46 protein-coding genes are annotated in these 57671 nt (G+C 38.7%); 37 read left to right on the forward strand and 9 right to left on the reverse strand.

From position 1 onward, the window contains the following. Positions 1 to 118 precede the first annotated feature (118 nt). Positions 119 to 349, reverse strand: coding sequence for a YuzK family famiily protein (locus IE222_RS20665; protein ID WP_223282834.1), 231 nt, complete (start codon positions 347 to 349; stop codon positions 119 to 121). Positions 350 to 627: 278 nt separating this feature from the next. Here IE222_RS20665 and aceB point away from each other — a divergent pair, with 278 nt between their 5' ends. The 4 genes from aceB (at position 628) to IE222_RS20685 (ending at position 5817) form a co-directional block, all read left to right on the forward strand. Beyond that, complete coding sequence (gene aceB / locus IE222_RS20670; RefSeq protein ID WP_191276134.1) at positions 628 to 2220, forward strand: malate synthase A; 1593 nt, start codon at positions 628 to 630, stop codon at positions 2218 to 2220. A gap of 46 nt (positions 2221 to 2266) precedes the next feature. Further along, a complete protein-coding gene (gene aceA, locus IE222_RS20675) occupies positions 2267 to 3550 on the forward strand; it encodes an isocitrate lyase (RefSeq protein ID WP_191276136.1) in 1284 nt (427 codons plus the stop codon). Between the two features lie 192 nt (positions 3551 to 3742). Then, positions 3743 to 5278, forward strand: coding sequence for a peptide MFS transporter (locus IE222_RS20680; RefSeq protein ID WP_191276138.1), 1536 nt, complete (start codon positions 3743 to 3745; stop codon positions 5276 to 5278). 113 nt (positions 5279 to 5391) lie between these two features. Beyond that, complete coding sequence (locus IE222_RS20685; protein WP_191276140.1) at positions 5392 to 5817, forward strand: YueI family protein; 426 nt, start codon at positions 5392 to 5394, stop codon at positions 5815 to 5817. An 859-nt stretch (positions 5818 to 6676) separates the two neighbouring features. Here IE222_RS20685 and IE222_RS20690 read toward each other — a convergent pair. After that, complete coding sequence (locus IE222_RS20690) at positions 6677 to 7336, reverse strand: lysozyme family protein (protein ID WP_191276142.1); 660 nt, start codon at positions 7334 to 7336, stop codon at positions 6677 to 6679. A 15-nt stretch (positions 7337 to 7351) separates the two neighbouring features. Continuing rightward, a complete protein-coding gene (locus IE222_RS20695) occupies positions 7352 to 7804 on the reverse strand; it encodes an OsmC family protein (RefSeq protein ID WP_191276144.1) in 453 nt (150 codons plus the stop codon). An 84-nt stretch (positions 7805 to 7888) separates the two neighbouring features. Between IE222_RS20695 and IE222_RS20700 the strand changes: the two genes are divergently transcribed. The 5 genes from IE222_RS20700 (at position 7889) to gatB (ending at position 12114) form a co-directional block, all read left to right on the forward strand. Further along, positions 7889 to 8389, forward strand: a complete 501-nt coding sequence (locus IE222_RS20700) for a VanZ family protein (RefSeq protein ID WP_191276146.1) — start codon at positions 7889 to 7891, stop codon at positions 8387 to 8389. Further along, positions 8376 to 8735 carry a cupin domain-containing protein gene (locus IE222_RS20705; protein ID WP_191276148.1) on the forward strand — a complete coding sequence of 120 codons (360 nt, stop codon included), beginning with the start codon at positions 8376 to 8378 and terminating at the stop codon, positions 8733 to 8735. The genes IE222_RS20700 and IE222_RS20705 overlap by 14 nt, the downstream gene beginning before the upstream one ends. A 175-nt stretch (positions 8736 to 8910) precedes the next feature. Then, a complete protein-coding gene (gatC, locus tag IE222_RS20710) occupies positions 8911 to 9204 on the forward strand; it encodes an Asp-tRNA(Asn)/Glu-tRNA(Gln) amidotransferase subunit GatC (protein WP_191276150.1) in 294 nt (97 codons plus the stop codon). 11 nt (positions 9205 to 9215) lie between these two features. Continuing rightward, complete coding sequence (gatA, locus tag IE222_RS20715; protein ID WP_191276151.1) at positions 9216 to 10673, forward strand: Asp-tRNA(Asn)/Glu-tRNA(Gln) amidotransferase subunit GatA; 1458 nt, start codon at positions 9216 to 9218, stop codon at positions 10671 to 10673. Between the two features lie 13 nt (positions 10674 to 10686). Beyond that, entirely contained in the window at positions 10687 to 12114 is a 1428-nt protein-coding gene (gatB, locus tag IE222_RS20720) for an Asp-tRNA(Asn)/Glu-tRNA(Gln) amidotransferase subunit GatB (protein ID WP_191276153.1), read from the forward strand. Positions 12115 to 12943: 829 nt separating this feature from the next. Here gatB and putP read toward each other — a convergent pair. After that, complete coding sequence (gene putP / locus IE222_RS20725; protein ID WP_191276155.1) at positions 12944 to 14440, reverse strand: sodium/proline symporter PutP; 1497 nt, start codon at positions 14438 to 14440, stop codon at positions 12944 to 12946. Positions 14441 to 14665: 225 nt separating this feature from the next. Between putP and IE222_RS20730 the strand changes: the two genes are divergently transcribed. Continuing rightward, positions 14666 to 15220, forward strand: a complete 555-nt coding sequence (locus IE222_RS20730; protein WP_191276157.1) for a thioredoxin family protein — start codon at positions 14666 to 14668, stop codon at positions 15218 to 15220. Between the two features lie 395 nt (positions 15221 to 15615). Here IE222_RS20730 and plsY read toward each other — a convergent pair whose 3' ends face one another. Then, positions 15616 to 16242, reverse strand: a complete 627-nt coding sequence (plsY, locus tag IE222_RS20735) for a glycerol-3-phosphate 1-O-acyltransferase PlsY (RefSeq protein ID WP_191276159.1) — start codon at positions 16240 to 16242, stop codon at positions 15616 to 15618. A gap of 106 nt (positions 16243 to 16348) precedes the next feature. On the opposite strand from plsY, the gene IE222_RS20740 reads away from it, so the two are divergent. The 8 genes from IE222_RS20740 (at position 16349) to IE222_RS20775 (ending at position 23767) form a co-directional block, all read left to right on the forward strand. Beyond that, the gene (locus IE222_RS20740; protein ID WP_191276161.1) at positions 16349 to 17131 is read left to right on the forward strand and encodes a class I SAM-dependent methyltransferase; all 783 of its coding nucleotides are present in this window, start codon (positions 16349 to 16351) and stop codon (positions 17129 to 17131) included. Between the two features lie 152 nt (positions 17132 to 17283). Then, positions 17284 to 17817, forward strand: a complete 534-nt coding sequence (locus IE222_RS20745; RefSeq protein ID WP_191276162.1) for an RNA polymerase sigma factor — start codon at positions 17284 to 17286, stop codon at positions 17815 to 17817. Continuing rightward, positions 17814 to 18338 (forward strand): anti-sigma factor family protein, encoded by a 525-nt coding sequence (locus IE222_RS20750; RefSeq protein ID WP_191276164.1) that lies wholly within the window; start codon positions 17814 to 17816, stop codon positions 18336 to 18338. The genes IE222_RS20745 and IE222_RS20750 overlap by 4 nt, the downstream gene beginning before the upstream one ends. Further along, entirely contained in the window at positions 18335 to 19411 is a 1077-nt protein-coding gene (locus tag IE222_RS20755) for a hypothetical protein (protein WP_191276166.1), read from the forward strand. The genes IE222_RS20750 and IE222_RS20755 overlap by 4 nt, the downstream gene beginning before the upstream one ends. A gap of 88 nt (positions 19412 to 19499) precedes the next feature. Further along, a complete protein-coding gene (locus IE222_RS20760; protein ID WP_191276168.1) occupies positions 19500 to 20408 on the forward strand; it encodes an ECF transporter S component family protein in 909 nt (302 codons plus the stop codon). 150 nt (positions 20409 to 20558) lie between these two features. Continuing rightward, positions 20559 to 21500: a diacylglycerol kinase gene (locus IE222_RS20765; protein WP_191276169.1), complete on the forward strand. Its 942-nt coding sequence runs from the start codon at positions 20559 to 20561 to the stop codon at positions 21498 to 21500. 194 nt (positions 21501 to 21694) lie between these two features. Further along, on the forward strand, positions 21695 to 22240 hold the full coding sequence (locus IE222_RS20770; protein ID WP_191276170.1) for a cysteine hydrolase family protein: 546 nt from the start codon (positions 21695 to 21697) through the stop codon (positions 22238 to 22240). A 63-nt stretch (positions 22241 to 22303) separates the two neighbouring features. After that, positions 22304 to 23767: a nicotinate phosphoribosyltransferase gene (locus IE222_RS20775; protein WP_191276171.1), complete on the forward strand. Its 1464-nt coding sequence runs from the start codon at positions 22304 to 22306 to the stop codon at positions 23765 to 23767. Between the two features lie 277 nt (positions 23768 to 24044). Here the strand turns inward: IE222_RS20775 and IE222_RS20780 are convergent, their stop codons facing one another. Continuing rightward, positions 24045 to 25385, reverse strand: coding sequence for a sodium-dependent transporter (locus tag IE222_RS20780; RefSeq protein ID WP_191276172.1), 1341 nt, complete (start codon positions 25383 to 25385; stop codon positions 24045 to 24047). A 356-nt stretch (positions 25386 to 25741) separates the two neighbouring features. Then, entirely contained in the window at positions 25742 to 26071 is a 330-nt protein-coding gene (locus tag IE222_RS20785) for a hypothetical protein (RefSeq protein WP_223282830.1), read from the reverse strand. A 357-nt stretch (positions 26072 to 26428) separates the two neighbouring features. Between IE222_RS20785 and IE222_RS20790 the strand changes: the two genes are divergently transcribed. The 13 genes from IE222_RS20790 to IE222_RS20850 all read left to right on the forward strand — a co-directional run bounded on the left by IE222_RS20790 (position 26429) and on the right by IE222_RS20850 (position 46570). Next, positions 26429 to 28795, forward strand: coding sequence for a bifunctional YncE family protein/alkaline phosphatase family protein (locus IE222_RS20790; protein ID WP_191276174.1), 2367 nt, complete (start codon positions 26429 to 26431; stop codon positions 28793 to 28795). Between the two features lie 253 nt (positions 28796 to 29048). Next, complete coding sequence (locus tag IE222_RS20795; RefSeq protein ID WP_191276228.1) at positions 29049 to 32180, forward strand: efflux RND transporter permease subunit; 3132 nt, start codon at positions 29049 to 29051, stop codon at positions 32178 to 32180. Between the two features lie 210 nt (positions 32181 to 32390). Further along, the gene (rlmD, locus tag IE222_RS20800) at positions 32391 to 33764 is read left to right on the forward strand and encodes a 23S rRNA (uracil(1939)-C(5))-methyltransferase RlmD (RefSeq protein WP_191276176.1); all 1374 of its coding nucleotides are present in this window, start codon (positions 32391 to 32393) and stop codon (positions 33762 to 33764) included. A 410-nt stretch (positions 33765 to 34174) separates the two neighbouring features. Further along, positions 34175 to 35149, forward strand: a complete 975-nt coding sequence (locus tag IE222_RS20805; RefSeq protein WP_191276177.1) for an SMEK domain-containing protein — start codon at positions 34175 to 34177, stop codon at positions 35147 to 35149. A gap of 1031 nt (positions 35150 to 36180) precedes the next feature. Next, positions 36181 to 36603 (forward strand): hypothetical protein, encoded by a 423-nt coding sequence (locus IE222_RS20810; RefSeq protein WP_191276179.1) that lies wholly within the window; start codon positions 36181 to 36183, stop codon positions 36601 to 36603. 223 nt (positions 36604 to 36826) lie between these two features. After that, a complete protein-coding gene (locus tag IE222_RS20815) occupies positions 36827 to 37051 on the forward strand; it encodes a hypothetical protein (RefSeq protein ID WP_191276181.1) in 225 nt (74 codons plus the stop codon). A 299-nt stretch (positions 37052 to 37350) separates the two neighbouring features. Further along, entirely contained in the window at positions 37351 to 37707 is a 357-nt protein-coding gene (locus IE222_RS20820) for a hypothetical protein (RefSeq protein ID WP_191276183.1), read from the forward strand. A gap of 785 nt (positions 37708 to 38492) precedes the next feature. Continuing rightward, the gene (locus IE222_RS20825; RefSeq protein WP_191276185.1) at positions 38493 to 38732 is read left to right on the forward strand and encodes a hypothetical protein; all 240 of its coding nucleotides are present in this window, start codon (positions 38493 to 38495) and stop codon (positions 38730 to 38732) included. 300 nt (positions 38733 to 39032) lie between these two features. Further along, positions 39033 to 40340, forward strand: coding sequence for a hypothetical protein (locus IE222_RS20830; protein WP_191276187.1), 1308 nt, complete (start codon positions 39033 to 39035; stop codon positions 40338 to 40340). Between the two features lie 2 nt (positions 40341 to 40342). After that, the gene (locus tag IE222_RS20835; protein ID WP_223282831.1) at positions 40343 to 42118 is read left to right on the forward strand and encodes an ATP-binding protein; all 1776 of its coding nucleotides are present in this window, start codon (positions 40343 to 40345) and stop codon (positions 42116 to 42118) included. 181 nt (positions 42119 to 42299) lie between these two features. Then, positions 42300 to 43367 (forward strand): DUF262 domain-containing protein, encoded by a 1068-nt coding sequence (locus IE222_RS20840; RefSeq protein ID WP_191276189.1) that lies wholly within the window; start codon positions 42300 to 42302, stop codon positions 43365 to 43367. After that, positions 43357 to 44022, forward strand: coding sequence for a hypothetical protein (locus IE222_RS20845; protein WP_191276191.1), 666 nt, complete (start codon positions 43357 to 43359; stop codon positions 44020 to 44022). The genes IE222_RS20840 and IE222_RS20845 overlap by 11 nt, the downstream gene beginning before the upstream one ends. A gap of 595 nt (positions 44023 to 44617) precedes the next feature. Then, on the forward strand, positions 44618 to 46570 hold the full coding sequence (locus IE222_RS20850) for a DUF2135 domain-containing protein (protein ID WP_191276193.1): 1953 nt from the start codon (positions 44618 to 44620) through the stop codon (positions 46568 to 46570). A gap of 291 nt (positions 46571 to 46861) precedes the next feature. Here IE222_RS20850 and IE222_RS20855 read toward each other — a convergent pair whose 3' ends face one another. Next, positions 46862 to 47089, reverse strand: a complete 228-nt coding sequence (locus IE222_RS20855) for a hypothetical protein (protein ID WP_191276195.1) — start codon at positions 47087 to 47089, stop codon at positions 46862 to 46864. Positions 47090 to 47334: 245 nt separating this feature from the next. Here IE222_RS20855 and IE222_RS20860 point away from each other — a divergent pair, with 245 nt between their 5' ends. Then, positions 47335 to 48750, forward strand: a complete 1416-nt coding sequence (locus IE222_RS20860; RefSeq protein ID WP_191276197.1) for a HEAT repeat domain-containing protein — start codon at positions 47335 to 47337, stop codon at positions 48748 to 48750. Positions 48751 to 48752: 2 nt separating this feature from the next. Here the strand turns inward: IE222_RS20860 and IE222_RS20865 are convergent, their stop codons facing one another. After that, a complete protein-coding gene (locus tag IE222_RS20865) occupies positions 48753 to 49595 on the reverse strand; it encodes a helix-turn-helix domain-containing protein (protein WP_191276199.1) in 843 nt (280 codons plus the stop codon). 506 nt (positions 49596 to 50101) lie between these two features. On the opposite strand from IE222_RS20865, the gene IE222_RS20870 reads away from it, so the two are divergent. From IE222_RS20870 to IE222_RS20890, 5 genes are all read left to right on the forward strand, one after another. Then, positions 50102 to 51370: a mechanosensitive ion channel family protein gene (locus tag IE222_RS20870; protein WP_191276201.1), complete on the forward strand. Its 1269-nt coding sequence runs from the start codon at positions 50102 to 50104 to the stop codon at positions 51368 to 51370. 239 nt (positions 51371 to 51609) lie between these two features. Next, on the forward strand, positions 51610 to 52452 hold the full coding sequence (locus IE222_RS20875; RefSeq protein ID WP_191276203.1) for a P-loop NTPase family protein: 843 nt from the start codon (positions 51610 to 51612) through the stop codon (positions 52450 to 52452). Positions 52453 to 53227: 775 nt separating this feature from the next. Next, positions 53228 to 54799: a HEAT repeat domain-containing protein gene (locus IE222_RS20880; RefSeq protein WP_223282832.1), complete on the forward strand. Its 1572-nt coding sequence runs from the start codon at positions 53228 to 53230 to the stop codon at positions 54797 to 54799. A 403-nt stretch (positions 54800 to 55202) separates the two neighbouring features. Continuing rightward, complete coding sequence (locus tag IE222_RS20885) at positions 55203 to 56300, forward strand: mandelate racemase/muconate lactonizing enzyme family protein (RefSeq protein ID WP_191276207.1); 1098 nt, start codon at positions 55203 to 55205, stop codon at positions 56298 to 56300. Positions 56301 to 56764: 464 nt separating this feature from the next. Continuing rightward, positions 56765 to 57628 carry an AraC family transcriptional regulator gene (locus IE222_RS20890; protein ID WP_191276209.1) on the forward strand — a complete coding sequence of 288 codons (864 nt, stop codon included), beginning with the start codon at positions 56765 to 56767 and terminating at the stop codon, positions 57626 to 57628. Positions 57629 to 57671: the final 43 nt, after the last annotated feature.

Genomic DNA, 57671 nt, shown 5'->3' on the forward strand with positions numbered 1-57671 from the left:
AACAATTGGGGGGCAGTTCAAAATTGAAGAGGTTTTTTGTACTTCAACTGTCTAAGTGGGGTGTTAGTCACTATGTGAAAAGTGTAACATATGGTGATGCAGCATGTTTTTTATTTGTTTAATTGGTAATGGAATAAAGTTTGCTGGTGATTTCGGCTAATACACGTTTGCTTTCCGCATAATTACGTTCCCGCTGCTTCTCAACCCTCATCCTGACCTCATGTTTTCTGCTATAGACCTCATAACCGACTCCGTGGGACATATGCATCGCCTTCTCCATATCACTTGTATAATTCAATTCAATGCGATCGATAAAAAATCTCCTCCAAACAATTTTTGATAGTTCCAATCATACCATCTTTGTATTTATTTCCTCAAAGTGGAAAATTGCAGTTCTGGTCGTCTCAGATGCTCTATATTGGCGTCTCGTGGTTATATCTTGAAGATCCTTACAATACCTGCAGAATGCTGGAAATCCGGGCATGTTTTAGATTTATTTTGCTTATGGAGGGAGTATTTACCCATTTTTATAAAAATTTTCAGAAAAGTGGTTCCATTTTCTAAAATGTTGTTATATAATACAAATCGAGGACAGTTACTGTATTATAACAAAGAGGTGAGTAGTTCATGACGACGCAGACACAGGGGATTGAAGTGACTGGGCCTTTGAATGCCCTATATGACGAGGTTTTAACGCCTCAAGCGCTAAAATTTATCGAAGAATTAGAACGTAATTTTGGCAGCCGAAGAGTGGAACTGTTACAGTCCAGACAAAAACGGCAGGAGGAAATTAACAATGGCAAACTCCCTGATTTCCTGCCTGAAACAAAACATATCCGTAATGGAGACTGGACGATTGCATCGCTGCCGCGAGATCTTCAGGACCGCCGCGTGGAAATTACCGGGCCTACCGATCGGAAAATGGTGATTAACGCCCTGAATTCTGGTGCGAAATTATTCATGGCTGATTTTGAAGATGCCACTTCTCCGACATGGGAAAATGTTGTCGAGGGACAAGTCAACTTAAGAGATGCAGTAAAACGGACAATTTCCTTTGAAAACCCAAATGGTAAAAGGTACGAATTAAACGAACAAACTGCCGTACTGATTGTAAGGCCTCGCGGGCTTCATCTAGAAGAAAAGCATGTGCTTGTAGACGGAAAACCTATTTCAGGAAGCTTTCTCGACTTTGGACTTTATTTTTTCCATAATGCAAAAGAGTTATTAGCAAGAGGGTCAGGTCCTTACTTCTATCTGCCAAAGCTTGAAAGCCACTTAGAAGCACGGCTCTGGAATGATGTGTTTGTATACGCTCAAGAAAAACTTGGCATCCCGCAAGGAACCATTAAGGCGACCGTGCTAATTGAAACGATTATGGCGGCATTTGAAATGGATGAAATTTTGTATGAATTAAAGGAACATTCAGCTGGTCTAAACTGCGGCCGCTGGGATTACATTTTCAGTTATTTGAAAAAGTTCCGTAACCAAGAGAATGTGATTCTTCCCGACCGTTCACAGGTAACAATGACCGCACCATTTATGCGTTCATATTCACTGCTGACGATTCAAACTTGCCACCGTCGCAAGGCACCAGCGATGGGAGGTATGGCAGCGCAAATTCCAGTGAAAAATAACCCGCAGGCAAATGAAGAAGCGTTTGGAAAAGTACGTACTGATAAAGAGCGCGAGGCACGTGACGGTCATGACGGGACATGGGTTGCCCATCCAGGGCTAGTTCCGGTTGCAATGGAAGTGTTCGAGCGCGAAATGCCGACGCCAAACCAAATTCATACGGCAAAGCAACAGAAAATCACGATTACCGCCCAAGACCTGCTTGAGGTACCAAATGGCACGATTACCGAAGAAGGTGTTCGCACTAACATCAATGTCGGAATTCAATATGTGGCTTCATGGCTATCTGGCAGAGGAGCGGCGCCAATCTACAATTTGATGGAGGATGCCGCAACAGCTGAAATTTCCCGAGCACAGCTTTGGCAGTGGATTCGTCATCCAAAAGGCGTTTTAACTGACGGGCGAAAAGTGACGGTAGAAATGTACCAGCAGCTGAAGCTTGAGGAATTAGAAAAAATCAAACAAGAAATCGGTGAATCAGCTTATGCCGGCGGACGGTTTGACGAAGCAGTGCAGTTATTTGATGACCTTATTTTAAATGATGAGTTTGTTGATTTCTTAACATTACCTGGGTATAAGCTATTATAAAAATTTTTATATAAAAAAATTAATAGATTAATAGGAGGAATGGAAAATGACTGATTCAAGAATTACTCAATTACAAGAAAGCTGGGAAATGGATGCACGCTGGAAGGGGATTACAAGAGCATATACTGCAGAGGATGTAATTAAGCTTCGCGGTTCTATCGATATTGAACATACTTTGGCTAAAAAAGGTGCCGAAAAACTTTGGAAGTTAATTAACGAAGAAGATTATATTAATGCACTAGGTGCTTTGACTGGTAACCAAGCGGTTCAGCAGGTAAAAGCAGGCTTGAAGGCTATCTACTTAAGCGGCTGGCAAGTAGCAGCAGACGCTAACCTTTCCGGAAATATGTACCCGGACCAAAGCTTGTACCCTGCAAACAGTGTGCCATCTGTAGTTAAAAGAATTAACCAAGCACTTCAGCGTGCTGACCAAATCACTCATTCTGAAGGTGATAACTCTATCGATTGGTTTGCACCAATTGTAGCTGATGCTGAAGCTGGATTTGGCGGTCAATTAAACTGCTTCGAATTAATGAAAGGCATGATTGAAGCAGGTGCTGCCGGCGTCCACTTTGAAGATCAGCTTTCTTCAGAGAAAAAATGCGGCCACTTAGGCGGAAAGGTGCTTCTTCCAACTCAAACAGCGGTTCGTAACCTAATTGCAGCTCGTCTTGCAGCAGACGTAATGGGTGTTCCGACAGTATTGGTTGCTCGTACAGATGCTAACGCTGCTGATTTAATTACAAGTGATATCGATATGAACGATGCACCATTTATTACTGGCGAGCGTACACCGGAAGGCTTTTATCGCACGAAGGCAGGCCTTGATCAAGCGATTGCCCGCGGCTTAGCTTACGCACCATATGCTGACTTGATTTGGTGTGAAACTTCTGAGCCAAGCATCGAAGAAGCAAGACGCTTTGCTGAAGCGATTCATGAACAATTCCCTGGCAAGCTGCTTGCTTACAACTGCTCACCTTCTTTCAACTGGAAGGCAAAGCTTGATGAGGAAACAATTGCGAAGTTCCAAAAAGAGCTTGGAAAGATGGGCTATAAGTTCCAATTCGTTACCCTTGCTGGTTTCCACGCGCTTAACCATAGCATGTTCGAGCTTGCTCGCGGCTATAAAGACCAAGGCATGGCAGCTTACTCTAAGTTACAGCAGGCTGAGTTTGCCAGCGAAGTTCACGGCTATACTGCAACTCGCCATCAGCGTGAGGTTGGTACAGGTTACTTCGACCAAGTTTCTATGGTTATCACTGGCGGTACATCTTCTACAACTGCACTTAAAGGCTCTACTGAAGAAGAGCAATTTACAAGTGCAAAATAATAATCGAATGAAGGATCCTTTTCTCCTGAGTGGAGGAAAGGGTCTTTTTTTGTTTACAAAATTCCCTTAAGTCACTATTTTGAAATAATTTAGTAGATTTGGTTGATCCTCTATATTCTATGAAAAAACTAACAATTGACAACTTTCGACATTTACAATACTATTTTAATATAGAATTGGAGGCTTAATAGTATGTCAACATTAAGAAAACAGAAAATTGAAGAAAGTATTCCAGTAGAAACCTCTAATAGACAGAAAATTGTGGCTAGTGTTCCTCAAAAAGGATTTTTTGGCCATCCTAAAGGATTATTTACATTATTTTTTACAGAGTTCTGGGAGAGATTTTCGTACTATGGAATGAAAGCAATCCTTGTTTACTATATGTATTATTCCGTTTCAAAAGGCGGATTAGGCATTGACCAACAGACTGCCCTCGCAATTGCTTCCGTATATGGAGCATTGATCTATATGTCGGGTATCATCGGCGGATGGGTGTCTGATAGACTTATAGGACCTTCCAAGTCATTGTTTTACGGTGGTGTCATCATCATGTTCGGTCATATCGCCTTAGCCATTCCGGGCAGTATGACGATGTTCTTTGTTTCAATGATTTTGATTATCCTTGGTACTGGATTATTAAAACCAAATATTTCAACGGTTTTAGGGGAAATGTACGATATTAACGATGCCCGCCGCGATGCAGGTTTCACTATTTTTTACATGAGTGTAAACCTAGGTGCCTTTATCGCTCCATTCATTGTTGGTACTGTTGGCATGAAATACAATTTCCACTTAGGCTTTGGTATTGCAGCAATCGGTATGTTCTTAGCATTAGTAACCTATGTTATTACCAGAAAGAAGAATCTTGGTCTTGCTGGTACATTTGTTCATAATCCTTTATCTCAACAGGAAAAGAAAACTACATTTATAAAGTTCGGATTAGCTGCAGTTGTACTTGCTGTTATTGCAACGATTGCTATTATGACTGGATTTTTAACAATTGATCGATTTATTGCCCTTGTTGGAATCCTTGGTTTTGTTATTCCAACGTTCTATTTCATTTACATGTATCGCAGTCCCAAAACAACAAAGGAAGAACGTTCGCACTTAATCGCGTTTATTCCGTTATTTATAGCATCTGTTATGTTCTGGTCAATCCAAGAACAGGGTTCAACGATTCTGGCAGCATTTGCCGATAAACGGACACAGCTTGATTTTGCTGGAATTCATATTAATCCATCTTGGTTCCAATCATTGAATCCATTGTTTATCGTTGTGTTTGCGCCAATCATTGGTTCGCTTTGGGTAAAACTAGGGAAAAAAGCACCGACTATTCCTGTGAAATTTGGCTTCGGTCTCTTGTTTGCCGGTTTATCATTTGTCATCATTTTAGTGCCAGCTTTAATGGGCGGTACTGGTGCGCTGGTAAATCCGTTATGGCTTGTACTTAGCTACTTTGTTGTCGTTCTAGGTGAATTATGTTTATCTCCGGTAGGTTTGTCTGCTACAACGAAACTTGCCCCGGCTGCTTTCTCAGCCCAAATGATGAGTATGTGGCTGCTATCAAACGCTGCCGCCCAGGCACTTAACGCCCAAATTGTTAAATTCTATACACCAGCAACGGAAATGACTTACTTTGGTGTTATTGGTGCAGCGGCAATTGGTCTTTCGGTTATTTTGTTTGCACTATCACCAAAGATTCAAACCTTTATGAAGGATATTCGATGATTTTCAAAACTGTGGGGAATGCTCCCCGCAGTTTTTTTCTTATTTTTGGAATGGAACGTATTTTAGGGTATTATCATACATAATAATAGCCTTAATGATGGAGTTGATTGAGCTTGAAAAAGCCTAGCGTTGATGAGGTGCTGCAGCAAGGAATTCATGGAGCTTTGGAAACGAAACCCGATGAGCGCCGGAAATATTTAGGAACATTAAGGGAACGAATTGTGGTGGCCTTAAAGAAAGAGCAGGTAGCGGAAGAAACAGTATATCCGCAGGTTGAAAAATTAATGAAGGAATACCCTAAGGCGCATCTTTTCTTAAACGGAGATTTACAATACGAGCAATTATCCAAGTATGTAAAAAAAGCTGTAATGCATAAGATTGGGCATACGATTGTTACGAATAAGGAGGCTGACACAGACATTGGCTTGGTGCTGGCAATGGATTATGCCATTGAAAAGGATGAGATTTTTATTTCTAAAAAGGCACCGGAAATTCCCGCTGCTAAGAAAGGTTTTTTTGCAAAGCTTTTTAAAAGGTAGGTTGATGAAAAAGTGCTTGATTACAGCTGTGGTCAGGCGCTTTTTTAATTTGAAAATTGTAAGGAGATTGGCGACCGAGAAGAAAGAATAAGAGCCGTCCCGGTCGCCAATAAGGGTTATAGGCGACCGAAGAGAGAGCAAAAAGGTGTGCCCGGTCGCCAATACGGGTTATAGGCGACCGAGGGGAGAGAAAAAAAGCGTGCCCGGTCGCCAATAAGGCCAATAGGCGACCGAAGAGAGCAAAAAAGAGCCGTCCCGGTCGCCAATACGGGTTATAGGCGACCGAAGAGAGAGAAAAAAGGCGTGCGCGGTCGCCAATAAGGCCAATAAGCGACCGAAGAGAGCAAAAAAGAGCCGTCCGGGTCGCCAATACGGGTTATAGGCGACCGAAGGGAGAGCAAAAAGGTGTGCCCGGTCGCCAATACGGGTTATAGGCGACCGAAGGGAGAGCAAAAAAGCGTGCGCGGTCGCCAATACGGGTTATAGGCGACCGAAGAGAGAGCAAAAAAGCGTGCCCAGTCGCCAATAAGGCCAATAAGCGACCGAAGAGAGCAAAAAAGAGCCGTCCCGGTCGCCAATACGGTTTATAGGCTACCGAAGAGAGAGAAAAAAGGCGTGCGCGGTCGCCAATACGGGTTATAAGCGACCGAAGGGAGAGCAAAAAGGTGTGCTCGGTCGCCAATCCGGGTTATAGGCGACCGAAGAGAGAGCAAAAAGGTGCGCCAGGTCGCCAATACGGTTTATAGGCTATCGAAGGGAGAGAAAAAAAGCGTGAGCGGTCGCCAATACGGGTTATAGGCGACCGAAGAGAGAGCAAAAAGGTGTGTCCGGTCGCCAATCACGCCCATTAACCAATTTTTCAAAATGATTTACTATTATTCTTCTTGTTTTCCCCATTCACCGGCACACTATCTACTAGCAATTGCATATTTTGGAGCACCTTCGTACTGTAGGTAAAATCACCATAGCAGTAGGGGTAACGGAAATTAGTTTTATCGCCGTTACAATTATAAAGATCAGGTTTCTTTTTTACTTGTATCTGAGAAAATTGTTTCGCAAGCTCTTCACTGTGTTTACCGCCGCGCTTTGCAACAAAGGTGATATAGCCGCTGCCCATGTTATAGGCTTGGATAATCGTGGGGAAGTCCACCTTTTGCTGATTTCCGTAAGTAAGAACCCGCTGGAAATGCTTCACTCCTGCTTGAATACTCTGCTTTGGATCCTTAATCGTATTCGGTGCCAAGCCTGCGGATTCGGAGGCCTGCATGGGATCTCCGCCTTGACCGTGGCTTTCCTGCTGCATTAACGCTAGTAAAATATCGGTGTATTTTTCAAGCTGATATTTTGCCAATTCGCTTTGGAGCTGCGGACGATATTGTTTCACAGAGAAAAATGGATCTACTTGCTCCAGCGGCTCTTGTGTTTTATTTTGAAAATGATTTTGAACCGCGGCTAATATGCAAAAAAGCACAAACAAGCCGAAAAACGTTTTGAATTTCTTCCGTCTTCGTTTTTTCATGATGACTCTCCTAAACTAGCTATGCCCTGCCGCTACCGTTGCCCGCAGTTCTATTTCTACGTTACCCTGAATCGCTCTGCTGATCATGCAGGAGGTTTCGGCTTTTTTGGCAAGGCGAAGTGCAAGCTGAATCTCTCTTTCCGTGGCATCAGACTTTAAGATAATATATGGACGGTGGATAATTTTTTTATAGGTAAAAACACCATTGGTTACATCTACAACAGCATCTGATTCCATTGTTAAGCTTTCTTTTTCGAGACCGCTGCGCTGCATCATGGCGGCAAGCGTGATGATATAACAGGTAGCTGCCGCCCCAAGCAGCATCTCATCCGGATTGGTGCCGACCCCAGGGCCATCCATTTCCGGAGGGATAGAGATTTTTGTTTTTAGATTTCCGGCCTCAATTTCCCCAACATCATTCCGGAGTCCCGGCCAATTTGCTTTTAAATGAAAAATATGTTCAGCCATCTTAATCCTCCTTTGCATTTTTATCTATATTTTGGAAAATATGGTATAGTTAGATTGGTAGATTTAAATTGGAGTAGTGAATTGATGAAAATTTTAATAAAAACCGTACTAACCATTGTTCTTTTCTTGTATTTAGCCATTCTTACGAAACTAGTATTATTCAAATATGTACAGGTTTCGGAGATTATTCAGTCCTTTACATTTATAAATAATGAACACTTTTTGCGTGCGCATAATTTTATCCCTTTTAAAACCATTTATTATTATCTATTTCTAGCGGATATCAATTTAATTATTCGCATTGAGAACATAGTCGGGAATGTCATCGGCTTTGCCCCGTTCGGATTTATTTTACCATTGTTAGCGAACAGGTTCCAAAAACTAAAGGTTGTCATACTAGCCACATTTTTCCTAAGTTTAACATATGAACTGATGCAGCTGATTTTTACTTTTGGCAGCTTTGATGTGGATGACTTGATTTTGAATACAATCGGCGGAGTTATAGGGTTTATTCCGATAAAGATTTTTCTAAAATTGGTTGGTTCTAGAAGGAAAAGAGGAGGCAAGGTAAATGAAGTTTTTTAATTTCAATCGTGAAGTAAGAAGAGAGATTTCGGCATTTAATAGTTTAAATGTTGGAATCACGCCAATTGTTAAAAATGAAGCCCCCTCATCGGTCGGCTGCATGTATTTGGATGAGGAAAGTGTTGTAGGAATGCATCCGGCTACTGTCCCGCAGCTATTTCTAGCAATAGAGGGTGAAGGATGGGTGCGGGTGGAAGGCGGCGAAAAAATAAAGGTTTCCAAAGGAACTGCCGTCTTCTGGGAAGCTGGTGAGCAGCATGAATCAGGAAGTGAAACTGGAATGACCGCTATTATTATTGAAAGTCCGAGCCTGAATCCGGAGCAGTTTTTAAAAAGTAATAACTAGAAAAGGACTTGGAATTCCAAGTCTTTTCTAATTTCAGAAGCGTTTTTTTACAAACAAATCCAGAAAAAACTTAAAACCCAACCAACTTGTCCATACTTTAAGAAGAATCATTGCGGTAAAGCGAAAAAGTTTGGTATTATCAAGAGTATATAAAAAGGAATCGGAGGTTACCGATATGTCACGAATTTCAACGGAGCAGGTAAAGCATGTAGCTAATTTGGCAAGGCTTGCGATTACGGAGGAAGAGGCGGAAAAGTTTACAAAGCAGCTCGATTCCATCATCGCCTTTGCGGAACAGTTAAATGAACTGGATACCGAAAATGTTCAACCTACATACCATGTGCTCGATATGAAAAATGTCCTGCGTGAGGATATTCCAAAGCCGGGATTGCCGCAGGAAGAAGTTTTGAAAAATGCGCCTGAACATAAGAACGGGCAATTTAAAGTGCCGTCGATTTTAGCTGAGTAGGAGGAAATATTGTGAGTTTATTTGATCATAAAGTATCAGATCTTCATGAGCTTTTACATAAAAAAGAGCTGAAAGTATCTGACCTTGTCGACGAATCGTATAAACGAATCGCTGATGTAGAAAACAAGGTCCAAGCGTTTTTAACGTTAGATGAAGAACGGGCGCGGCAGACAGCAAAAGCCCTTGATGATAAGTTCAGCGCCGATGCAGCCAATGGGCTGTTATTTGGTATGCCTATCGGAGTGAAAGACAACATTGTCACAAAGGGATTAAGAACAACTTGTGCCAGCAAAATTCTTGAAAACTTCGATCCCATTTATGATGCGACTGTTGTGCAAAAGCTAGCTCAAGCTGAAACAGTAACCATCGGGAAATTAAACATGGACGAGTTTGCGATGGGATCTTCAAATGAAAATTCAGGCTTCCAAAAAACACATAATCCATGGAATTTAGAACGTGTACCGGGTGGTTCTTCAGGTGGTTCTGCAGCTGCGGTTGCCGCGGGTGAAGTGCTATTTTCTTTAGGATCTGACACAGGCGGTTCGATTCGTCAGCCGGCAGCTTTTTGCGGCGTCGTTGGTTTGAAACCGACCTATGGCCGTGTTTCCCGTTTCGGACTTGTAGCATTTGCATCTTCTCTTGACCAAATCGGGCCAATCACAAGAACCGTTGAAGACAATGCGTATTTGCTTCAGGCAATTTCAGGGCTTGATCCGATGGATTCGACATCTGCCAATGTTGATGTTCCTAATTTCGCCGGCAGCTTAACAGGCGATGTCAAAGGGTTAAAAATCGCCGTACCGAAAGAATACCTTGGTGAAGGTGTCAGCGAATCAGTCCGTCAATCCGTTCTAGATGCATTAAAGGTGCTTGAAGGTCTTGGAGCTGTTTGGGAAGAAGTTTCGCTTCCGCATTCTAAATATGCATTAGCTACTTACTACCTATTATCATCATCCGAAGCTTCAGCAAACCTTGCCCGCTTTGACGGCGTACGCTACGGTTACCGGACACCAAATGCCGACAACCTCTTGGATCTATATAAAAATACGAGAGCAGAAGGCTTCGGTGATGAAGTAAAGCGCCGTATTATGCTCGGAACATTTGCATTGAGCTCAGGTTATTATGATGCGTACTATAAAAAAGCACAAAAAGTCCGGACATTGATCAAGCAAGATTTTGAAAATGTTTTTGAAAAATATGATGTCATTGTCGGTCCAACAACACCAACTCCAGCTTTTAAAATTGGTGAGAATATTGAAGACCCAATGACCATGTACGTAAATGATATTTTAACGATTCCGGTGAACCTTGCTGGCGTACCAGGAATTTCTGTGCCATGCGGTTTCGATGGCGGACTTCCACTAGGTTTGCAAATTATCGGTAAGCATTTTGATGAAGCAACGATTTATCGTGTTGCACATGCGTTTGAGCAAGCAACAGACTATCATAAACAGAAGCCACAATTGTAGGGGGTGAACAGTAATGGAATTTGAAACAGTGATTGGACTTGAAGTCCATGTTGAGTTAAAAACCAATTCGAAAATTTTCTCGTCCAGCCCGAACCATTTTGGTGCTGAGCCTAACACAAATACAACTGTCATTGATTTAGGGTACCCAGGCGTTCTTCCTGTTTTAAACAGGAAGGTTGTTGATTACGGCATGAAAGCGGCAATGGCGCTAAATTGTGAAGTAGCGACACACACAAAATTTGACCGTAAGAACTATTTTTACCCGGACAATCCAAAGGCTTATCAGATTTCGCAATTTGATCAGCCGATTGGCGAGCATGGCTGGATTGAAATTGAGGTAGATGGCTATACAAAGAAAATCGGCATTACCCGCATTCATTTAGAAGAAGATGCTGGTAAGTTAAATCACGAAAAAGGCTATTCATTGGTGGATATTAACCGTCAGGGAACACCGCTGATTGAAATTGTTTCCGAACCTGATATCCGAACTCCAAACGAGGCTTATGCATATTTAGAAAAATTAAAGTCCATTATTCAGTACACAGGCGTTTCAGATTGTAAAATGGAAGAAGGCTCACTTCGCTGTGATGCCAATATTTCCATCCGTCCTGTGGGACAAGAAGAATTCGGTACGAAAACCGAATTGAAAAACCTAAACTCCTTCAACTTCGTCCGTAAAGGGTTGGAGTTTGAAGAAAAGCGTCAAAGAGAAGTTGTCTTGGCTGGCGGTAAAATCGAGCAGGAAACACGCCGTTTTGACGAAGCAACCGGTGCAACCATTCTGATGAGGGTGAAGGAAGGGTCTGATGATTACCGTTACTTTCCTGAACCGGACTTACTTGAGCTGTATATTGATGAGGACTGGAAAGCTCGTATTCGTGCCGAGATTCCAGAGCTTCCAGATGAGCGCCAAAAGCGTTATATCGAAGAATTAGGCCTGCCTGTTTACGACGCCAACGTATTAACGGTAACAAAAGAAACAGCTGATTTCTTTGAAGCGACAGTTAATGCCGGTGCAGATGCGAAGCAAGCCTCCAACTGGATCATGGGTGAAGTTTCTGGCTACTTGAATTCAGAAGGAAAAGAACTGCATGAGGTTGCTTTGACTCCAGAAGGTCTTGCCAGCATGATCAAACTCATTGAGAATGGCACGATTTCTTCAAAGATTGCGAAGACCGTGTTCAAAGAGTTGATCGAAAACGGCGGCGATGCTGAGAAGATTGTGAAAGAAAAAGGACTTGTACAAATTTCGGATGAAGGTACACTTTTAAAGATCATTTCCGAAGTACTAGATGCCAATCCAAAATCAATTGAGGATTTCAAAGGCGGTAAAGCAAAGGCGGCCGGCTCCCTGGTTGGACAGATTATGAAAGCCACTAAGGGACAAGCCAATCCGCAAGTGGTGAATAAATTATTGCAGCAGGAATTACAAAAACGCTAATATGATGGCTGGCAGAATCCTTTCTGCCGGCTGTTTTTTTGCTAAGGATGTCGAAGCGAGTTTCGACATCCTTTTTGCTATTTCCCGGGAAAAAACCTTTGACGGTAAGAGGGTGTTGAGTTTCCAATTAAACGTTTGTTTAACGGGGAAATATAGCAGGTCCTGTCGAAGTGGGGTGGAAATGAGGGAAATGGTCGTTTTTCTACAATTTACAAGACTGTATTAAAATAGTTTGGGAAATATCCGACAATTTCCAACTGGATTTTTAGAGGAAAACCTTGTAATATCAAGCTTCGAGATCAAACAAAACAAACGTTTGATTGAAAGCCAACTTGCGACATATTTCGATGCTATTTTGTTGGGGAAATCCACATTTATAAGAAAAAACCATCATTTTAAATAAACGTTTGTATGACAATGGCGCTGTCGAAGAATCGGAGGATAGGGTGCATATTGTAAAAATGAGGCTATAAAGTTCGACAGCATTCTGCCGTGTTTAATAAAATAAACATTCATATAAATGGGTTTGTGGCCAATTCAATTAAACGTTTATTTAAGTTGAATTAGGGATGGCTTTTGTCAAAAAGCTATCCAGTTTTGTAATCAAATTGAAATCTTGTAGATATATTTGTAAAATTAGCTGGTGTATGTTCAGTATACAGGCATCTTCTAATCATTACCGGCAGATAATCCTAGTTTACCGGCATATTTTTACCACTTACCGACCGCCATCCTTCTTTTACCAGCACTACTCTTTAACTGTCCCATTTTAAAAATGCGAAAAAAACACCTGAGCGGGAGCATACACTCCCGTTCAGGTGTTTAATCATTAGATTTCTTCTTTTAACAATCGAACACTTTCATCAAATTCCTTCTCAATCTCTTCATTTTTCTTATAAGTGATCAAGCTGACTACCACAGCAACAATAAGGTTGAAGAGGAATCCTGGAACGATTTCATATAACGATTGGCCAAATAAGACTTTGCCAAGGTCGGCATTTTTCCAGACGATTACGGTGATGGCACCGACGATCATTCCGGATAATGCGCCCCAGTTCGTAATCTTTTTCCAGAATAAGCTTAAGAGAATAACTGGACCAAAGGAAGCCCCGAACCCTGCCCACGCATAAGCAACAAGATTTAAAATGGTATTGTCTTGTTTAAAGGCAAGAGCAGAAGCAACAACAGCTACGATTAAAACAGCCATTCTTCCTAAGAACACCAGGCGGCCGTCCGACGCATTTTTGTTCATGACCACTTTGTATAAATCTTCAACCAATGCGCTGGAAGTTACGATTAACTGAGATGAAATCGTACTCATGATGGCAGCCAGTATCGCTGCTAAAGCAAATCCCGCAAATAATGGGTGGAAGAAAATTTGGCTTAAAGAAATGAATACGGCTTCCGAATTATTTAAAGTATGTGCTGCATTATCATGGAAATAAGCAATACCAATTAAAGCAGTAAAGATTGTACCGATTAATGAGAAAATCATCCAGCCCATCCCGATGCGGCGGGCGCTCTTTGTTTCTTTTACCGTTTTAATGGCCATAAAGCGGACAATGATATGCGGCTGGCCGAAGTAACCAAGTCCCCAGGCAGCAGCAGAAACAATGCCGATAAAGGTAGTGCCTTTAAACAAGTCTAATAGAGTTGGGTCAATTGCCCGAATGGTGTCAAATGTCTCGGCAGGGCCTCCAGTTTTAAAAATACCAATTGCCGGAACAAGAAGAAGGGCAATCAGCATCATCAATCCTTGAATAAAGTCAGTGTAGCTGACAGCAAGGAACCCGCCGAATAGGGTGTAGGCCACAACAACACCGGCCACAATCAATAATCCAGTATGATAGTTAGTGCCAAATGAGTTTTCGAAAAAGACCGCACCCGAAACCATTCCGGAAGAAACATAGAACGTGAAGAATAGCAGGATAACAATACCGGAAACGATTCGCAATAACTTTGAATTGTCTTTAAAGCGGTTTTCCAAATAGCTTGGAATGGTGATGGAATCATTGGCAACTTTTGTGTAAGAACGTAAGCGCGGTGCAACAAACAGCCAGTTCAGGTACGCGCCAATCGTTAACCCGATGGCAATCCACGCCTCAGCTAAACCGCTTACATAGATAGCTCCCGGCAAGCCCATTAACAGCCAGCCACTCATATCAGCTGCGCCAGCACTTAAGGCGGTTACTGCAGGCCCTAACGAACGGCCCCCGAGCATGTAATCCGTAAGATTGCTAGTTTTTCGATAGGCATACCAGCCGATCAAAAGCATACCAACAATATAAATGATGATGGAAACAAGCTGTAAAGTTTGCTCAGACATATAAATCCCCCTTTTTTAAAAATTCGAATAATAATTACAATAATATTTCCCCTTTACTTAAGATTCTATCAATTAGATACGGCCAATTCCAGTGGTAAAATTTATTTTTTTACCATAGTAAAAAATATTTTTGGGATAGTTTTTAAAACTATTTGTAAGCACTATCATTGTATGCTTTTATGAAAAGTTTTATTATATAGGAAGTTGAAAGGAGTGGAATGATAAATGGATTTAAATGGGTGGTTTCAAAAGGGAATGACAGTTGATGAGTATATAAATGCAATGAACAGAAATAAGGAAGAAATGCTTTCAATTTACGAGCAATTTGCTTTGAAGGAGGATGATCGGAGTAAGCTGGCGGCCTTGAAATCGAAGGGATTACGGGTTATCGTTCTATCTGAGGATTGGTGCGGCGATGCGCTGTTGAATAATCCTGTTTTACTTAGGGTGGCGGAAGCGGCCGATATCGAGGTTCGTTTTCTGCTACGAGATCAAAATCTTGAACTGATGGACCAATATTTAACGAATGGCACATCTCGGGCGATCCCAATCTTTGTTTTTATCGATCAGGAAGGGAACGAAGCAGGCGTATGGGGTCCTCGGGCACCTAAAATACAGGCCCTTGTAGAAAAAGAACGTGCCACATTGCCTGATAAGGATGCGGAAGACTTCCAGGAAAAACAAATGGCATTGTACAAAGGCCTTGCCAAGAGGTATCAAACGGAGCCGGAAATTTGGCAAACAGTTGCGGATAGTATTATTTCTACTTTATTAAAATAGGCTAGGATATGCATGAAGACCAAAACAGCAGGGGCACAGGCATGAAAAGGTCTTCATAAGCGGTATGAAGACCAAAATCGGCCTAGAATGAAGGATAAAAATTGCTCCAAAACGAGGCAAACTGTGTTTCGTTAAGGCTGTTCTCACAAAATTTGTTGTTTCCAATATAGTACGAACACAAAAATAGTAACCCCCTGCGTAAAATTACACACTTTAAAAATAGACTTCAGAATTTATCGGCGAATTTTTGAAGGATATCGGCGAATCTTAAACATTTATCGGCGAATCTAGGCAATATATCAGCGAATCCAGCCTATTTATCGGCGAATCAGAAAAACAGAATTGAACTTTCAGGATAAAAAGAGGGCGCATCCAAAAATGCTGGCCCTCTTTACTTAAGCCTTAAACCCGCCGCCCTTTGGCGGGATAAGGTCATTTTTTAAATTTTTATCATTAATCTTCGGCTCGATTCCAAGGATAAAGTTTCGGATATTTGAGCGGTGGAGATAGATTAAAAGGAATGAAAATAATAAAAAGATCAGTTCAAAATCAAGTTTGGCAGAATAGAAGTCATAGATAAACATACTGAATCCAACGGAAATTGAACCCCAAAATACATATTTGGTTAAAAAAATCACTAAAAAGAAAATCAGATAGGCAATGACTAATAACGGCAGGTGAGCTACAAGCAATGCACCGGCAGTGGTTGCAATGGCTTTACCGCCTCTAAAACCGGCGAATATCGGGAAGCAATGACCGACAACCGCAGCTAAGCCAAAGTACATTGGTTCTGCGTTTAGATGGAAAATCAGCGGGAGAGATGCAGCTAAAGAACCCTTACCAAGATCAATCAGCAGTACAAAGACGGCCGATTTTTTCCCAAGGACACGAAGCGTGTTAGTTGCCCCTGGATTTTTGCTGCCAAGCTCACGGATATCGACCCCAAAAAATAGTTTGCCCACGATTAAGGCAGTGGGAATGCTTCCTATTAAATAGGAAACCAACAATAGCAGCAAAAACATACGAATCATTCCCTTATTTGGTAAAATTGTAGTATTATTGTATCAGAAGAAATGGCAGGATTTTGTTGAAATTTCACGAATTGGTACATTAAAAGGAGCGCTTGACATGGAAAAAGTTGATTTTGGCCAAGTTGCTAATAGTTATGCCCGTTCAAGAGAAGATATTCCAATTGCCTTGATGGAAAGTCTGCAGCTGCGCAATATTATTTTTGAAGGGAAAAAGGTAGCTGATATTGGCTGTGGAACGGGTGCGTTGACGCGAAAGATTGCCATGAGACGAGCGGATATTGTTGGGGTTGAACCATCGGAAAACCTGTTGGAACAAGCAAAGATCTTAAATAGAGTTAAAAATTTTATGATTCCTTATTTCGTAGGAGCTGCGGAAAATACAGGTTTGCAAGATTCCCAATTCGATATGGTAACGGTTATGCGAGCTTGGCATTGGTTTGACCGTGAAAAGGCAATTCGTGAAATGAAAAGAATTTTAAAAGGAAATGGCACGATGATTGTCATTGACTCTGGATTTCTCTCAGGCAATGATATGGTCGAAACAACCTTTGAGGTTTTGTGCAAATTTGTAGATGGCGGCATAAAACCAGCTGGCTCAAAAGCAGAATCCAGGCAGCGCATCAATGGTTTTCCGGTTGAATGGTTTGCGGAATGGCAGGCTGCGGGTTTCGAACTTAGAGATTTCTATAAACTAAAATATTCGGTCCATTTTACAAGGGATGCATGGTTGGAACGCATCGAATCAATATCCTGGCTAGCAGGATTAGAAGACGCTGTACGGAAACAAGCACTTGGCGAATTATCTAGTTCAATAACGGCCAAAGAGCCATTCGCGATTCCCCATGAATGTAATGTTTGCATATTAAAATTAGTGGATTAACCGTCAAGATGATGAACGTGCAATTTAGTTTTGCACGTTTTTTTTGTGCATTTAAAATTTTAAATAAAAAAGTGTAGGGATAGGTGAAAGGCAGTTCGTCTATTAAGGTGAACAGATAAAAAAGAAAGGGGGAGAGGACCATTACTGATACTGTGTTAATTGAAAACGTGCTGGGAGGCAACGACCACGCTTTTCGCCTTTTGGTTGAAAAATACCGCAATGACGTGTTCCGGACAGTCTTTGCCGTTCTTCATGACCAAAAGGAAGCAGAAGAGGCCGCACAGGAAGTTTTTATAAAAATTTACACCTCTCTCCCCCAATATGAGAATCAGGGCTTTAAAACATGGTTGACACGGATTGCCGTGAATCATGCAATTGATATCAAACGAAAACAAGCAAGAAGGAAAGAAGAAATCATCGAGACGTTAGAGGAACAAGTCATTGGGACACCAAGGGATGATGTTGAAACCATGATTATCGAAACAGACAGGCGAAGGCTTGTTAGAAAAAGGCTTGGAGAGATGCCGAAGAATTATCGTGACGTTATCTACGGTTTTTATATTGAGGAAAAAAGCTATCAGCAAATGGCCGAAGAGCAAAATGTTCAAGTGAAGACAATTGAAACAAAGTTGTACCGGGCACGAAATTGGATGAAGAAGAATTGGAAGGAGGACGATTTTTCATGACGCATTACACTACAGATGAATGGCAGAAATACGTAAGAAATGAACTAGACAGCAGCACCCGTGAAGAGCTTGAAGCCCATTTATACACATGTGAACAATGCCTTGAGCACTATTTACAAGCCGTTGAGTCAAATGAATCATCGCTCCCAACCATTTCAAACGAACAAAGCTTCACCGATTGTGTGATGTTGGGGATTTCAGAACAAAAAGCGGTGCCTGACACCAAAAGGGAAATAATTCGGGAAATGGTGCCTGACACCAAAGATTACACCAAAGATAACACCAAAGACGACACACAGAAAAAGCCATTTTATCAGCAAGCTCTGTTCCATTATTTGCTGGCAGCGGTAGCGACGTTGTTTTTGATGTTTTCGGGTGCGTTTCAGTCGCTGTTGAAATACACAAGTTCAATTGATTCACATTTGGTGGAGGAAAGGAAGCCTTCGGTGACGGAAGGGGTTATGAATAAGACATTTGCATGGATGGATTCTTTGGAGAAAAAGGAGGCAATTAAGAAATGAAAAATTCAACGAAGGCATTAACATTATCATTATTTCCAGGCCTCGGTCATATTTACTTCGGTAACGTGGTTCGCGGGGGTCTTTATTTACTATCTGTTGTCGGTTTGGCTTTTGCTACCGTCATTGGAATACTGACATATAACCAGCCTCTCCCTATTTTTACTTTTATGGCGGGAATCTTTATTTATCTAATTAGTTTCATTGATATGGGCGTTCAGATTTCAAAGCAAAAGAAAGCTCTTGCTACAAAAGATCCTGACTATCCATATTCAAAGGCTGCACAGGATTCAGAACGCTTCTATACGATTATTCTGTCTTTTATTCCGGGCCTTGGTCATTTCCAGCTTGGCTTAATGAATCGGGGTCTGACTTTGCTGGCAACCTTCCTTGGCCTTGGAGTCATGGTGATCTTTATTTCCGTGCTTTCCAATCGCGGTGAATTTCTTGTGTTCCTCGCTGCCTTGCCAATTATCTGGGTGTACGGCTTTTTCGATGCTGTTCAGCAGGTGAACAAAAAACAGCGAGGCGAAGAGCTCGTAGACAGAACCATTTATGAAGACTTTGAAACGCGACGTGACGATGGTAAAAAAAGCAAGGCGATTGCGACCTTCCTTTCGATTTTTCCAGGAGCCGGGCATCTGTATTTAGGACTGCAGCGCCGAGGTATTCAGTTAATGGCAGCGTTTCTGCTCACGGTATATATCTTAGATGTGTTAAGACTTGGCATCTTCCTGTTCTTAATCCCAATTATCTGGTTTTACAGCTTCTTTGATGGGATGCAAAAGGTTTCTAGATACGGTGAGGGAGATACGGAGGATGTACCAATCATCAACTACTTCATGAACCATCAAAAATGGGTTGGAATTGGCCTTATCGTAATGGGGATTTACTATTTAGCAATGAACATTCTTCTCCCAGCATTCCGTCCGATGTTAACAAGGATTTTTAATGAGGATATCATGTATTTGATTCAAGAGTACGTACAAACCGGGATTATTTGTCTGTTATTTATCGGCGGAGGAATTAAGCTCTTGTCCGGCAGCAAACAGAAAAGAGAGGCGGAAAAATCATGAGAAGATGGAAAAAAGGGTTAGCAGGTGCAATCGTCGTTGGAGCAGGTATTGGGTTCTTTTTTAGAAAAAGAAAAGGGGGAATAAAAGCATGAGAACCTGGCGTGTTGGAACGTTTTCGATGGGCATTTTGCTGCTCATGCTTGGTCTTCTTCTATTCTTTTCAAGGTTTATTGGAATGGATCTTATTCAGGTGATGACAGCATGGTGGCCAGTTATCTTGATTGTTCTAGGAATAGAAATCCTTTTGTATTTGTTCCTTGCCAGGAGGGAAATACCAGTACTAAAATATGATTTTTTAAGTATTTTCTTTGTTGCCATTATTGGGACTCTGGGAATTGCCTTTGCAATGTTAAGCTCAATCGGCCTGATGGGAAAGGTGGAAGAGGTAGTAGCAAGAGAGGAGCGGTCTTTTGATCTGCCTGCTTTTTCCTATAAAATGAATGACAAAATACATCGAGTAGTTGTCAGAAATGCCAGCTATGATACAACAATAGAAGCAGCCAACTCTAAAGAGGTTTCTTTGTTTGGGACATACCGGGTGCAAACGTCGAAAAATAAAGAGCTGTTGAAAAGCGCTAAAGATTATCTTACGGCAAATCAAAAGGGGGATACGCTTTATATTAATTTAAAGCAGCTCCCAAATGAATCGGGCCCTTTTTATACGCAGGGAATCGTTGCGGCCACAATTCTGATTCCTGATGATGTGAAATTAGATTTAGTTGGCAGTAATGATTCTCTGACGTTGAAGCCGCGGGCTCTTTCGAATGATTGGAAAATCGAAAATGCATCAACGGTTAAAGTCGACTCCTCGGAAAGCAAAGATTTAAAGATTGCGGCTAATAGTGTGGAGGAGTTTAAGGGGAAAGGGTGGCAGATTTCGAAAAAGAAAGACCTTGATGGATCTGAAGAAATGTCAGGTATTTATCAATCAGGAGAAGGCACATATCAGATTAATATTGTTAATTCCTATCATGTAAGTCTATTAACTGGAAAGTAATCCATCAGTAATTTTTGCAAATTGAACAAAAAAGGTTATGATAGTAAATGGACTTAGGCCTACAAATTATTTGTAAGTGCTGATGTTAATTGGTAAAATATTGAATTGACTAAAGCCGTTGTTGATTTTTAAAAATAGGTGGATGAATTTATGAAAAGAGCAAGACTGATTTACAATCCTACATCGGGACGCGAAATGATTAAGCGCCATTTGCCGGAAATCCTTGAAAAATTAGAGCTTGCGGGATATGAGGCGTCCTGTCATGCGACAACTGGTGCCGGTGATGCTACAAAAGCAGCACGCATAGCTGTTGAGCGTCAGTATGATGTTGTTATTGCTGCTGGTGGTGATGGAACCATTAATGAGGTGGTGAACGGCCTTGCCGAGCAGGAATATCGACCTAAGTTAGGAATTATCCCTTCAGGCACGACGAATGATTTTGCCCGCGCCCTCCATATCCCGAGGGATGTCGCTTCAGCTGTTGACATTATTACAAAAGGGGAGTTAATCCCTGTCGATATCGGCCGCATTAATGATAAATATTTCATTAATATTGCCGGCGGCGGCAGATTAACGGAACTTACGTATGAGGTGCCAAGCAAGTTAAAGACGATGCTCGGTCAGCTTGCCTATTATTTAAAAGGGATGGAAATGCTTCCTTCGATTAAAGCGTCCGATTTACGAATCGAGTACGATGGTAAGCTTTTTGAAGGCGAAGCGATGATGTTTCTTGTCGGTCTGACGAATTCTATTGGCGGGTTTGAAAAACTAGCTCCGGACTCTTCGATTAATGATGGTCTATTTTCTTTGTTGATTTTGAAAAAGGTTAATCTTGCTGAATTTGTCCGTGTTTCCACTATGGCAATCCGCGGAGAACACGTGAATGACCCGAACGTGATTTATACAAAAGCAAATCGGATTAAAGTGCAATCCAGTGAAAAAGTCCAGTTAAATTTAGACGGAGAATTTGGCGGCTTGCTCCCTGCAGAGTTTGCTAATTTGTACCGGCACCTAGAGGTATTCGTGCCGCTGGATGATATCCGCCCTAATGACCGCCCATCTGATTGGACTTCAGGAAAAAGATATAGTTAATTTGAGTTCGTTCCTAACGGGAACGAACTTTTTTCATGTCTTTTTTGAAGCGTGGATAAAGTGCTTGAATTCGCGAAGCTCAAATCATGGATACTTTATCCGAATTCTCAGATAATACCCAAAAAACCGTGGATATTATGTGATATAATAACGTTAAAGACAACAGTAAAGACATTAGAAAAGGAGCGATAGGGATGAGAGCGTTAATTAATGTTGATTATACCTATGATTTCGTAGCGGATGCAGGGGCATTAACATGCGGCAAACCGGGGCAGGAAATTGAGGGCAAAATCACTTCACTGACAAAAGAGTTTATCGATAATGGCGATTATGTCGTATTTGCCATTGATGTCCATGACGAAGGTGATGAATATCATCCGGAAACGAAATTGTTCCCGCCGCATAATTTGCGTGGAACGGAAGGCAGACATTTATATGGTAAACTTCAGGAAGTATACGAAGAGAACAAGCAGCGGAGGAATGTAGTTTTTATGGATAAAACAAGATACTCCGCATTTGCTGGAACGGACCTAGAAATCAAATTACGGGAACGGGGAATTACTGAGGTTCATATTGTTGGGGTGTGCACTGATATTTGTGTTCTTCACACGGCTGTCGACGCCTATAATAAAGGCTTTAAGATTGTTATTTACAAAGATGCGGTGGCTTCTTTTAATCCAGCGGGACACGAATGGGCCCTCGGACATTTTGAAAAAACGCTTGGGGCTATGGTTAAATAGTTTTATAAATGGTATGATTGTAAAAATAGTGTAAAGCTGTAATTGTATTTTGGAGGGCATATTATGAAACACATTTATCACGATGATAGTTTCACTCTGCATACAGATCTTTACCAGATTAATATGGCAGAGACGTATTGGAGGGATGGCATACATAATAAACGTGCAGTTTTTGATCTTTATTTTCGTAAGCTGCCGTTTGGAAATGGTTATGCAGTATTTGCCGGTCTTGAAAAAGTCATCCAGTTTATTCAGAACTTCCGTTTTAGTGAAGAGGACCTTGCGTATTTAAAAAATGAAGTCGGGTATCAGGATGATTTTTTAGGCTACCTAAAAGATATGCGTTTTACAGGCACGATTCGCGCAATGAGAGAGGGAGAACTTGTTTTTGGCAATGAGCCGATTTTGCGAGTTGATGCCCCCCTAGGAGAAGCGCAATTAATTGAGACAGCTTTGCTTAACATTGTGAATTACCAAACATTGATTGCCACGAAAGCATCTCGCATTAAACAAGTCGTCGGTGCTGAGCCAGCTGCGGAATTTGGGACAAGACGGGCCCAGGAAATGGACGCGGCTATTTGGGGCACACGGGCTGCATATCTCGGCGGGTTTGAATCTACAAGTAATGTAAGGGCCGGTAAATTGTTCGGAATTCCTGTCTCCGGAACCCATGCTCATTCGATGGTACAAGCCTATAAGGATGAATATACGGCTTTCCGTAAATACGCTGAAACACATAAGGATTGCGTTTTCTTAGTGGATACGTATGACACGCTTCGTCTTGGTGTACCAAATGCGATAAAAGTGGCGAAGGAATTAGGCGATAAAATTAACTTTATTGGCATCCGCCTTGATAGCGGAGACCTAGCCTATCTTTCAAAAGAAGCGCGCAAATTGCTCGATGAAGCTGGCTTTAAGGATGCAAAGATTTTTGCTTCAAGTGATTTGGACGAATATACGATTATCAATCTTAAAGCACAAGGAGCTAAAATTAACAGCTGGGGAATTGGCACAAAACTAATTACTGCTTACGATCAAGCTGCCTTGGGTGCTGTTTATAAAATTGTGGCAATCGAGAACGAAGCAGGACAAATGGAGGATACGATTAAAATTTCCTCTAATCCGGAAAAAGTTACTACTCCTGGTCTCAAAAAGATTTACCGGATTATTAATAATAAAAACCACCATGCAGAGGGCGATTACATCGCAATGGAGGATGAGAAGCTGCCGGAAAAACGGTTAAGCATGTTCCATCCGACCCATACGTATATTAACAAAGTGGTAACGAATTTTACGGCAAAAGAACTCCACGAGGATATTTTTGTGAATGGAAAGCTTGTCTATGAAATTCCTTGTTTAGAAGAATCGCGTGAATACGTGAAACAAAACCTAAATGCCCTTTGGGAAGAATACAAACGGACGATGAACCCTGAAGATTACCCAGTCGACTTAAGCAAAAAATGCTGGGACAACAAAATGCACAACATTGAAGAAGTAAAAGAAAAAGTCGCTGCGATGAAAGAGTAGCACTTATCGTATTCAACAACGCTCAGAGAATCACATGCTCTGAGCGTTGTTTTTGTATTTCTGACGTTTTTATAGGCTTTTAGAATGTTCTTAGTTGCAGATGGTAGTTCATTATATAGCGCGGAAAGGGTCTACGTGCCCGAAATCGGAAAGAGGAAGCTTGTTGGGTAACGTAAAACGGATCTACGTTACCGAAATCAAAAAAGAAGGCGGCTGGGTAACGTAGAAAAATTCTACAGTACCCAATCCGCCTTCCTCAAAAAGATACTTCCTTAAATTAACCTTTTATTACATAGAATGTCACAATGATAATAGCAACCGGTGCTAGATAGCGGATTAAGAAAAACCAAATATTAAATAACCCTAATGAAAAGCCGCCGCCTGCTGATAATTCTTCATATAAGGCGGATTTTTTTATTTTTAACGGTACGAAAATGGCAATTAATAGTGAGCCAAGAGGCATAAGCACATTGCTGACTAAATAGTCCGCCAAATCAAAGATGGTTTTTCCAAAAATTAAAACATCACTTAAAACTCCGTAGGATAGAGCAGATGGAATTCCAAAAATAAAGATGGCAATCCCGATGATCCATGACCATTTAGTTCGCTTCTTAACATCCCCTTTTGAAATAACTGAGACAATAATTTCAAGCATGGAAAACGCAGAGGTCAGCGCTGCGAATAAAAACAATACTAAAAAGGCAACAAAGAAGACCATGCCGAATGCCATTTGATTAAAGACATTTGGCAGTACATTAAACAGTAAAACAGGTCCAGCATCAGGCTTTAAACCGAATGAAAACACAGCCGGGAAAATAGCCAGCCCTGAAAGGACGATAATAAAAATATTCATTCCGACAATCGACAAAGCCGAACGGAATAAGCTTTCAGCTTTGGACAAATAGGAGCTGTAGGTAACCATAACCGAAACCCCGACACTCAAGGCGAAAAAGGACTGGCCTAGAGCAAAAAGAATCGTCTCGGCTGTTACTTTATGAAAATCAGGCTTAAATAAAAACGTGACGCCCTCCATTGCTCCATCTAATGAAAGAGATCTTATAATAAGTGCTATAAACAGGATGAAAAGCACCGGCATCATGATCTGGCTGGCTTTTTCAATTCCTTTTTGAATCCCTTTAGCTACAACAATAATAGTAAGAAAAATAAAGATAAACTGAACGGTTAAACTAATAGAAGGATTGGCGATGGTTTCGCCAAACAGCTGCTGAAACCCCGTTTGGTTTAAACCATTCAATTGACCGGTTACTGCCTTCCAAATATAGATAAGAATCCAGCCGCCGATCACGCTGTAAAAGGAAAGCAAAATAAAGCAGGTTACCATTCCTAAATAGCCAATCCAATGCCAGTTAGATTTCGGGGCTAACGCCTTATACGCTTGAACGGCATCCTTCTGCGTTCTTCGTCCAATGACGAACTCTGCCATTAACAGCGGCAGCCCAAGTACCAATGTAAAAAGAATAAAGATGAAAAAGAATGCGCCGCCGCCGCTCACTCCAGCGATGTAGGGGAACTTCCATATGGCTCCGAGTCCAATTGCGGAACCGCCTGCTGCTAAAATAAATCCAATCTTAGATGACCACTGTTCTTGATTTTTCAATGATTTGTTCCTTTCCCAATAATATTTTTAATAAAAAAAGCCTTCCAACCACTAATGGATGGCCGACTTTATCGTTTATAGTTGAAGTGACAAAACACTAAAATATAATAGTAGAATAACTTATAATTTTCACATTGTCTAATTAATTTTGACAATAGGGCAAAAGAAAAAGCAGGAACATAATGCGTTCCTGCTTTTTCTTATATTCAAATTTCTTTAATCTTGTCTAAAGTAGTCCATAAAGGCATGAAAGATTTCTATTCCCTGAAAGGTAAACATGCTAATGGCTGATAGAGAAAAGAAGCCGATTAATAAAAAACGAATCCACATAATTTTTGTCCTCCCTTGTTATTTTTTTAACTTAATAACTTGGGAGCAAGGATCAGATAATTCGATTGATGAAAAATCGGAATAAGAAAGGACGTATTACGGATCAAGCTTGCAGTAAAATGGGTTACTGTGATTCCGATTGTGGATAAGATGAAAAAGAGTACGAACAGGTCTGGCATATTGATGGGCTGTTTCTTTTCATCGTCCCACTGCGCCTTTACTTTCCATTCACCAAAAAAGATGGAAGCCTTCCCTTCCGTATGATTTGTCGGAGGAGTTTTTGGTCCATGAAAAATACTAAATGTCAGGAAGGTAAGGAGCAGGCTGATCGCTAAGCTTTTTGAGACCTTCATCATTATCCACTCCTTTCTATATGAGGATATTTATAATCATAAACACTTTTATTATATTTGAAAACAGAAAAGTTCTGACAAAATTCTCGCCTATTATTCTAAGGCGGGATTTTGTAGTCTAATGGCTGGTATTCTTTTTTAGATTAATTCCTTTTACTAAAATGCTTTTGTGTTCTAAAAAGATAATGCTTCTAGGTACCATAGCATATATGTTATGGGTTAAAGATACTATTATTTGGAATCAATACTAAATTGTTCCTATTTTAATTTATATTTATTTAAATGTTACTTTACCTTTAATTTACAAATCAGGAGTAGGATTAAAACTGTAACAAATCTATATAAAAGGGAGAGGTTTTGATGAAAAAGAAAAAGGTACTCGCAGTTTCGCTGGCTGCCCTCATGCTTGGCTCCACATCAGCATATGCCGGCTATACGCAATTAGTTGGCCCAAAAACAGATGGTACAGCTATCACACCTCATGGTTGGGCAGTTACTCCTGCGGGCAGTCAAGTAACACTAGGTGATTTCCCGATGGGAGGCGCGCTAAGCCCGGATCATCGATATCTTATCGTTTCCAATGATGGGCAAGGTGAACAATCGATTCAAGTCGTTGACTTGGCTGGCAAGAAAGTTATACAAACTGTTCCTTACAAGTCTCCAGAAGCTCTTTATCTAGGGGTCGTTTTCAGCCCGGATGGGAAAACCGTCTATGCATCAGCGGGAGGTAATAACAAAATTCGTGTTTATCAGTTTGATAATGGAACATTAACAGAGCAGGCTCCCATCAAGCTTACTGATAGCAAGAAAACCAACTTCTATCCAGCAGGTATTTCCGTTTCCCAGGATGGAAAGTTCCTTTTTGTTGCCAATAATTTAAATCACTCTGTTTCAAAAATTGATCTTGCTACAAAAGCTATTGAAAAAACGATAGCGGTTGGCAAAAATCCTTATACTACTCTACTAAACCAGGACGGGACATCCTTGTATGTCACCAACTGGGGAGAAAGCAGCATCAGTGTGCTAGACCCGCAAACACTTACACTTAAAAAGACCATTCCAGTTGGTCTCCATCCGAATGCGATTGTAGAAAATCCTACGAACGGGATGATCTATGTATCGAACTCTGACAGCGATTCAGTTTCCATTATTGACCCGAACCAGCAAAAAGAAATCAAAACCCTTTCGCTCAGCCCATATAAAAATGCACCGATGGGAAGTCAGCCAAACGCACTATCGTTAAGCCCGGACGGGAAAACCCTATACGTTGCCAATGGCGGCAATAACGATGTGGCCGTCGTAGATTTGCAAAAAGAAGAAGTGACAGGGTTAATTCCTACTGCGTGGTATCCAAGCGGTATCTTCACGTATAATAACCAGCTGATGGTACTGAATGCAAAAGGTCTGGGAGCAGGATCCAACCGAGAAGGACAGTACATAGGCAACATGATGAAAGGAACGATGTCCTTTATCAATGTTCCTGATGAGAGGCAGCTGAAGCAGTACACGAAACAAGTTGAAAAGAATAATGAAATTTATAAGCCAGCCGGATTCAGCGCCAGCGAGAAATTCCCGATTCCTCGCTTTGAAGGGCAAGAATCGCCAATTAAGCACGTTATCTATGTGATTAAAGAAAACCGCACCTATGACCAAGTATTTGGTGATATGGAAAAAGGAAATGGCGACCCAAGCTTAACCATTTTTGGAGAGGACATTACGCCAAATATTCATAAGCTTGCAGATCAATTTGTTTTATTAGATAACTTTTATGCCAACGCTGAAATCAGTGCTCAAGGACATAACTGGTCAACAGCGGCACAAGCCAATGACTATGTAGAAAAAAACTGGCTGGCTAACTATTCCGGCCGAAACCGCAGCTATGACTATGAAGGAGGAAACGAAGCCGCTTATCCGAAAGCCGGGTTCTTATGGACCAATGCTCTTCGCTCCGGCGTTACGTTTAGAAACTATGGAGAGTTTATCAATTATGACAAAAACACAGGGAAATATGTAGCGGCTGAAGCCTCTATGGGCAATAACTATGATCCAGATTTTCCTTCTTATAATCTTAAAATCTCGGACCTTGACCGCTATGCAGCCTGGGAAGAGGAATTCAATGAATATGTGAAAAATGGCAATCTGCCGCAGCTGCAAATCGTCCGTCTGCCTAATGACCATACGCTCGGAACAAAAGTAGGGGAGCTCACTCCGCAAGCGATGGTAGCCCAGAACGATTATGCTCTTGGAAAATTGGTAGAGGCGGTCAGCAACTCTCCTTATTGGAAAGACACCGCTATTTTTGTAACAGAGGATGATGCTCAGAACGGCTGGGATTCCGTTGACGCACACCGTACGACATCGCTCGTGATCAGCCCTTACACCCAAACCGGTAAGGTAGACAGCACTTTATATGATACTACCTCGATGCTTCGGACAATGGAAATGATTTTAGGGATGAAGCCGATGACCCAGTTTGATGCTTCAGCGGTTCCGATGGTCAACTCGTTTACTCACAAGCCCGACTTTAAACCTTTTGAACTGGAAGAGCCAAGATATCCGCTAGACCGTAAAAATGGTGAAAACGCCCCGATGGCAAAGGAATCAGCAGAGCTGGACTTCTCCGGCGTCGACCATGCTGACTCTGATAAATTAAACAAAATTCTTTGGAAGGCAACAAAAGGGGACAAGCCATATCCTGGTGAGAAAAAAGGACATGATAAACAATAGAAAAATAAAGCTCATAGAGACAAAACTCTAGTGAAATTTGGGAGTTTTGTCTTTTATGAGGGCTCTTGGGGATAAAAGAATAGTGAAGGTTGCTAGAACTGTCTTTGAGAAAGGGTCCTTGGCGACAAAACTCTAGTAAATAGTGTTAGAACTGTCTTTAAGAAACACTGCGAGCGGCCCAGACAGCATTATCATGAGACATGCCACTGGGCCGCTCGTTATTACATACTTTTTTAAAGGAAGGTATAGTCCTATGATTCGGTTTATTGAAGGAACGATGAAGCGGTCGGTTTTGATTCTTACTTGCGTAGTACTGATACTTGCGTGGGGGGCCATGTCGGCGTTTCAGATGCAGCGGGATTATCTGCCGCCGATTAATAACACGGCGCTTATGGTTACCATCCAGGCGGATTCCTATGAAGCGGAACAGGTTCAACAAAGCATCACCGCCAAGGTTGAAGAAGCAGTCCGGTCTGTTGATAAGCTTGATTATATCGAGAGCAACTCCTTTGATGGCGGCTTAATGGCGAGCCTGTTTTTTCCAAGTCAAACCGATATGGAAAAAGCTGAAGCAGATGTCAGGGCGGCGGTTGGAAAGGTAGATTTCCATGAAGAGGTGAAACCTCCGGCGATTACCAGGCTGAGCACGAACTCCTTTCCTATCATGCGGTTAAGTTTAACGGCTGGTTCAGAAACAATCAATGAAAACGAGTTACGTACGTCCATTCAAGAGAAAGTAGCCAATGAAATACAACGTGTCCCAGGAGTAAGGGAAGTACGTGTCACAGGGGCTGGGACTGACGGGTATGTTGTTACATTAAAAGCCGATGCGTTAAAAACTTACGGAATCACCATCAAAGACGTTCAAAAAGAACTTGCTTCGATGCACCCAATTTGGCCTCAGGGAACCATTAAAGAACAAGGCGGTCCGACTGGGCAAATCACCATGCCCATCCGCGTTACAGGCTGGAATATCAATAGTGACGATTTAAATCAAGTAACCATTCCTATTCAAGACGGGGAACCAATAAGACTGCCCGAAATCGCCAGCATCGAATCCAGTATTGTAGACTTACAAACTATTTCCCGAACAGGCGGGCAGGCCAGTGTCCTGCTGGATGTCTTAAAAACCCCTTCTTCAAACGTTACGGATGTGACCGAACGAATCAACGAAAGAATAAAAGATATCCCAGAAATCCAGGCTAATTCTGTTAAACTATCTGTTTTAGTGGATCAGGGACAAGATATCAATGCTGCTTTAAAAGGATTAATCAAAGAAGGACTATTAGGTATTCTTTTCTCGGTTGTCTGTGTGTTTTTATTTTTCCGAAATGTACGCTCCACTTTGATTATTGCTTTAACCTTGCCGATCTGCCTTCTGTTTACCATGGCCATTCTGAAAACAATGGACGTCAGTCTTAATATCTTAACTATCTCCGGATTAATTGTGGCGATGGGGCGGGTGGTCGATGACTCAATTGTTGTCATGGATAATATGTACCGGAGGCATATGGAAAAACACAACAGGCCGATCAGGGCACAGGAATTGGCGGGAGGGGCCGTCGAAATGATTCCGGCCATTGTTTCGTCTACTGCTACCACAGCTGCTGTGTTTGTACCGATTTCCATTATCGGCGGCATGATTAGTTCGGCTTTTTCCGGATTTGCCTGGTCCGTGGTGATTGCCCTAGCAACGTCGTTAGCCGTTTCGATTATTGTCGTCCCGGCTTTAGCCCATCTATTATGGAAACATAAGCCTGCAGCAAATTCCTGGGATATCGAGCCAAAAGCGAAAAAAATCATTCAATGGGCATTTTTAAAGAAAAAAGTAGTGGTCGGGTTAGTATTGTTGATATTTGCTGTGACGATTGTAGAAGCCCTGTTCCTGCCTGTGAACTTTTTTCCAAGAGGCAATTCAAAGGATGCCTCCATTCAGGTTGAGCTTCCGGAAGGAGCCCAGCTCTCTGAAGTGGATGCAGAGGTCAAAAACATTGAAACAATCCTAAAAAATAATCGGGATGTCGAGACGTATTCTTCGACGCTTGGTTCGACCTTCATGCCGATGTTTGATGATGTGTTTGATGAAGGCGGCGGCTGGATGCAAAAACAAAATATTGCTTATGTTAATGTTGGAATTAAGGATGAAATCGATATTGATACCTTTGTAAAGGAGCTGCGGGGAGAGCTTGGAAGATTATCTACTTCCGCTGTCTATACTGTATCGAATCAAAATATTTCTGGAGATGATTCCCGCTTAAAAGTAATTTTAACAGGGGGAAACCAGCAGGAGTTAGCTGCGGCGAGCATTTCGGTACGAAGCAAGCTGCAGATGATTCCCGGCTTAAGTATCGAAGGAGCAGCAAATGATGCTGATGCTCCCATCAAACATTATCTTTCGCTAAATCAGGAAAAAATCCAAAGCTTAGGAATCAATGTGGATGAGGTTCTTAACAGGATTCAAAATTATTTACCTCAAGATGTACGGATGGATGCTTTCTCAGGTGACGTTCAAACACCTATCGCTATCAAGCTGGACAATAAGGATTTTCAAATTTCCGCAGCGGATCCGAGCCCTGAAACTACAATTTTATCAGAAATCGGTCATGAAATGTTCAAGGCCAAGGATGGTTCTCAGGTATCATTGGCTGAAATTACGACGCTGGAAACCAGCGGTCAAACGGTAATCAGCGAAAGGGATGGCCGTCCGTTTGCCGCGGTCACGGGTAATATTATTACAAGAGATTTCGGCAAGGTAACCAAACAGGTTAAAGCGACTATGGATAAATTGGATCTTCCGCCGGGCGTGGAATATTCGCTGGGAGGAATTTCACAGCAGGTGAAGCAAATGGTTGTCGAGATGAGTCTCGCTCTAGCTTTATCGATTTTAACCGTCTTGATGATTGTAGGCAGTGTGTTCCGCAGCTGGTATGCCCCTGTTGCTGTTCTGATGTGCGTGCCAATGGCGCTAATTGGATCGGTGTGGAGCATGGCTGTTTTCGGAATGGAATGGAATCTGGCGGCATTGGTCGGCGTGTTGATGCTTGCCGGGATTGCAGTGACCAACGGAATCGTGCTGGTTGATAAAATTGAACGGAATCTTGCCGGCGGGATGGAAGCAAAGCAGGCGATTTTGCTCGGAACGGCGACAAGGGTCAGACCGGTATTGATGACAGCAGGGACAACCATCTTAACCTTGCTTCCATTAGCATTCTCCAATAACGCCAATACCATTGTGTCTCAAACACTGGGAGTTGTGGTGGTAGGAGGAATGATTAGTTCTACGCTGATCTGCCTCTTGGTGGTTCCGATTATGTATGAATGGCTTGATGGTAAAATTGGGAAACCTAGAAAAATGAGATACAGCCAGCGGGAGCTGTCTGCGTAAATTCATAAAATGGTTTTAAGAGGACTGTTGATGGGCAGTCCTCCTTTTTTATAAAAAATTACGATTCCTCGTATCGGAAATTTAAAACATGTTCAGTAGCTGATGGAAAAAATTCCAGAAAACATTAGGTTGTCCTACCATCGACTTTCGCATTGTGCCCCGCTTTGTGTTACAATCTCTCTAGTTATTACGGAGAAAAGGAAGAAGCAAATGAGCAGAACATTGCCAGTTAATAAAAATGATTATATAGATGTAGTTTTTGAAGATTTGACCCATGACGGGGCAGGGGTAGCAAAGGTTGACGGTTATCCCCTGTTTGTTGCGAACGGACTGCCAGGTGAAAAAGCAAAGGTAAAGGTCATTAAAACGGGAAAAAGCTATGGTGTAGGCCGGTTAATGGAGCTATATGAAAAGAGCCCGTATCGAGTGGATATTCCGGCGAACGAAAAACATAAATACGGAGGCTGCCAGCTGGAGCATATCAGTTATGAAGGTCAGCTTAAATATAAAGAAAACCAGGTACGGCAGGTGCTTACCCGAATTGGGAAGCTTGAGGATGTTGTGGTGCATCCAATCTTAGGAATGGAAAATCCATTTCATTACCGCAACAAGGCACAGGTGCCTGTCGGTGAAAAAGACGGCAAGCTGATCGCTGGCTTTTTTAAACCAAGAAGCCATGAAATTGTTGATACGGATGAAAGTTTGATCCAGCTGCCGGAGGTCAACGAAGCGATTCAAACGGTAAAAGAGATTTGCTCTGAGCTGGGAATTCCTGCGTATCATGAAGAATCTCATAAAGGGGTATTGCGCCATATTATGGCCCGGTACGGAAAGAAAACTGAAGAACTTATGGTAGTCATTATTACCAAGACAGCGGATATTCCTCATAAGAACAAGCTGGTAGAGGAAATCACAGCGCGTCTCCCTATGGTAAAATCGATCGTTCATAATATCAATTCAAAGCGGACAAATGTCATCCTTGGGGAAAAAACAACGGTTCTCTGGGGCAGCGAAGTCATTTATGACTATATCGGTGATGTGAAATTTGCGATATCTGCTTTATCGTTTTATCAGGTCAATCCGGTTCAGACAAAGGTGCTCTATGATAAGGCACTTGCGTATGCGGGCTTAACTGGTGATGAGAATGTAATCGATGCTTATTGCGGTATTGGTACGATTTCATTATTTTTAGCACAAAAAGCGAAGAAGGTATTCGGAGTAGAAGTTGTACCAGAAGCGATTGAGGATGCAAGACGGAATGCCAAGCTGAATGGTATGTCAAATGTAGAATTTGCAGTCGGAGAAGCTGAGACTGTGATTCCAAAGTGGTATAAAGAAGGAAATTCTGCTGATGTATTGGTAGTTGACCCGCCACGCAAAGGCTGTGACGAAGCCCTGCTGCAAACGATTATAGACATGAAACCGAAAAAAGTGGTGTATGTATCCTGTAACCCAGCTACATTAGCAAGGGATTTACGGATATTAGAAGACGGGGGATACAAGACGCTGGAAGTGCAGCCGGTGGATATGTTCCCGCATACTACACATGTGGAGTGTGTATCACAACTCATATTAAAAGTGTAACTGACCATTAGAAATTTTCAAACCATAATAAACTTTTTCCACGGCTTATCCACAGAGAGAATAAAGTTTGTACAAAAAAGGAAGAGGAAAACGCCAGTTATCCCAGCTATATCAACAAGTGTGAAAAAAGCGTTGAGGAAAAAGTCTTTTCTAACTCGGTAAAAAGCGTGAAAAAAGTGGGAAGAAACGTGAATTTTTTGATAATATGGAGGTAAAGCGGGAGAAAGGTAGCGACTTTATTATCACCAGCGAACGAAGGAATAACGGGAAATTAAGTGGGAAATTCAAAGGGAATATTATTACAGCACATAGTTGATCAGAAAGTAGAAAGAGTCCATCAACTTTTTTTACGGTTAAGGTTTTAGAGTGCATTTTATATTGTAGGAAAAAATAATTGATGGGAGAATTCGATGATTAAAAGTAAAAAGCGTTTAGAGGAAGTAGATAGACTATTCAGCATACTCGCTTATTATATTGAGTACCAGAATAGTAAGGGACTATTTGATATTAATAAATATTGTGAGGACTTTTTCTGTGAGTTATTAAATAAAATATATGACATGAACCTTGAAAACTTAAATGCAATAAAAGTAAACTTCCCTGCTGTAGATTTAGGGGATTATGATGAAGGAGTCTGTTTCCAGGTTACTTCATCAGCTGGGAAAAGTAAGATAGAAAAAACTGTTGCAAAGTTTATTGAAAATGGTTTACAAGAGGATTTTGAGGAACTGTATATTCTTATTTTAGGTTCTAAAAAATCCTATAAGAGTGGAATCGATACAGATGGGAATATAGAATTTGAAATAAAAGAAAATGTGATTGATTTAAAGGATTTGGTAAAAAAAATCAGTACATTAAATAAAACAAAGGTTGAAGAGATAATTGAATATTTGAATGAAAATCTTAATGAAGGCATTAGTGAGGAAAGCTATCTTTCTGGTCGTGAGATTGTTGTGAGTAAGATGCCAGTGAGTTTTACGAGTTACCTTGATTACTATAATGTTACTGATAAAGAAGAAGCTAATTCCATTATTGAAGCGATAAAAATGTTCATAAAGGAATTTGAAACTCTTGACATCAAAACGAGAGAGGTAGTTTATGCTATTTTAGAAAAGAAGGTCTCTATTAAGCATGAAGGAATATACTTTAATCATGTGGAAGTAAGGAAGTTTTTAAAAATAGGGATAAAGGAGCTACAGGAGGAATTTCAAATTCTTCAAGATAGAAATTTTATAACTTCTGCGGATGATAATGGAACAGATTATGATAGGATTAGGTACTGGACAGGAGATTGGGAATTATTGCATGAATTAGTTGAATATATTGAAATGAAGAATGGTGTCAAAAAAACATTTTTAGACTTAGATTTCACGCTTTTAGACTGAGTTTTCAGATGATTACATTGAAGTACATATGATTCGTTGTGGGAATAAGGTGTAACATAGCTAAATCTGATACTTTGGTCAAAGATAAAGTTTTAGGGAATGTTTGTATCCTTGTAAAATTCCGATTCTAAAGGAAAAAAACCTTTTCCATAGGAAAGAAAGTTGTTTCAAAAGCAGGAAATAAGCAGGAGTACAATCTATGTATTTAATATGAATGAGAGAACGATTGGCGTACCTTTTGGTATGCTACTCGTTCTTTTTTCATGATAAAGACTAATTAGAAGCCAGAGGAAAAGTGTGTATGAACTGATGGATAAGGGGGGAGGATGATGTACCTTTGGTACGAGGACAGTAGTACTGAGGATGCATGGGGTTAGATAGGAGTCTCCCTGTAGTTATATCTATTAAAACTTCCTCAATCTTCTAAAAAATTTTCTGGATCTAGTATTTCATAATAATGGACAATATCAATAAATTAGAGTATCTTTTCATAATCAGTATGGAAATCTAATCCTCTTTCATTTGCAATGGTGTGTAGTAACTCTTTCACTTCTGAACATCTATCTAACCAATATAAATGTTGGCGAGTTACACAAATGGAATGACTTGGATTTTTTTGATCAGAATGCATTACAACACTTGCATTAGCTTCTTCTTCATAATATTCAATACCTAAAAACTCTTAACTTCCTCCTTTCATTGCAATATGAGCTTTATAGATAATTATACTTAGGTGGGAAAAATATGATTCATATAAGAAGGTACTACACTTAGTTAGTCAGAGAAAAAGTGTGAGTGAACTGATGGAAAAGGGGGGGAGGAATGACGTACCGTTGGTACGAGGTGTGTAATATCAAGGGATGAAGGGGTAAAGCAGGGGTTCGACACCTTAGCTATTGCCCAGTCTATTAAACCGTTATAAAATGAATACATAAGCAATAGATGAATCCCCCATAGGATGTGCTCATCTTCAAGCACTCCCATCTGATGTTTACTTCAAACTATACCCCAAAATAAAGGAGACCTCACAAATGTCCTCAAAACAATCTAATCAAAGAAAATTCAAAAAGGTATTATCAAACCTCACAAAACTTGAAATTGAGCTTAAACAAGGCTTCGAAGCAAGAGTAATTGAACCTTATGCGAAAAATGCATTTACTCTTATTAGTATTATTAAGGAGCAACTTAATAACTATGGGTTGGCTCATAAGGAAAGGAATAGAATAGAAAGGAATGTTAATATACTGCACTATGTAGGTGAAATGGAGGTTACGATTGATATTATGATCGGACTATACGGGGAAATGGATGAAAAGGCAAAGCGTATAGTTGTGTTATTGCTTGAAATTTATCGGGAGCTTCATCTTAATACAAATTTTGAATATGAAGAAAAGGTGATTGCTTTAAAATCCATCATTACTGATCTTTCGGACAATCAAAATATACCGTTTTAACAAATGATAGGAACAAGCAGCGTACCGTTGGTACGAAACCTGTATATCAATGGTTAAGGGATACGACAGTATAGAGCATCTGAAGTATTGCCCCATTCTTTTATCCAAAGTATTATAAACACATAAGCTATCTACGTTCACCCAAAGGATATGCCATTAAACTCCTCCCTGGCATTCACGTCATGCTTAACCTCAAAAATAAACCTCTAAGGAGACCTCATTAATGAACAATTCAATTCGAGACAAAGCACTCAAAAAACCAGATTACACGTTTTATCCTAATCTATTTTCAGCGGTCAAGAACGTTGAAAACGCAGTACGGCTCTTACATATTTATGGATGCATAGCAAAAAAAGAACCAATAAAACCTTTAGAAGAGAGGGAAGTTCTCTTACTAGATCACACATTTCCATGGGTAAAGATGTGGGATAGTCAGAAACTGGGCTGAACCATTCTAGTTTCTCCAACAAGAGAAATGTTACAGATTGAAAAATGATCTATGCCAAAAATATGCTTTTAATAATTTTAAGAAGATATTATCTTGGGAACATATATTAATCTGAGTATTGTACCTAGTAATATATCAAATTTTGAATGGGAAGAAGTCTATGAGGAAAGCTTAAATCTATTAAATGCATTTGATTTGCAGATGTTGAAAGACAGGTGTTATTTGGATATAAATTACCGGTCTATATTAAGGATGCAGAAAAAATAAATCCAGAACGCCATTGGGCTATAAGTGGCGATTTGAAAAGTAAAAGATTTGCTGAAACATTTAAATTGTATAGGGATATTTGTCACTATCAATCCGGGCAATTAGAAAGAAACCGAAATGACATTTTATTTGAAGAAGACCGGTTAATGATTGATGTTTTTAGTTCTAAAACACAGGGCTTTGAATATCATCTATACATTTTAGCAATTGCCATGTTAATAGAGAGCCGTTTGCCAAACAATGCTTTGGTAAATGGAAATATTGATTATGATCAATGTGTGAAGGCGAAACAATGGGCTGATCAATATCTTTCATCACTAATCGAAATTCCTGTAAGAGTCGATGTTGACAAATTGCTTTCCAGAACCGCTCAGATAAAAGATGAATAGGAACAAGTTCAATTCATTAATAATTGGTTAATCGCAGATCAGGAGGAAAAGTTCAGGATTTATTACCATCGCTTCTCTAGAAATACATTTCTTGAGTGGTTTGTCAATGAATAAAAGGCATACTCTTCCCCTAATCAGCTTGGCGCATTGAAATTGTTAATTTAATTTCTTAAACATAGCTACTGATTTAAATGATTTACTTAATACCATTTGTAAATCCGAAAACAGAGTACAATTTTCTAATTCCGAAATAATCAGAGCCATTTCCAGAACATGGGTCTGCTTACCAAGAGAAAAAATCTCCTTTCTAGATTTATTTGCAAAAGTTTCAGGTCATCTCGAAGTAGTTGAGATGCAGTTCGGTTCGGTCATGTTGGATATGATGTTTACAGGTCGGGAGATAAAAACATATATCCCATTAACTGAGGTTGCGAAAATCTTAGGGGGGTATATACCTGATTCAATAACGGCAATTGAATTGTTGTTAGAACAAGAAATATCTTAGATTGAAGATCAATTATTAGCCTTCAATAATCAAATTCAATCAGCTATTGAAATTACGGAAGCCTCCACTGAAGACAAAATGTATTTAGCTGACATGGATGCTTTTTTATACTTTGACGGCAGCACAAAACTGACGAACAAGAATTAACATTAAAAGCCATTGCCTATAGTATTAAGACATTCTTATACCGTGAAGGAGAGGGGGTATAAAGGAATTCCTCTTAGTACCTATCGAAAATCTAAAGTTGGTATTGGCCGCGTTTGTTAATGAAAAATATAATATGATACTTACGGAGCAATCGTGGCAGTGGATTGATAAGACAGACAATCCCCTTTTGATAAAAGTTTTACTAGCAAAGTTAATAATTGATGATACGAATGCTATTAAACATGTGAAATCTCATTCGGATATTCGAAAAGCTATGTTTGAAAACAAATTGCTTTTACTGAGGATTGTGGAGTATATGGGGGATGAGATTAGCATGAAGGAAATTGATAAAATTGCTAACCAAACTGATTAGATCCTAATCCTAAATTTTCCTATAATAATTACTTTCGCAATATGCTATGGGTTATATGACGTTATCAAAAGATAGCATCATGAGACCTGTAGCATTTTTTTATATCATATAATGTTAAAAAAACAACAGAAAATCCCAAATTCATAAAATTTTAATAGGTCATTTTGAGACTATTAAATAATAGTATGTCAAACATTGGGTAATTTCGTTAAATGATGTAATATTATAGTTGTGTTTACAAATCCCTAAAATAATAACAAAATAAAGGATTCGATAGTACATATCTCACAGGAGGTTGTAATGAGTAGAGAGGCGGACCATACGATAAAAGGATTCTTATATCAGTTCAGTAAAACTTTAAATGTCATTTTGAGTAGTACTGATAAAGATGAGATACAAATAGAGGGAATAATTGAAGATATCGATTTAAAAAATTCAAATATAACAAATGCAATACAATGTAAGTATCACGAATCAAAAGTTCGATATAATTTATCAGATATTTATAAACCAATTCTTCAAATGTTAATCCATTTTTTAGATAATGATACTAATAATGTTAAATATGTTTTATATGCTCATTTTCCTAATGAACAAGTAGGCATAAATAAAATTACCAAATTACAAATTGAAGAAATACTTTCATCAAGTAATTTTGATTATATTAGTAAATATATATCGAAAATTAAGCCTCCAAAAGATCAGAGTATTAAGGATTTACTTGGAAAAGCTAGTAAATCCTCAGAGGATAAAACTCAAATAAAAAGATACTATGAAAATACTGAATTAGAGATTATTGTTGACATTGATAAGTTTCTAAAAGGTCATTTTATTTTTGAAATAGGTCTTTCTTATGAAGAGTTAATAAAAGAAACAAAGAAACTTTTAATGGACGAGGGATTTTCATTAGAAGACGTAAAAGATTTGTTCTATCCTAATGGTATTCAATATATTGCGGAACTTAGTATTCTTCCAGAAGCTGAAAAAAGAATAACAAGTAAAAATAAATTAATAGGTTACTTGCATGAAAATAAGAAAACCGCTATGAGTAGATGGACAAGTGAACTATTGACCCGTAAGGAATTATTGAAAGTTAGAAAAAATCAATTAGTACCATCCTTAAATGTAAATTCTAGATTACGATATTTTATCATGAATCCCGATACTATAGAAAACTTTGATGATGAATTCATTCTTTTTGTAAAAGACTATCTTGAAAAATATAATTCTAAAATAAAATTACATACTGAAACTCCTTGTTTTATATTAAAAACAGATGTTAATAGATTATCAGAATACCATAAAAGATTTGTTTCAAGAAATATACAAATAATAACTGGTTATATTGGGGACACATTTTACTTTAAAGAATTTAATAAAGAGCCTAAAAGAATAATTAAAGATAATTGGGTAGAATTTAAAGCAAAAATTTCTTGTAATTCAGATGAGGTATTAACATTTATCAATTCTAAAAAATGTGACGATTTATATCTAATCGGAGAAATAGACTTTAGCTCACTAGATACAACTGATGTAAATATTGAACATCTACATGTAAGTAATTTTAGGGAATTAAAATATTTATTATCTATGGTAAAGGAGATTTGATAATGTCTAAGAAAGCCACTATGAGAATTGGAAGTGTTATAGAAAGTTCCCCTCAATCTATTTTGGTGAAAATTGACACATTAAAGATTTTTGAAAAAGCTAAATCAGAATTACAAATTGGAAAATACTTAAAAATTCAAGAAGGTAATCATAACTTTGTATTATGTGTTATTCAAAATATAAAAATTTCTACGGATAGGGATGAAGATATTTTTATTCTTACTGTTCAACCAGTGGGGATTTTTAAAGAAGAAGAGTTTTATCAAGGTAATTCAACGCTTCCATCACCTACTGAACCAGTTTTCCTAGTTGAAGATAATATTTTAAATAAAATATTTAATGATGAAAAATCAAAAATATTTCACTTGGGAAACTTGGCACAAAATGAAGAAGTTAATTTTATGTTAGATGGAGATAAGTTTTTTAGTAAACATGTTGCAGTTGTAGGTTCTACCGGATCAGGTAAGTCCTGTGCTGTGGCAAAAATTTTACAAAACGTGGTTGGTATCAATAATGCTAGAAATATAAATAAATCTGATAAAAAGAATTCCCATATTATAATTTTTGATATTCATTCTGAATATAGATCAGCATTTGAAATTGATAAAAATGAAAATTTTAATTTGAATTACTTAGATGTAGAAAAATTAAAGCTTCCATACTGGTTAATGAATTCAGAAGAATTAGAAACATTGTTCATAGAAAGTAATGAACAAAATTCCCATAATCAAGTCTCTCAGTTTAAGAGAGCAGTAGTTTTGAACAAGGAAAAATATAATCCCGAATTTAAAAAAATCACATATGATTCTCCTGTTTATTTTAATGTTAATGAGGTTTTCAATTATATTTATAATTTAAACGAAGAAGTAATCAATAAAATTGAAGGAGAGCCAAGTTTTCCAAAACTAAGCAATGGGGAACTTGTTGAAAATCGACATATTTATTTTAATGAAAAATTCGAATTTACCTCTTCTAATACTTCAAAAGCAACAAAAGCAAGTAATGGACCTTTTAATGGTGAATTTAATAGATTCTTGTCTAGATTTGAAACCAAATTAACAGATAAACGTTTAGATTTTCTGTTATTGAATCAAAATGCAGAAGAAAATTCTAAGTATAGAACTGAACATTTCGAAGATATATTGAAGCAATTTATGGGGTATTTAGATAAATCAAACGTCACAATTATTGATTTAAGCGGTATTCCGTTTGAAGTGTTAAGCATTACAATTAGCTTAATTTCTCGTCTTATTTTTGATTTTGCATTACATTATTCTAAGTTGCAACATCAAAAGAATGAACTTAATGATATACCATTCATGATCGTTTGTGAGGAGGCTCATAATTATATTCCACGAACTGGAGGTATTGAGTATAAAGCAGCAAAAAAATCAGTAGAAAGAATTGCTAAAGAAGGGAGGAAATATGGTTTAAGCTTGATGGTTGTTAGTCAAAGGCCTTCAGAGGTATCTGATACAATTCTTTCTCAATGTAACAATTTTATTAATCTGCGTTTAACAAATATTAATGACCAAAATTATATCAAGAATCTATTACCAGATAATTCTCGGTCTATATCTGAGATTTTACCTACTCTTGCTGCTGGGGAGTGTTTGGTGGTTGGGGATTCTACTCCAATACCAAGTATTGTTAAATTAGAGTTGCCAAACCCTGAACCAAGATCACAGAGTATTAAATTTCATGAAAAATGGTCAGAAAGTTGGAGAACGCCTTCATTTGAAGAAGTAATTATGAGCTGGAGAAAAGAAAATGTATAATCTACCTTTTTTTATATTTACTTTCAAAAAGGTTATTGAATTTCAAGCATGAAATATTAGCCGTAAATATTGCAATAGTATTTTTGTGAATACACCATCCCAACTTGCTAACTAATTTTCAGGATTTTTAATAATCAAAAATCAATGGTGAAGAGACTTAAATGAATGAGGAGAAATCAAAGTGAGTAATCTAAAAGAGACTAAAGTTTATAGTATTAATGATTTTTTAAATTGGAACGAGAGTAAAGAGCTTCAATTGTCTCCAAAATATCAAAGAAATAATGTGTGGAATTCCAAGGCAGAATCTTATCTAATTGACACTATACTAAGAGGATTACCGATACCACAGGTCTTTCTAAGGCAGACAATTGATACGAAAATAAGAAAAACGTATCGAGAAGTCATTGATGGACAGCAGAGGCTTCGAACTATAGTTAAATTTGAAAAAAATGAGTTTCCTATAATGAAAGCTCACAATTCTGAATTGGCTGGAATGTATTATCGCGATTTGGATGAAGATATGCAAATGCAGTTTTTAGATTATCAAATTCCAGTAGAGTTAATTAAAACGTCTGATGATAGCGTTGTTTATGACATGTTTATGCGAGTAAACACAAATAGCAATACATTAAATAAACAAGAATTAAGAAATGCTAAGTACTGGGGAGATTTCAAAGTTCTTGTATATAAATTAGCTAGTGAATGGAGAAATTTCTTTGCAGAATTTAGCATATTTAAAGATTCAGATTTCATTAGAATGGTGGATGCAGAATATATTTCAAGTCTACTAATACTTTTAAGAGAAGGGATTGTGCAGGATACACCAGCAAAGATAGATATGTACTATAAGAAATTTGATAATGGAATGTATGACAGTGAAGAAAGTGAGGCCTTATTTAAAGAAGTTATGAGAGATATTAAAACTTTGTTTGATAAAACTCAAATTAATTTCAGATATATAAATAAGAAAAATTATTTTTATACATTATTTGCTTATCAACTACTTTTAAAAGGGAAATTACGTAACACTCAATATTCTATCCCAAATCAATATAATGGCTTTATGTTGGATAAAGTGTTGGTTGAGCTTGAATCCCAACTGTCATTAGATGAAGATTTACGAAGTGAAGAAATGAATCAATTTTTACATTTACATAGTAGTAGGACAACAAATGAAAATGAAAGAAAAGAACGTGTACGAATTTTTAGTCAGTTTGTTGAAAGAGTGATTAGACAATATGGCAATTAATGCTGAAAGAGAAGAACTGATTGTAGATGTAGAAGAACATACAGGCCCACAGCCAGATGGTATTGAGGAAAGGGCTTTGGAAACCAACACAACAGCTCATCCACAAGAATTAAATGACCTTTTTGAAGAAATCGGTAAATGGGAAAGTTTGATTGCTGTTAATAATGATTTAATTGATGTAGCTTTTTTTAAAATCTTTGTTAAATTTGAGCGTTTACTATTAAATTGTGTCGTAATGTATGCAATTGGTGAAAGAAGCAGCCTTGGATACCAGCCGAATAGACGACTGCTTTTTTCAGATCATGATCATTTAAGGAAAACCATTACAGATAAAAAATACATAGATGTAAGTAAGAGAGTTGAGGACATAGTTAAGCAAATTTTTGAGGAAAACAATCCTTTTACACTGTTCTTTGAATCTACGGATAAAGATACATTAATAAAAATGCAAACTTTAAGAAATTATATAGCTCATGAAAGTCCAGAGTCAAAAATCGCTTACATGAAAAAGGTACTTCCACCTAATAGTGAATTTATGAATGCTGCCGATTTCTTGTCCGCAAGAAAGAACAGAACAGCCACAATTAGTAATTATTCTTATTTTATAGAGGTGATGGTAGCTCAGGCAAAATGCTTTATGGGGGACAGCAATTAAAATTAGTAAGATACTCTAAGTATACTTGAGTACATGCTCAACTTTATCTAGAAATGATAGTCTCTAAATCGTAGGCATAAGAGTAGTTTTCCTAAAATATGCCGTTAACACGGCTTTATTATATATGATGGGGTTAAAAAATAATTATAAAAATATACGTATACTTTCTAATAAGGATTAAATTTAGATGGAATTGTTTTTGTTTACATAACAATGAACCACTTCGCTCATGAAAACGTAAGTCATTTTAATTTCAGTCAGAATACTGTCTTGATATGGAGTGAGAGGCACGGCAAACTTTGTTTGCTACTCGAAACATCCTAATGGTCGCATTTTGAGCTAAATCATGTCTCTGGAGGCTCCGTGGCAAGACATTCCGGACGTTCCAATTGCCAAATTAAAAGTGGTTAACGATGATGTAGTCGAAATGTCCCAAAATTCAATGAGCAAATACAGGATAGGGCTCTACGGATATATTTCCTAAAAGCAAACCTTTATTGTTAGTTTTAAAAATTATTAATAATTTCTTTATATATAATTATTTGAAAAAATTTCGTTTAACAGTGTTGAAGAAACTAAAAAAAGCGAGGAAATCATGTCTAAAATAGTAGAATCTGATATCTTAAATAATTCAGTTGATGTTTGGAAGTTCCTGCAAACGAATGGAGGACTAGATATAAAATATTACGATAAAGGGATTGTAAATGATCTGCGAGATATATTAGGATTTTCACCAAGGAATAGTATTGAAAAACAACTACAAAATAAAAGTACTAGTATTGAAATATTTTTACAGGCTTTCTTTACTGCTCTTAATCCTTTTTCGCAAATGTTTAATGATTTACTTAAATTATTTGAAAGTAATAGTATTAAAGAAACTAATGATTCTGTTTTAATTAAATTCGATTTTCAAAATGAAGTGGATTCCTTAGAATTTGATCTAAGACAATTTCAAGCATGGATAAAAAAATGGAAGACTATTAGAACAAAGATTAACCTGTATAAAATTAAATCAGAAGATTTGTATCGATTAAGTAGTATTTTCAATGATTTTAACCAAAGCTATAAGATAAATTCAAATATAGACCGTGATGATGATAGGTTCCAAACAAAAGAAACAAGAGAATGGTTAGAATTGTATTTTTCCAATTGGCCAAATAATAGTAGTCTGATATTACCTAAAACAAAAAATCAAAAATTAAACGATTTATTAAACAATATACAAGTGATTTTTAATGATGTGATGTATAATATGTCGTTATTAGGCGTATCTCATTCAAAACTTTATTCATTTTTAACAGAATCTAAAGAAAAAGGAAATGATAAAATACCAGACTATGCGTTGGCGGAAGTTGATTATTGGGCTGGATACTTTTTGAAGGAATATCTTATTTTAATATATCGAATTAATAATAACTTGGAAACAGAGAATGTGAATCTAGTTCGTAACTTATGTAATCAGTTAGAGTTATATTTATCCTCAATTCCAAGAAATAATACTGAAAGTTCAGCTATGATAGAGGAATTACTAGATTTTCTTAAATTACCTATTTGGAAAAAAAGGTATGATTTTTATGCTACTTGGGTTTTAACGCGGATTTCAGCAGCTTTGATTAATAAAAGGTTAAAATTCCATACAACTAATGGGAGGTTGCATTTTTCTTTTTCTGGCTCACATTTAGCAACAACGAAAACTACTCCTGAGCTACACATATGGTCTGAACTCAGGTCTTCTCTTGAAAATCCAATCGGTAAAGGTAGGAAAAGTGGGATTCAGCCAGATTATTCAATAATTATTCCACCTTTAACAAACTTAGTGGAATCCACATTATTAGTAGTTGAGTGTAAACAATATAGAAGACCATCAAAGAGGAATTTTAATAATGCATTAATTGATTATGCTAACGGAAGGCCAAATGCTGAAATAATTTTAGTTAATTATGGACCTACTAATAATAAAATTCTAGATGAAATAGAACCTACGCTTCGAGCTAGAACCCATATAATTGGAAATATGAGGCCCGGAAATGAACAATCTATAAAGGAATTTAAGGAATTAGTATATAAGGCTATTGATTTTACCATAAATACTGATGATCAAGATACAAAGGATATTTTTACAAGTGAAAATGTAAATATTAAATTAATCTGGGATAAGTCACCCAGTGATCTAGATCTCCATGTTTTCTTAAAAGAATCCAATAATAGTAACTATCAAGTTAAAGTTAACCATGAAAATATGGGAAATCTGTCTATTAAGCCCTTTATGAAACTAGATAAAGATGTGATAAATGGATTTGGCCCAGAAGTTGTGAAAATACAAAAGTTATTACCGGGCAAATATCTTATCGCAATACACAATTTTTCAAACGAACAACCGCTTTCTACTAGTAATGCAAAAATTGAAATCGAAATAGATGATAAAACATTTTTATTTAATTGTCCAACAAATGGCCAAGGAAGATGGTGGACTGTATTAGAGGCTTCGACAATTGATAGGGAAATTATTATTCATAATAAGATTGGGCATGATATATCCTTAATTTGAATATTCAATGAAAAGGATACATATTTTCTCTCTAGGTTGAACTTAAAGGTCGTAAGAGTAGAATCTAACATTTTGCTAACGCAATCAAAAAAACGATAAATTCCCGTTAAAGATGTTACACCTCAGATTCAGCAAAACCCTGATATACCGCACTTTTCCCGCCTATCGTTAAAGATATTACACACTCTCATCTTACGGGCGGCATGTTGTAATATTGCCTTTCACATGTTAATGTGATTATTAATTAAAAACGTATAAGGTAAACACTACTACATCAATATTTATCTGCCATCACCATCCAAGCCACGTTGAGTGCTGTGCGTTGATAAAATTGATTAAATAAAGCAGATGGCTCGAGAATCGGTAGAACATTCTCGGGCGGCCATCTGCTTTTATTTCAATTTTCCCAATAAAGCGGTGAAGTATTCCGGAAGTTAGTTCATTAAAATCTATATAGGTATCTAACTGCTGCTTAACTTCATTGATTGCTATTTCATCATTTTTTGTTATAAGGGGCAATTTTAACTGTTAGGTTTTAGCTTATATAGCATGTAAACATGGAATGAGGTTCAATCGAACCTCATTTTTTTCCATGATCTTATATAATGGCCAGTCTGTCTGTTGAAAAAGAAAATACCCCCTAATTGCCAAAAAAACACCTTAGTTTTGTGCAAATGTAAATGAGTTTTCTCTATGTTTTTCCAATTTTGCTTCTTTTATAATAATCGTGAGCTTCAATGAATGATAAAGGGAGGTAATTAGGGATGGCTGGAGAAAACAATCCGCTTTTATTAACAGATGAGCAAATGAGAAGGTTTATTACAGATGGATTTCTCGTTTTGAAAACTGATTTTTCTAAGGAATTCCATGGAAGGTTAAATGAACAGCTATTGAAAGTTTACGAGGAAGAGGGTAATCCTGGAAATAATTTATTACCAAGAGTAACAGAGCTCCAAAGAGTATTTGAACATCCTGTTATTACGGGAGCACTGACAAGTGTCCTGGGATCTGATTATATGCTCCATGCACATCGACATGGTCATTATAATGCATCATCAGTGCCAGGGGCTTGGCATAAGGACAGCTATTGGGGCTATAACCGCATGCGGAACCATCATCCGTGGTGGGCAATGATTATGTATTTTCCACAGGATACCCCAGTGGAATTGGGTCCTACTGGAATCCTGCCTGGTACACAAAATTACGACTCCCGCGTCTTTGAGTCTAATGAATTGGATCAAGAAGTATTAGCATGTGGAGAAGCAGGTACTTTTGCGTTAATTCACTATGATATATGGCATCGTGCCACCCCAAATACACTTGGAAACCCGCGATTTATGCTTAAGTTTGAGTTTATGCGTACAAAAGCTCCGGATAAGCCAAGCTGGAACAATGTTGAAAGTGCATGGCGGCTTCCTGAATCGACAAGCACGTTATTTGCTCAGCATGACGTGATGTGGGAAGAAACATGGAACTGGTTATCAGGGGAAATTGGCAGCATGGCAACGACTGCAACATGCTCGTCAAATAATCTCGAAAATAAGCTGCGTGCGCTAGAGAATGAATATGAACCAATAGCATTGAATGCTGCTTATGAGCTTGCTTGCTGTGGAAAAGATGGTGTCCAAACCCTACTATCAGCGCTGCATCATGAAAATAGTCATGTGTCGCGGCTTGCTGCTTATGGGTTATCGATTGCAGGGAAAGAGGCAATTCCAGGTTTAATTCAAGCATTGGATCATAGCAGAACCTCGACAGTGGTGCGTGCTATTTTTGCTCTTAGTGAACATAGACATCTGGCTGCTGAAGCTGTTCCTATTTTAAATGGATTACTAGAAAATGCTTCAGTAATTGTCCGCAGATCGATTGCAGAAGCACTTGGAATGATCGGGAGTCCCGCTAAGGAAGCTGTCGAAGGATTGATCCGGTGCTTACAGGATGAGGATGCACAAGTTCGTTTTATGGCAGGCCTTTCGTTATCCAGAATCGGTGCAGCAGCAGACTCGGCCGTTCCTCAATTGGAAATTGCCTTGCAGGATGAAAACCGATATGTGCGTGCTCATGCAGCAGAAGCTCTTCGTTATATTGGAACAGAAAGAGCAAACAAAGCAATAATAACGTTCTTGTTTAATTCAAGATGGTGCCCGACAACGACACCTGCAAATCAGTTTTATCCGTAAACCTACTTCGGATTGTTCCGTGATTTTAATGATAAATCACGATATGAAGTTGGAGAAAGTCCTGTAAGTTCTTTAAAGACTCTAGAAAAATAGGAAAGCTCCATGCCTACTGAATCAGAAATTGACGAGACAGTTTGTTCACTAACGGCAAGTAACTCTTTTGCTTTTTCAATTTTTCGGCGGTTTATGTATTGAATCGGTGAGGAGCAAGTGAATTTTTTAAAAACGGAAATAAAATAATTTGGATGGAAATTAGCTATTTGTGCAAGAGCTTCTACAGACAAATTTCCATCCAAATGCTCTTCGATATAGGTTAAAATGGCATCCATTTTATCAAATGAAGGGGATGCATTCATTTTAAAATGAATGGTTTGACTATTCTCAATGAATACGGCAATGATTTCGAGCAGGATTGCATGCACACGGAAGGTGCTAGAAAGGCGATCGCTATGCATATTCGTAATAAGCTGCTGGAATTTTTCTTCTAGTCCAAATTCGTCCGGCCGAATAAAAACAGGCGTCTTCATTAGTTGAAACAAATGAAAACCACCGATTTTAGCTGTGAAATGGCACCAATATTTTCCGAATGTATTGTCATTTATCGTTCCATAAGATTGAACTGAGCCTGAAGGCAGTAAATAAAGCTCACCAGCTTTAGGATAGAACGTCTCGTTATTCACTTTGACGTAACCTTCACCTTCCATAATATAATAAAACTTATTAAAAGCAGTTGTGAAATTTTCATCACGCCAAGATTTTGGGACTTTTGTATAAGCCGCAATGGATACATCTAATTGTACATTTGCAAGATTTTTTCCCAAAAATGCCCCTGCCTGATTCTCCATCTGATTCTACCACTCTCTTTCTATTATTTTTACATAAAAAGAAAAAACCGAATAATGAACTAGATACGACAATAAACATCGACTTTTTTCAAATAGTTGAATTAAAATCCTCTTCATAGAAGGATCCGGATAGCAAAATAACAATTTCCTATTTAAATTAATATACATTATCATTACTTATATTCAAAGAATCTGTCGTTAATAAAAAAATACTTCTCTTCTTGTTAACTTTCCTTCCTCTATAAATATTGATTTATCAACGGTTTGACACGTTGGCGGGCGGTGAAAAAATTTTTTCGACATGCTGCTTAACAATATTTTTTGGTGCCTGAATAACTAAACAATTTATTATTGGCACACTTCGATTTGACTGCCCCAGTAAACTGAAGCGTTACAACTCAGGGGCTAAGGCACCATTTTTTCATTATTGATAAAGTAGGAATTGACAGTTTAGATACTTACCCGTAAAGTTGCTTATGATGCAAATTAAGACGGAGGAGAATTAGATGCAATTCATTAATAATCTACTTCTAAATATGGAATTAGATCCTAGATTAGTAGAATATCTTTCGATTATAATCAAGATTCTGCTAATAGGGCTTATCTGTTTCGCAGCAAATTTTATTACAAAGAAAATTGTGATCAGGATCATCACTCGTATTGTTACGAACTCCAAAGTGGAGTGGGGTAAGATCATATTGGATAGACAGGTTTTTCGAAAGTTATCCCATATTGTTCCTGCAATCATTATTTATTCGTTTTCTTCCACCTTTCCGACCTATCAATCAACCATCGAGAAAATGGCCATTACCTATATCATTATTGTAGCGTTAGTGTTTATTCAAAGCTTACTAAATGCATTTAATGATATTTATCAAACCTTTGACATATCCAAGGTTAAGCCTATTAAAGGATATATTCAGGTAGTTAACATTATTATTATGACTCTAGGGTTCATCTTAGTAATATCGAACCTTATAGGGGAGAGTCCTCTTATTCTATTAAGTGGGATTGGTGCTCTTTCGGCTGTTTTTATGTTAGTATTTAAGGATTCGTTATTAGGACTAGTGGCAGGAATTCAGCTGACGGCCAATGATATGGTTCGGGTTGGTGATTGGATTGAAATGCCGAAATTCGGAGCAAATGGTGACGTTATTGATATTTCGTTAAATACCGTCAAAGTTCAAAACTTTGACAAAACGATTACGATGCTGCCAAGTTATGCCCTTATTTCCGATTCTTTTATCAACTGGAGAGGGATGCAAAGCTCAGGCGGCCGACGAATCAAGCGCTCTTTGTATATAGATACCAGTAGTATCACGTTTTGCACCGAGGAAATGATCGAGAAATTTATAAAAGTTCATTATCTTTCAGACTACATTATTCAAAAGGAAAAGGAAATTACTGAGTATAATGCCAAAAATGGAATCGATCGGAACAATCCTGTGAATGGTAGGGCCCTTACCAATATCGGTGTTTTTAGGGCGTATATCAGCAATTACCTCAAGAATCACGATGGAATCAATCAGAATATGACCTTAATGGTTAGACAGCTGGCACATAGTGAATACGGGCTGCCTCTAGAAATTTATGCATTTACAAATTCCGTACAGTGGGCTGCGTATGAAACTGTGCAATCTGATATCTTTGATCATCTGTTTGCAGTTGCACCAGAGTTTGGACTTAGAGTATTCCAGAATCCATCTGGGGCTGATTTAAGAAACATGGTAGAAGAATCGAGCAGCAAAGCCTTGTTTGGCGAAAGAAGCTATTAATATAATTAATCACCGAAACAAAACCGACTGTTTTAAATAACACAGTCGGTTTTTTTAAAAAATACTTTTGCTTTTGAAAAAGAGCCGAGAGATGATCATAGCAGTATAGAATACCTTAATTTTCTGAACGGTTCATTTATTTACAAAACAACCAACCCTTATGACCTGATCGGTAAAAAGATAGAAATTGAGAATGTTTCCTTCCAATTAACAAAATAAACAAGCAAGGGGATATAGGAATGGCAAAAACTAAATTAATTATAGTAGAAGGATTGCCTGGGTCTGGAAAATCGACGACGGCCCAGTTAACGCAGGACATACTTAATGAAATGCATATAAAGACCCGATTGTTTCTTGAGGGCAGCATGGATCACCCTGCAGATTATGAGGCAGTGTCCTATTTTTCTGCAGAGGAATTCGGTATTTTAACAGAACAGTATGCAGATTTTCGAAGCCTGTTAATAAAGCACGCAGCAGCACAAAGCGATGGATTTGTGCTTTCTCAGTATAGGCTAAAACAAGAATTGGGTGAAGGCACATTGCCTGAAGCACTTCAGCAAAAATTGTACGAACACGATATTTATGAGATTCCTTTAAAAAAACATATTGAATTAATCATAGAGAGATGGAAAAAGTTTTGTGAGCAAGCAATGAATAGCGAGGATACATACATATTTGAATGCTGCTTCATCCAAAACCCTGTCACAATCGGAATGGTTAAATATGGTGTGCATGATGATATTGTTATGAGATATGTCACTAAATTGGCAGACATTATAGAACCGTTAAAACCGATTCTTATTTATGTGGAACAGAAGGATTTCCGAAAGTCGTTTATGAAAGCTGTCCAAGAAAGGCCAAAAGAGTGGTCAACTGGTTTCATGGATTATTACAATAACCAAGGATATGGAAAACAGCACGACGCCGAAGGGATTGAGGGGACATTCGCTGTTCTTGAAGCAAGAAGCCAATTGGAGTCTAAAATATTTGATGCATTAAACATGGAAAAGTTCAAAGTGGATAATTCAGAGTTTGACCTGAATAGACATAGACAAAGAATAATAGAAAAATTGAAGTTTTAATCAATGCTTTTAAGCTGATGGAAGCAATTTTAAAAGGCCAGTTCTAAACATAGTAGGACTCGAACGGTGGAATGCCGCTTTGTAATGGTTGGCTAGACTTGTAGCGAACTGAAAGAAGCAAGAGTCAGCAAATCTACGACTAATTGCCGGTGTCTAAAATGTTGAAGGCGCCTTCTTAGTAGATAAAATCAGAAAGGATGCAAAAATGTCAGAAATAATCTTAAAGTAATTTAAAAAATGTAGATTTAAACATACCAACAGAAAAAATCATACTGATAGAATCTAACCCGATTTCCTATATATTAGATTGGACAAGCAACCACCTATCCATCTATTATATAGGATTTTTTTATGTCTTTCTTTAATGATGGAATTAGTAGGAATAATTATTGCAACACTAGTAATCTGAGATAAGAGTAGCTTTACAAAGGATAGTTAACCCTTCCCACTTTTTAGGACGATTTCTTACAAGAACAACCTTGACTGGGGTTTGGTTTTCTGAACAAATGCGGTTCTAACTCAACCTGCTTTAGCAGGTGGTTTAAGAATTAAGAAGCCTTTACCGCGAATATTCGCGGTAAAGACTTCGATATGAAACGGAATCATTTGTACCATAAACAGTCAACTTTGCCATAGTAGATATCAACCCAACGCCATTCTCAATTGAAATTAACCTGACAATTGTGCAAAATTCAGACTAATTTGTAAATACACAGTCTGCGGTATTTGCTAAAGTATTAATCATATTCAATCACTAAAATTTATTAAAGGGAGAGTGTATTCATTGTCGATATCTAACCATTTGTTGACGGATGAACAAATTGTTGAGTTCATTACGAAAGGATATCTTGTGCTTCAGAACGACCTGCCGCCGCAGCTTCATAAGGATGTTATGGACAAAATTTATTACGTAATGCATGAGGAGGGGAACCCAGGAAATAATATTTTACCTCGGGTTCCTGACATCGCTGAATTTTTTGAAACACCGATTGTAAAAGGTGCGTTAACAAGCGTGCTCGGACCGGATTACTACATGCACCCTCATCGGCATTGTCATTATAATCAGCCGGGTAATCAGGCTCCTGGTGGTGGAGAATGGCATAAAGACGGATATTGGTCTTCCATGCGGAGTCACCGACCATGGTGGGCGATGATTTTTTATTATACGCAAGATATTACCGAAGATTTAGGGCCAACCGCTATTATGCCTGGCTCCCAATATTACGAAAAGTTTCTCGGAGATAAAGGAGAGACACTCCTTCCGACTGGAAAAGCAGGTACGATGGTTATGGTACATTTTGATCTTTGGCATAAAGCATCACTTAATGTGTCCAATTTAGATCGTTACATGTTAAAGTTTCAATTCGCAAGACTTAAAGAACCAGAATACCCGAGTTGGAATCACAAAAATAAAGAGATGGTATTACCTGAAGGGACACCCGCAATACATCTAAACCTTTGGCAAGATGTGTGGGATTGGCTTAGGCACGAACCAGCAAGAAGCGTAGCGGCAAAGACGATCGATGATTACGATTTATCACAGCTTAAAGCCGATTTAAATGCAATGGATGCTTCCGTGCGGGGACGGGCAGCTGATCAACTTGGTTTGATAGGGGAAGCGGCAGCTTCATACGTTTCGGAGCTTGGACGTTTGCTTAGCGATCCAGTGGAAGCTGTGGCTTTAAATGCTGCATATGCTCTAGGTCATATGGGTTTAGCGGGTACACGCACGTTGCTTGAGCAATTACAGCATGGATCTAATCTGATTGCTAAACGTGCTGCATACGGCTTACAAGGATCAGGTAGCATAGCAATTCCTGGCCTTATCGGTACACTTGGTCATAAAGAAGAGAATAGAAGAGCTTTAGCCGCTTTTGTTCTCGGTATGCTCGGCTCAACTGCAAGTGAAGCAGTTCCAGCTCTAATTATGTCTTTACAAGATCAAAGTCAATGGGTGCGCCGTAATAGTATTGAAGCTCTTGGGATGATTGTGCACCCTGCTGATCAGATAGTACCTGCGTTGGTGAAGGCTTTGAAAGAGTCATTACTCGAGGAATCAGCAGATTCTGCAAAATCGGGCGATTTATATGTCCAAAATCAAACATATATTATAAACAAAAATGGCTATACCGCAGCCCTTTCTTTGTTACGTGCAGGGAAGGAAGGCGACGCGGATATCGTAGTAGATGCCTTAAAGAAGGCGTTGAATAGCAAGGACCGTTATTTACGCGCGTATGCTGCTGAAGCTCTGTCCCATGTTCGTACAGAAGAAGCAATTGACGCGTTGATCCGTTTTGGCCGTTCTTCCAGATGGTGTCCGGATACGCATAAATACAGCACATTCTAATCGTTGTTTACTAGCAAATCTTCGATTAAGTTCAAATTAAATACTGACATTATTATGGTAACAGCACATTGAAACAGATGGTAATTATGTGCATCGAGAAAATTGAGTATATTTTTAACACGACTTTTTAGAGGATTATGATGAAGAGCGCATTTGGAAATCCTTAGCCATCTACAACATAGAGATGGCTAAAGGGCTCCTCATGCAATGTAAACACATCTGTATCAAATCGTACAAAGAACCCGTTTGTTTTTTGAAACTACTAGTATAGTTTTGTAGGTATCTATTTGTTAATCATACATATCTCACAATATGAATTATTGTAATATTCTAAAAATAGGTTGGGGTTGCTTTGGAAGGAGGAGCCTCCCTTGGCTACCAAAGATAAAAAGGAGAATAGTTTATGAAAATCATAGATGTTGAAAGTTTCGTATTACATGTTCCTATCACTCCGCCGATTACAGATGCCATAAATGTAGCCACACATTGGGGACTTGCAGGTGTAAGGATTTTTACAGATGAAGGTATAATCGGTTGTGGTTACACAGGCACAACTGCGTTTGGCGATGAAATGATAGCAAAAACGATCGATCAGTACTATCGAGAAGTTTTAATTGGAAAAGATCCTTTTATGGTTAAGGAAATTTGGGACGAGCTTCGATTTGGCAAAATGCATTGGATTGGTCGTGCCGGTGTTACGCATATGGCGTTAGCAGCAGTAGATATTGCGTTGTGGGATATTATGGCGAAGGTTGCCAAGCAACCTCTGTGGAAATATTTAGGAGGGCATAAGCCGAAAAAAATTAAAGCATACAACACGAACGGCGGATGGCTTAACTGGTCTAAAGATAGGTTACTAAAAGATGTAACCGAAATTGTAGAGCAAGGATTTAGCGGTGTGAAAATGAAAGTAGGTAAGCCTAATCCTAAAGAAGATTATGACAGGGTTAAAGCGGTAAGAAAAGCGATCGGTGATGATATCACCCTTATGATAGATGTTAACCAAATGTGGAGCATAAACACAGCTATGACTTGGGGGAAAAAACTGGAAGAGTTTGATTTATTTTGGCTGGAAGAACCTTTAAATCCAGATGATATCCTGAATCATAAAAAGCTCGCTAATGAGTTAAATGTTCCAATCGCATTGGGCGAACATGTGTACACAAAATACGCTTTTCGTGATTATATCCATCAAGGAGCAGTCGAATACGTTCAAGTAGATGTAACGCGTGTCGCAGGTATCACTGAATGGTTACAAGTCGCTGGACTTGCTGCTGCGTATGATCTACCAGTGTGCCCACATGTCGGTGATATGGGGCAAATTCATCAACATCTTGTAGCTTCTACACAAAATGCAACTATGCTTGAATATATTCCTTGGATCCGTCACATCTTTGTGGAACCGATTCAAGTAGACAATGGTTATTACGTCCTCCCTGAAATGCCAGGTGCATCGACGGATATATTACCCGGATACTTTAAGAAATATCGTGTGAAGTAAGGTCAATAAGTTTATAAATACAATTCCTGATGGATTAGTAGAATTATGTTTATATTTATAGCAAGCTGGTTAACTTGAAAGTACTAATTTAAAAATGTATGGTCCAGTTGTGAAAAGAGCCAAGGAGTTAATCAGACAGGGGTGTGACGCGAGAGAATTACATTTTTGCGAGGAAGTGTGGGAAAAGATGACATCCACTTTTTGTTATCATGTCCTAATATAGCTAACCAATTTCATGAAGGCAAGAACGAAATATGTAGGATTTGAGGACGGAGTTTAATCTCACTTAGTATGCCTTATATCAGACCTTTCAGAAGACTTGAGTCTTAGTTAGCGATTTCGGCATTTTCCGATTTGATTAAAGATGAATATTTTAGCAAATTCCACACCCTGATATTTTACGGAATGGTCTGAATCTGATACAATCATTAGCTAATTAAATACTAAGGTTTGGGGTGAACACCATGGATCTCGCCGATTTTCATCCTTATGTTTATTATGCAACCCAATACCATTTTTCCAAAGGGCAGACTAGTAACTTAAGAATCTGTTATACCAGTTCGCTTTATTTGATTAGTGAAGGAAAGGGAACTTTACATACATTAGGGCGGACATATGAAACTGCTCCAGGATCCCTTGTTTATATTCCGGCTGGGCAGCAACATGAATGGATTGCAGACGAAAAAAATCCAATGGTACACGTTTGTTGCTATTTTGATTGGTCATACATAAATCGCAAGACTGTGTTCGAATGGCCTAGTTCCATTTGTTATGATTTTACGCAGCTCCGCCCATCCTTAATTGGTCCTGCGTTTCCATATCCGATCCCAGAACATTCTAAAGTGGAGACACTTCGTTTATGGATTGAATTGTTCGAGCTCTTTTATACATCTAATGAATATACAAATGAACGAACGTATATAAGGAGCCTTAAAATTCAAAATCATTTTCAACAATTTATTGAGTATTTTTTAAACCATGTTTTGAATGAAGAGAATATTCCAGACCCGCGTATAAACAAGCTTCTTGCACAGATGGAGCAAGATCTAATGCATGGTTGCCTGGAATCGTTAGAAATCTACTATAAAGAGCTTCGGATTAGCAGGGGGCATTTTTTTGAACTGTTTAAAAAAGCAACTGGATTTTCTCCTCAGCAATATATTAACCACTTCCGGATCCGACGAGCGAAGGACGATTTGAGATTTACCAATTTGAGCATTACGGAAATTGCGGAAAAAAACCACTTTTCATCAGTTCATTATTTTTCAAGATTGTTTCGTAAATTAACCGGTCAAACGCCTCGAGAATTCAGAGAGGCAGAACAATAAAGGAACGATAATAATTTGTTTCATCCATTTAATACCTCAGATC

Origin of the sequence: Neobacillus kokaensis (genome assembly GCF_014656545.1) — a bacterium.
Lineage (GTDB): Bacteria > Bacillota > Bacilli > Bacillales > Cytobacillaceae > Neobacillus > Neobacillus kokaensis.

Bases quoted from the DNA above. Each gene is read 5' to 3' on its own strand.
- aceB (WP_191276134.1), top strand. From the start codon at position 628: ATGACGACGCAGACACAGGGGATTGAAGTGACTGGGCCTTTGAATGCC.
- aceA (WP_191276136.1), top strand. From the start codon at position 2,267: ATGACTGATTCAAGAATTACTCAATTACAAGAAAGCTGGGAAATGGAT.
- IE222_RS20680 (WP_191276138.1), top strand. From the start codon at position 3,743: ATGTCAACATTAAGAAAACAGAAAATTGAAGAAAGTATTCCAGTAGAA.
- IE222_RS20690 (WP_191276142.1), bottom strand. From the start codon at position 7,336: ATGAAAAAACGAAGACGGAAGAAATTCAAAACGTTTTTCGGCTTGTTT.
- IE222_RS20695 (WP_191276144.1), bottom strand. From the start codon at position 7,804: ATGGCTGAACATATTTTTCATTTAAAAGCAAATTGGCCGGGACTCCGG.
- IE222_RS20700 (WP_191276146.1), top strand. From the start codon at position 7,889: ATGAAAATTTTAATAAAAACCGTACTAACCATTGTTCTTTTCTTGTAT.
- IE222_RS20705 (WP_191276148.1), top strand. From the start codon at position 8,376: ATGAAGTTTTTTAATTTCAATCGTGAAGTAAGAAGAGAGATTTCGGCA.
- gatC (WP_191276150.1), top strand. From the start codon at position 8,911: ATGTCACGAATTTCAACGGAGCAGGTAAAGCATGTAGCTAATTTGGCA.
- gatB (WP_191276153.1), top strand. From the start codon at position 10,687: ATGGAATTTGAAACAGTGATTGGACTTGAAGTCCATGTTGAGTTAAAA.
- putP (WP_191276155.1), bottom strand. From the start codon at position 14,440: ATGTCTGAGCAAACTTTACAGCTTGTTTCCATCATCATTTATATTGTT.
- IE222_RS20730 (WP_191276157.1), top strand. From the start codon at position 14,666: ATGGATTTAAATGGGTGGTTTCAAAAGGGAATGACAGTTGATGAGTAT.
- plsY (WP_191276159.1), bottom strand. From the start codon at position 16,242: ATGTTTTTGCTGCTATTGTTGGTTTCCTATTTAATAGGAAGCATTCCC.
- IE222_RS20740 (WP_191276161.1), top strand. From the start codon at position 16,349: ATGGAAAAAGTTGATTTTGGCCAAGTTGCTAATAGTTATGCCCGTTCA.
- IE222_RS20750 (WP_191276164.1), top strand. From the start codon at position 17,814: ATGACGCATTACACTACAGATGAATGGCAGAAATACGTAAGAAATGAA.
- IE222_RS20755 (WP_191276166.1), top strand. From the start codon at position 18,335: ATGAAAAATTCAACGAAGGCATTAACATTATCATTATTTCCAGGCCTC.
- IE222_RS20760 (WP_191276168.1), top strand. From the start codon at position 19,500: ATGAGAACCTGGCGTGTTGGAACGTTTTCGATGGGCATTTTGCTGCTC.
- IE222_RS20765 (WP_191276169.1), top strand. From the start codon at position 20,559: ATGAAAAGAGCAAGACTGATTTACAATCCTACATCGGGACGCGAAATG.
- IE222_RS20770 (WP_191276170.1), top strand. From the start codon at position 21,695: ATGAGAGCGTTAATTAATGTTGATTATACCTATGATTTCGTAGCGGAT.
- IE222_RS20775 (WP_191276171.1), top strand. From the start codon at position 22,304: ATGAAACACATTTATCACGATGATAGTTTCACTCTGCATACAGATCTT.
- IE222_RS20785 (WP_223282830.1), bottom strand. From the start codon at position 26,071: ATGATGAAGGTCTCAAAAAGCTTAGCGATCAGCCTGCTCCTTACCTTC.
- IE222_RS20790 (WP_191276174.1), top strand. From the start codon at position 26,429: ATGAAAAAGAAAAAGGTACTCGCAGTTTCGCTGGCTGCCCTCATGCTT.
- IE222_RS20795 (WP_191276228.1), top strand. From the start codon at position 29,049: ATGATTCGGTTTATTGAAGGAACGATGAAGCGGTCGGTTTTGATTCTT.
- rlmD (WP_191276176.1), top strand. From the start codon at position 32,391: ATGAGCAGAACATTGCCAGTTAATAAAAATGATTATATAGATGTAGTT.
- IE222_RS20805 (WP_191276177.1), top strand. From the start codon at position 34,175: ATGATTAAAAGTAAAAAGCGTTTAGAGGAAGTAGATAGACTATTCAGC.
- IE222_RS20810 (WP_191276179.1), top strand. From the start codon at position 36,181: ATGTCCTCAAAACAATCTAATCAAAGAAAATTCAAAAAGGTATTATCA.
- IE222_RS20815 (WP_191276181.1), top strand. From the start codon at position 36,827: ATGAACAATTCAATTCGAGACAAAGCACTCAAAAAACCAGATTACACG.
- IE222_RS20825 (WP_191276185.1), top strand. From the start codon at position 38,493: ATGATACTTACGGAGCAATCGTGGCAGTGGATTGATAAGACAGACAAT.
- IE222_RS20830 (WP_191276187.1), top strand. From the start codon at position 39,033: ATGAGTAGAGAGGCGGACCATACGATAAAAGGATTCTTATATCAGTTC.
- IE222_RS20835 (WP_223282831.1), top strand. From the start codon at position 40,343: ATGTCTAAGAAAGCCACTATGAGAATTGGAAGTGTTATAGAAAGTTCC.
- IE222_RS20845 (WP_191276191.1), top strand. From the start codon at position 43,357: ATGGCAATTAATGCTGAAAGAGAAGAACTGATTGTAGATGTAGAAGAA.
- IE222_RS20850 (WP_191276193.1), top strand. From the start codon at position 44,618: ATGTCTAAAATAGTAGAATCTGATATCTTAAATAATTCAGTTGATGTT.
- IE222_RS20860 (WP_191276197.1), top strand. From the start codon at position 47,335: ATGGCTGGAGAAAACAATCCGCTTTTATTAACAGATGAGCAAATGAGA.
- IE222_RS20865 (WP_191276199.1), bottom strand. From the start codon at position 49,595: ATGGAGAATCAGGCAGGGGCATTTTTGGGAAAAAATCTTGCAAATGTA.
- IE222_RS20870 (WP_191276201.1), top strand. From the start codon at position 50,102: ATGCAATTCATTAATAATCTACTTCTAAATATGGAATTAGATCCTAGA.
- IE222_RS20875 (WP_191276203.1), top strand. From the start codon at position 51,610: ATGGCAAAAACTAAATTAATTATAGTAGAAGGATTGCCTGGGTCTGGA.
- IE222_RS20885 (WP_191276207.1), top strand. From the start codon at position 55,203: ATGAAAATCATAGATGTTGAAAGTTTCGTATTACATGTTCCTATCACT.
- IE222_RS20890 (WP_191276209.1), top strand. From the start codon at position 56,765: ATGGATCTCGCCGATTTTCATCCTTATGTTTATTATGCAACCCAATAC.